Raw genomic sequence first — 57,671 nt, forward strand, 5'->3', positions numbered from 1 at the left:
CTGCCCGCCGCCGCGGCGCTGGCGGTGGTCACGGCCGCGACCAAGGTGGCCGCCGGCTGGTATGCCGCCCGACGCGAGGGCGCGGGCCGCCGCGGCCGGCTGCGGGCCGGAACCGCGCTCATCGCCCGCGGCGAGTTCTCCGTCGTCATCATCGGGCTGGCCGCCCCTGCACAGGGCCGCCTGGCGGCCCTGGTCACCACCTACGTGATGCTCCTCGCCGTCTGCGGCCCCGTCCTCACACGCTTCGCGCCCACCCGGCAAGCGGCCCCCCGCCCGCCCGCACCGCGGGACAGGGCAGGGGGCCGCCCACCGCACGAGGTCAGTGCCGCGGGTCCACTCCCCGCACCACCGCGACCGGGCAGTGGGCGTGATGCAGCAGGGCCTGACTGACCGAGCCGAGCAGCAGCCCGGTGAAGCCGCCCCGGCCGCGGGCGCCGGTCACCACCAGCTGGGCGGACCTGCTCGCCTCGATCAGCTCCTCCCGCGTGTGGCCGTGCACTACCCGGTGCTCCACCACCACACCCGGGTACCGCTCCTGGCGTCCGGCGAGCGCCTCGGACAGCAGGCGCTGCTCCTCCCCGGCGAGGGCGCCCGGCGGGTTCGCGTAGGGCATCGACGGGTCCTGCGGCGCGGGCATCGGCGCGTTCCAGGTGGTCCAGGCGTGCAGCGCCACCAGCGGCGCCTTTCGCAACTCGGCCTCGGCGAAGGCGAAGTCCACCGCTGACTGACCCGCCGCCGAGCCGTCGACGCCCAGCACGATCGGGCCTTCCTCACTCGGCCGCTCCCGCACGACCAGCACCGGACACCGGCCATGTGCCGCCAGATGGACCGCCGTCGACCCGACCAGCAGCCCGACGAACCCGCCCATGCCGCGGGACCCGACCACCACCAGCTCAGCCGCACGCGACTGCGCCTCCAGGACCGTCAGTGGCTCTCCGGTCACGACGGCACGGCTGACCTCGACCTCCGGTGCCGCGGCGCGCGCCCGCTCGACCGCCTCGGCCACCAGACGGTCGGCCAGGTTCCGGAGCCCGCCCTCGGGGGGGGCCCGAAGGTGACGGGCCCAGGGGCACATGCAGCGCGGGCCAGATGAACGCGTGCACCACCCGCAGCCCCGCCCCGCGCAACCGCGCCTCCCGTGCCGCGGCCTCGACCGCGGCGAGACTCGACGCAGACCCGTCCACACCGACTACCACCACACCGCTCATCGTGCCTCCCACATCCAGTGCCTACGCCATTGCTCTCACCCGTCACACTCCCCCGCCCGCGCCCCCGTGTGCATGGGCCTGATGGCGCCACGGTCAGGGCCGACCGGCGCTCCTTCGCGGCGGCGACGTACCCGCCCTCGCTCCGGCGGGCGATCGTTGCGGCCCACGCCGTGGCGGTGTCGTCACCGACCGGGTCCAGGCGGCAGGGGGAAGGTTCGCCTCGCGGCTCAGGGCCGGTCGGCCCTGCCCCGTCGAGCCGGTGCGCGGGAGGCTGTAGAGGCATCGAGGACCGGCCACCCGGGACGGTCCAACGGGACGGCAGCGGCCGGACCGGCCACCCTCACCCGAGAGTTCCGGGCCCGATGCCGGCCACCGGCACCTCGCCCTGTGGGGGACACGGGACGACCCGCAGCGGCCGTACGCGGGGAAGGCGATCGCCCTCCACGGGCACCGGCAGAGACCGGTGACCCTCCACGGACACCAGCGGAGAAGGGAACTGCCGTGAAGACATCCAAGGTCGGCGAGGTGATGACCCCCGACGTCGTCCAGGCGTGCCAGGAGACTCCGTTGAAGGACGTGGCACGGCTGCTGGCCCGGCACAGGATCAGCGGCCTGCCGGTGGTGGACGCCGATGACAAGGTCCTCGGGATGATCTCCGAGACCGACCTGGTCCGCCGGCAGGCGGCGCAGGCCCGGCGAGCCCAGGGCATCCGCTCCCGGCTGCCGGCGCTGCGCCGCAGGACCCGAGTCGCCGCCGCCGAGGCCCGTGCCATGACCGCCGGGCAGCTGATGTCGACACCCGCGATCACCGTGCACCCGGAGCAACGCGTCGCGGACGCCGCGCGGGTGATGGAGCGTCATCAGGTCGGACGGCTGCCCGTGGTGGACGAGGAGGACCGCCTGATCGGCATCGCCACCCGCCGTGACCTGCTGCGGGTCTTCCTGCGCACGGACGAGGAGATCCAGCAGGAGATCATCGACGAGGTCCTGACCCATGCCATGTGCCTGCCGCGCCGCACCGTCATCGTCTCGGTCCACGACGGGACGGCCACGCTTGCGGGGCGCCTGGAACGCCGTAGCGACATCCCGGTGGCCGTCCGGCTTTCCTGGCGGGTGGACGGCGTTGTGGGCGTGATGAACAGTCTCACCTTCCGCGTCGACGACAGCCGCCCGCCCGAGAAGCACCCCTTGCGCTGGACCCCTCCGGGCTCCCCCCTGGCTCCCTGAGCGCGTTGCCCGTCTCCGGCCCCCGCTCCATGGTGCCGCCGCCGCTCGGCCTTCGACCGGCTTACCGGTATCCCGCCCGGCCGTGGCATGCCCGGATGAGCCGGTCGGTGCCGTAGAGCGCGACGCGCCGGTAGTCGCCGATGATCCGGCCGCGGCCGTACAGTCGGGCAGACCGGTGATGATCCTCTTTGATGCTCGTCGCTCGTGACACCCCCGGGGAGGGCCTCTCGGCGCACCTGGGGCACTCCACCCGTCCCTCTCGTGCCGGGCCGTAGGTCCCTGCCGGACCAGGGCCCCGCTTCTCGTCGCCTCGCCTGGTACAAGACCCGCCGTGCACCGCCTCGCGGGAGCACAGGCAACCGGGGCACCCCCGCCGGCAAGCGGAGGCACCCCGGTCCGGCAAGTGTCCGGCCCTCACAGGAGCCAGCGGTTGCGGCTGACGAAGGGCAGCCGTGCCCATGCCTTGCCCAGGCCCCAGGTGGCGCCGGCGCCCGCGGCCGCGAGGGCGATGAGGACGACGGCGTAGATGAGGTGGTAGTCGGCGAACGGGTTGGCCGACATGCTGGCCGACCCGTCGGACAGGTGCCGGGCGGGCGGCCACTCCGCGATCCACATCAGCGCCATCATCAGCGTGCCGGCGACCGCCGCGAGCCGCAGGCCGATGCCGGCGACCAGGGCGAGACCGATGCCGAGCAGGCCGAGCATGAACAGCCAGTCGGCCCAGGCGGCCCCGGCCCAGACGTGGAAGGTGGACTCCATCGGCCCTACGGCCACACGGCTGAGGAAGCCCTCGGTGGGTGAGCCGCCGTCGGTCCAGCCGCTGCCGGACCGGGTGGCGTAGCCGAAGCCGAAGGTCTTGTCCAGGAACGCCCACAGGAAGACGAACCCGGTCAGCAGACGCAGACCGGCGAAGGCGTACGCCTGGGTGGCCGTCGCCGCCGCGGTCGCCACCTCACCGGACGCGGGCGCCGTCCCGCTCCGGCGCAGGGACGGGAAGCGGAGTCCCAGGTGCCGGTGGGGGTGGTTGTGCACTGCCATGATGCTCATCCCTTTCGAGGGCTGTGACGCACAGGATGGGGTCGACTTCTCGTGGTGCCTTCAATGTCCCGCGTCGCTCACGCCCGTCGGAGGGGCTGCGAGGCCCCGGGCAGCGGGCCGAACGTCCCGCTGCCCGGGGCCTGTCGGCATCGGGTTCAGCCGTCCCAGGACCAGTCGGCGACCTCCGGCAGGTCGACGCCGTGGACGCGGATCCACTCGGCGTGGCGCAGCCGGGCGTCCTCCATCCGCTGGCGTACGGCCGCGGCGCGCACCGCCAGGCCGGGCACGCGGTCGATGACGTCCATGACCAGCCGGTAGCGGTCGAGGTCGTTGCCGACGACCATGTCGAACGGCGTGGTCGTCGTCCCGATCTCCTTGTAGCCGCGCACATGGAGGTTCTTGTGGCCGGTGCGGCGGTAGGCGAGGCGGTGGATGAGCCACGGGTAGCCGTGGTAGGCGAAGATCACCGGCTTGTCGGTGGTGAACAGGCCGTCGTACTCGAAGTCGCTCATGCCGTGCGGGTGTTCCTCGCTGGGCAGCAGCCGGGCGATGTCGACGACGTTCACGACGCGGACGGCGAGGTCGGGCAAGTACCGGCGCAGCAGCTGGGCGGCGGCCAGTACCTCCTGGGTGGGCACGTCGCCCGCGCAGGCCAGCACGACGTCCGGCTCACGGCCGTTCTCCGTCCCCGCCCACTCCCAGATCCCCGCACCACGGGCGCAGTGCGCCTTCGCCTGTTCCATCGACAGCCAGTCGAAGCAGGGCTGCTTGCCCGCCACGATCACGTTCACGTAGTCCTTGCTGCGCAGCGCGTGATCGGCGACCGACAGCAGCGTGTTGGCGTCCGGCGGCAGGTAGACCCGTACCGCTTCCGGGCTCTTGTTGAGGATGTGGTCGACGAAGCCGGGGTCCTGGTGGGAGAAGCCGTTGTGGTCCTGCCTCCACACGTGCGAGGTGAGCAGGTAGTTGAGGGAGGCGATGGGAGCGCGCCAGGGCAGGCGGCGGGTGACGCGCAACCACTTGATGTGCTGGTTGACCATGGAGTCGACGATGTGGACGAACGCCTCGTAGCAGGAGAACAGCCCGTGCCTGCCGGTCAGCAGATATCCCTCCAGCCAGCCCTGGCAGGTGTGTTCGGACAGGATCTCCATCACCCGGCCGTGCCGGTCCAGATGCTCGTCCACGGGAAGGGTCTGTGCCTGCCAGGCCTTGCCGCTGGCGTCGAAGACGGCCTGGAGCCGGTTGGAGGCCGTCTCGTCCGGTCCCACGAGGCGGAAGTCACGCCGCTCGCGGGTGGCGTGCATGACGTGCTCCAGCAGATCGCCGAGGACACGGGTGGGTTCGTGCAGGGTCGCGCCGGGCTTGTCGACGGGCACGGCGTAGCGTTCCAGCGGGGGCAGCGGCAGTTCGCGCAGCAGCAGGCCGCCGTTGGCGTGCGGGGTGGCGCCCAGGCGCCGGGAGCCGTCCGGGACGCAGGACAGCACCTGCTCGCGGGGGCTGCCGTGCGCGTCGAAGAGTTCTTCCGGCTTGTACGAGCGCAGCCATGTCTCCAGCTGCCGCAGATGCTGCGGGTTGTCCCGTACGGCGGCCAGCGGCACCTGGTGGGAGCGCCAAGTGCCCTCCACCGGCAGTCCGTCGACCACCGCCGGGCCGGTCCAGCCCTTCGGTGTGCGTAGCACGATCACCGGCCAGGGCGACCGCTCGGACACGCCGTCTTCGCGCGCGCTGCGCTGCAGGAGCGCGATGCGGTCCAGCGCGTCGTCCATCGCGGCGGCCATCGCCCGGTGCACCGTCATCGGGTCGTCGCCGCTGACGTGGATCGGGGTGTGGCCGTATCCCCGCAGCAGGGCGTCGAGTTCAGCGTCGGGCAGGCGGGACAGCACCGTCGGGTTGGCGATCTTGTAGCCGTTGAGGTGGAGGATCGGCAGGACGGCGCCGTCGTGGACGGGGTCGAGGAACTTGTTGGAGTGCCAGGAGGCGGCGAGCGGGCCGGTCTCCGCCTCGCCGTCGCCGATCACACAGGCGACGAGCAGGTCCGGGTTGTCGAGGGCGGCGCCGTAGGCGTGGGAGAGCGCGTAGCCCAGCTCGCCTCCCTCGTGGATCGAACCGGGTGTCTCGGGGGCCACGTGGCTGGGCACGCCGCCGGGGAAGGAGAACTGCCTGAACAGCCTCTCCATGCCGGCCGCGTCCCGGGTGATGTCGGGGTAGGTCTCGCTGTAGGTGCCCTCCAGCCAGGAGTTGGCGAGAACCGCCGGGCCGCCGTGACCGGGCCCCCAGATGCACAGGGCGTCCTGGCCGCGTGCCTTGATGACGCGGTTGAGATGCGTGTGGACCAGGTTCAGCCCGGGCGAGGTGCCCCAGTGGCCGAGCAGCCGCGGTTTGACGTGCTCGGGACGCAGCGGCTCGGTCAGCAGGGGGTTCGACATGAGGTAGATCTGACCGACGGACAGGTAGTTCGCGGCGCGCCAATGGGCATCCAGCGTCCTCAACTCGTCCTCGGTGAGCGCAGCGAGACGGGGGTCTCCCCGGCCGGAGGCTGGGAGAGGGGCGGACGCCTGCCGTGTGTCGTCGGACATCGAAGGTTCCCTTCCGGGTCGGGGCGGTCGGAGGTGCAAGAGGGTCCGTGCCTCCCCACCCTCCCCCACCCCGCCGGGCACCCGACAGGGCCGACCGGGCCATCCGCGTGGCCCGGCGGCGGGCGTCAAGTGGTCGGCACCAGCACCACGGGGCAGTGGGAGTGAGGCGAGCTTCTGAGACACCGGTCAGGCGTCGTGCCCCCGGTGCGGCACGATCGCGACCGCGCAGGCGGAGTGGTGGAGCACCGCGTGGGCGGTACGGCCGAGCTGGAACCCGAGTTGCCCCTCGCGCCGACTGGCGCCGACGACCAGGAGGTCAGCACTGTGCGAGGCGTCCACCAACGCCCGGCGGGCATGGCCCTCGACGGTGCGCCGGCGCACCTCGACGTCCGCCGGGAGGTCCTGCAGCGCCCCTTCGAGTTCCTCGATGGCCCGTTCCTCGTACTGGCGGGTGGGTTCGCCGAGCATCAGGGGATAGCCGCCGGGCTCGTACGCGGGGCAGCGCCATGCCCGTATGGCCTCCAGAGGCACCCCGCGCCGCCGCGCCTCCTCGGCGGCGAAGCGAACCGCCGCCGATTCCTTCGCGTCCTCGCCGACGCCCACGACGACCCGTCCGTGCACCGGTGGCGTCGCCTGGTTGTCGTGGCTGCCGCGCAACACGATCACCGGGCAGTCGGCGTGGGCGGCGACGGCCAGACTGACGGAGCCGAGCAGCATCTCGGCAAGGCCGCTGCGGCCGCGGGTGCCCACGACCAGCGCGGAGGCGTTCCGGGCCGCGCGGACCAGGGCGTACTCCGGCTCCTCGAACACCACGTCGGCGGTGACCCGCAGCCCTGGGTGCCGGGCGCGTGCCCGCTCGGCGGCGGCGCCCACCACGTCCTGGGGCAGGGGCGGTTCGGTCGGTTCGCCGATGTCCCGGGCGAGCGCGGCACCCTCGTACCGGTCCCAGAGGCAGGCGTACACCACCCGCAGTGGCACCCCGCGCAGGGCGGCCTCGTCGGACGCCCAGTCGGCGGCGCGCAGGCTCGGCTCGGAACCGTCGACGCCCACGACCAGGGGCCCTCCGAGGGCTCGCTCGGCCACTGCGTTCTCGTCCGCTGTGTTCATGTTCTCCACTTCCTTCCGAAGGCGCTGTCAGTCGTGCGCGACGACGGCGACGGGGGCGGCGGCGTGGTGCAGTACCGCGTGCGTGACGGGGCCGATGTGCACGCCGAAGGGGCTGCGCCGGACCCGGCGTCCGACGACGACCAGGGACGCCTCGCGGGAAGCGTCGATGACGTGGTTGGCAGGGCTTCCGGACGGGGACTCCTCGACGACCTCGACGTCCGGGTACTTCTGCCGCCAGGGCCGCAGCACCGCGGCGAGGGCGGCGGCTTCATGCCGGCCGAGTGCGGCGTTGAGCTCGGCGTCGGCGGGCACGCCGTAGGCGGCGTAGGGCGGGAGGTTCCAGCCGTGCACGACCCGCAGTGCGGTATCGCGGAGGGCGGCCGCCTCGAAGGCGAAGGCGATCACCGTGTCGTCGGGGTGGGTAGTGTCGAGGCCGAGCACGACGGGCTGGTACGGGGTGGCGGTGGACGGAATGCCGGCGGGGTCCATCTCGTGCTCGTCGGCGGCTTGTTCCCCGGCCCGCACCAGGACGACGGGGGTGCCGGTGTGCGCGATCACGGCCGCGCCCACGGACCCGACGAGGAACCCGCCGATCCCGCTCAGCCCACGCGAGCCGAGGACCAGCAGTTCGGTGTCCTTCGCCGTCTCCGGCAACGCGTCCATCGGCTTGCCGGGAACCTGCTCGGTCTCCACCCGCAGGCCGGGGTGGCGCCGACGCAGACCCTCGGCCGTCTCGCGCGGAATCCGTTCGCTCCAGTGCCGCAGCTTCTCGGCGCCGAGGGGGGCCTGCGCCTGGGCAATGGGCTCCGGAACGGGCTCCCAGACGTGCACCAGCCGCAGCGGCAGACCGCGCAGCTTCGCCTCCCGGGCCGCCCACTCGGCAGCCGTGCGGCTCTCTGCCGAGCCGTCGAGGCCCACGGTGACGTTGCGGGACATGCTGTCCACCTCCTGTGTCGGGGTTGCGATGCCAGCGTGGTGGCGGGAGAGGCCGCGGGTGCAGGTACCGCAGGTCCCCCGTCCGGGGCCGACCGGCCCCATCGGCCCAGGCGGCATCCCCGCACCACGCTGCGGCGCCGTTCGGCCCTGGCTTCCCGGCACCCCGTTGGGCCGATGCGTCCGAGTCGGTGGGACCGATGGACCCCTCATTGGCCCAGCACCGCGAAACGACGGCGGAACGCGGCCGCTCACCACGCGGAGCGTCCCTGATCGGCCACAGCCGCCCTGCACGCCGGACGGCGTGACGTTGTCGTGCACGCTGAGGAAGCCACCGGCCACGAACTCGTCGACCAGCTCCAGGACCGGCTGCGCCGCCGGACCGACAAGGCGGCCCGCTCCGGACACAACGGCCACCGTGCGGGGTCCCCGCCGTGGCGCGTCGGCCCCGGTACCCCGCATCCCGCGGAAAGCGGCGGCAGGACGGCGGACTACCACCCGGCGTGAGACCCCGGTACGTACCGGCCCGGTCGGAGAGGGTCCACCGACCAGGCTTGCGTTGTGGCCCGCGCCGTCCACGGAAGCCCACCTCGCGGGCCCTTCGGCCCACACAGGTGACCAACGGCCCGCAGACGGCGCTCACCGGCCCGGGAAACGCTGATACCGGTGGTTCCCGATCAGCGGGCGAGAGCGAGGAGTTGTGTGGTGGCGAAGGCTTATCTGGTGGGCAGCGGAATCGCGGCGCTCGCCGCGGCCACGTTCCTGATCCGCGACGGGGGGTTCGACGGAACGGACATCCACCTCTTCGAGGAGCAGCGGAGCATCGGCGGCAGCCTGGACGCGGGCGGCACGGCTCACACCGGCTACTCCATGCGCGGCGGGCGGATGTTCGAGGCCGAGTACCGCTGCACCTACGACCTGCTGTCCGGCATCCCGACTCTCGACGACCCCTCCATATCGGTGACCGACGAGATCCTGGCCGGACACGAGGACTTCGCCTGGGACGACACCGCACGCCTCGTCGACGGCGACGGGAAGATCGTCGACACGCGCTCGATGGGCTTCTCCGAACGTGACCGCCTGGAGCTGGTCCGCTGCCTGGCCACCCCCGAGGGGCACCTGGACGGCAAGCGGATCACGGACTGCTTCGGCAAGCACTTCTTCACCACGAACTTCTGGTACCTGTGGTGCACCACGTTCGCCTTCCAGCCCTGGCACAGCGCCATCGAGTTCCGCCGCTACCTCAGGCGCTTCATCCATCTGCTGCCCGAGTTCGCGACCATGTCGGGCATCCACCGCACCCGCTACAACCAGTACGACTCCATCGTGCGCCCCCTGACCGCCTGGCTGCGCGAACGCGGTGTCACCCTCCACACCGGCTGCCACGTCATCGACCTCGGGTTCGCACCGGGCCGCCGGAGTACGCGGGTCGAGACGATCCACCTGTCCCGCGGCGGCCGCGACGAGCAGATCGAGGTGGCCCTCGAGGACCTGGTCCTGGTCACCAACGGCTCCATGACCGACGCCTCCAGCCTCGGGTCGCACACCTCCGCACCGTCCCCGCGCCCCCACCGCTCGAACGCCTGGCTGCTCTGGCACCGACTGCACCGAGGGCGCGACGACTTCGGCGACCCGGCGGTCTTCGACAAACGCGTCGACGAGTCCCGCTGGGAGTCGTTCACGGTCACCGCGAGCGATCCCGCCTTCCTCGACGCACTGGAGGAGTTCAGCGGCCGCGAGACCGGCCGAGGCGGCCTGATGACCTTCACCGACTCCAACTGGCTGCTCACCCTCGTCGCCCCGCGCCAGCCCGTCTACCGCGACCAGCCCGAAGGCGTCTTCGTATGGTGGGGCTACGCACTTCGCCCCGGCCGCGCCGGCAACCACACACCCAAACCCATGTCGATGTGCTCCGGCCGGGAGGTCCTCGAAGAGACCCTGCACCACCTGCCGTTCGACGAGGCCGTGGCGGCCCGGGTGCGGAAGACCTCCACCGTCGTGCCCTGCCTGATGCCGTACATCACCAGCCAGTTCCTCGCCCGCCGCCGCGACGACCGCCCCAAGGTCGTGCCCGACGGATCGGTCAACCTCGCCTTCATCGGCCAGTTCACCGAGGTACCGGACGACGTGGTGTTCACCGTCGAGTATTCGGTACGCACCGCCTGGACGGCCGTGGCCCAACTGCTGAAGCTCGACAAGCACCCGCCCGCTGTCTACAAGGGCCACCACGACCCCCACGTCCTGGCCGCCGCACTGGAGACCATGCACCGCCGTTGATCAGCTGCGGATGCCGCTGTGCCACAAGGATCGGCAGGTCGGCTGCGCCGCCGTGCGGCAGACGGTGCAGACGCGGGGGCGGCCCCTCGCGTTCTGGCAGGACGGGCAGACCGCTCCCCGTGTGGAAGTGGGCGGCGAAGGACGCGATCCGGCGCGTGTTGCGACATCACACACTGCCGCCCGTGGAAGCCAAGGACAAGCGTTACGACGGCGAGGGCGTGAGCGCGGTCGCCGTCCACCAGCTCCTCACCCACGGCAGTGACCAAGGGCTGTCCCGTGATCACCGGTGGATCAGCGCGCGGCGTCGGATGCGGTGCATCGCAAGGCGGAGGGTCGTCCTCATACTGGGCGTATTCGGGCGATCCGTCAACGCAGCGAGGTGCCGCAGCCGTCGTCGTGCGCCCGCTGGGGCTTACGGGACAGCCCTCACGCGCACGACGACGCCCCGACAGCCGCCGTCACCCATCCCAGCCGGGCCGTCACGCCGAGCTGACCCTCCAGGTACGCGCCTCCAACGGCCCGTTGGGCGACATCCGCGTCCTCGATGTCGACTTCGCCACCACGCCCGAGCAGGCGACGGCCTGGATCGGCTCCCGTACTCCTTGACCGTCCCGTTTCCGCCTCCGACACGAGCAGGCCGTTGGTCGGAGTCGGGTGATCGGTCCGGGTCGCCTCTGCGCGCCTCGCCGGTCAGGGCCTTCCCGCGCGGTGGAACCCTCTCCGTTCATGTCGGCGCCCGCACCGGCGACGTCCGCGTCCCCGCCATCGTCACACCGCCGTGACCTGCACACTCACGAGATCACCGCGACTTTGCAATCGCCCCGCGCCAGTCCCCGACCCCACTCTCACCGGACCCCGAAGTCAGCCCATGGGGGCTTCTTCCGCGGTAACCGGCTGAAGGTCCACCGGATCCAAGGAGGGCTTGTAGCCGCAGTAGGGGATGTGTTTCCTTGTTTGGACGTAGCGGGCGGTGACGTACCTCACCCGGTCCACATTCAGCCGGTACCAAAGGTCGTTCCCATCGACTTCCTGACCGCGAACTTTGCAGGTGAACCCTGCCAAGGCTCCGGCGTCCAGAGTGCTCCACGCGGTCGAGTTAGTCGTGGGTTCCCCCCGAACGTTTACGCCTTCATTACTGGTGATCACTCCGGCCTTCCATGACAGGGCAGGGAAGCCCTCTCGGTCACTTGCCGAGGCCACACCAGTTGACGCGGTCATGATCAAACCAGCAACAATGCTTACACACATCACGTTCTTCACGCGACACTCCGATCGCCAACCCGAAGGACAACTCTGCGAGAAATTACCCAGAGCTATACATTCGGTCAATAACGCGAATGTCCTCCATATCGGTTATACATAAAGACCGTTGGACCGACTCCGCCGCCGAGACCTGCGGGTCGGCTAATACTCCAGCTGTAGATCGTGATCTTGCTGGGGGCGTGATCGAGAGCCTCAGCTGGCCGATGTGCGTGTTGCGCTGAGGGGTCTGGGGCGTTGGGCCAGTCTTGAGCCCGTCGGGACCGTAGCAGTGGGCCCGCGCCCCAGGTGTCGATGGCTGCACGTACGGTCTGCGCATGACTGATCAGTGGTGGGTGGGCGTGCGTCAGCGGCTCGAGGCGGCGGGTGCAGGGCCTTCCGGCAGCAGGGTGTTTGGGGCATTGGGGCACAGGTGGATCGTGGAGGACCCGCTTACCCAGGGTGAGCTTGCCGAACTCGAGGCTCAGACGGACGTGCGGCTGCCGGAGGAGTACCGGACATTCCTGCTCCACGTCGGTGCGGGTGGCGCCGGCCCCGCGTACGGCCTGTTCCCAGTTCGGCGCGTGCAAGGCCGCTGGCGTTGGGAAGGCGACGGCGCGGACCTGGCCGACCTGACGAGACTTGCCGCGCCGTTTCCCGACCAGGGCCCGGACCCGAAACTGCTCGACGACCTTCTTGCCCAACGCCCCGAGGAAGAGGACTTCGACGACATCGAGGACTTCGACGACGCCATCGAGGCTTGGGACGAGCGGTGGGAGGCCATCATGTTCGCCCCGGAGCGCACCGCCGGCGCCATCGTGATCTCCCACCTGGGCTGCGCCCAGAGAGAATGGCTGATCATCAACGGCAGCCACCGTGGCACGATCTGGTCCGATTGCCGGGTGGACGACGTCGACCTCGCCCCGCTGCTCGACGACGACGGTACGCCGGTGACGTTCGCCCGCTGGTACACCGACTGGCTGGAGAAAGCCGAGCGCACAGCCCTGTCGGCACCGTAGGCCCATCGGCCTGTGCTGTTGAGCGTTACGGTGAAACGGGCTAAGCAGGGCCCTCAGCCAAGGTGGGCCGGTGTGGAGACGGGTGCGGCCACCGTTGATCATCGTGACTTGTGTGGAGTAACGATGAGACGGTGGCCGCAGGTCACAGCATAGATCCCGTCCGTTGGCGGGATGCGTTCGAGGTGGCCATGGGCCGGATCGCGGGCCGGTTCGTCCGGGTCGAACCACGGCAACGGGCCGGGCGGTTGGTGCTGGGCCTGCTGGCGGACCTGCCGCGCAAGAACTGCTGGACGATCGCGGAGTGGGCCGGGGAGGCCAGCCCGCACGGCATGCAGCATCTGCTGTGCCGAGCCGTTTGGGATGCCGACGGCATCCGTGACGACGTGCGCGAATACGTCGTCGAGCACCTCTATGACGAGGCTGCGGTCCTGGTTGTCGACGAGACCGGCGACGTGAAGAAGGGCACCCACACGGTCGGGGTCCAGCGCCAGTACACCGGCACCGCCGGCCGGATCGAGAACTCCCAGGTCGCGGTCTACCTCGTCTACGCCGGGACGCGCGGGCACGCGGCGGTCGACCGCGAGCTGTACATCCCGCGCTCCTGGACGTCCGACCCGGACCGCTGCCGGGCAGCCGGACTCGGCCAGGACACCGTCTTCGCGACCAAGCCGGAACTGGCCCGCACGATGATCGAACGGTTCCTGGACGCCGGACACCACGTCGGCTGGGTCACCGGGGACGAGGTCTACGGCGGCAACCCAAGACTCCGTACGGCTCTGGAGGAACGCGGCATCGGCTATGTCCTCGCGGTGGCCTGCTCGGCCGAAGTGTCCACCGGCGCAGGCAAGTTCCGCGCCGATGCCCTGGCGGCGAAGGTGCCGAAGCGGGCCTGGCAGAAGCTTTCGGCCGGACACGGCGCGAAGGGGCAGCGATTCTACGACTGGGCCGTCATCGACCTCGCCGACGAAGCCCCGGGCCACCACCAGCTGCTGATCCGCCGCAACCGCAGCACCGGTGAACTCGCCTACTACCGCTGTCACTCCACCACGCCGGCATCCCTGGCCACCCTGGTCAAGGTCGCAGGTTCCAGATGGCGGGTGGAGGAGACCTTCCAAACAGAGAAGGGACTGGCCGGGCTGGATGAGCACCAGGTCCGCCGCTACCCCTCGTGGGCCCGCTGGGTCACCCTCGCGATGCTGGCCCACGCCTTCCTCGCCGTCGTCCGCGCCGACGAACACGCACACCGACCCACGCCGGACGACCTGATCCCGCTGTCCTGCAACGAGATCTGCCGCCTGTTCATCGCGCTCGTCGTCCGGCCCGTCCTCGACGCGGCCCACCGGCTTGCCTGGTCCGACTGGCGCCGCCGCCACCAGGCACGATCACGCACCAGTCACTACCGGCGGCAAGCCGCATCCCAGACATGAAGATCACGATCTACAGCTGGAGTACTAACCGAGTTGCCGGTGCGGCTCTCCTCACCGAGGTGAAAAGCCGCCGGTGCCGACGGTCCCCGCAACTTCGACGACACTCCTCGAACCGGACAGCTCCGCCAGCCCCTCACCTGCCGCAGCGGCTACGCGTCCACCGAGGCTCCCGCCCGTCCGAGAGGCCGGTTGACGTCCCGGAAGTTCCGCACATACGATCGACCCAGTTTCCGCAATACGACTCACAGATTCCGAGATACGGAAATCGTAGGAGATGTGGTGCAGGACCTCGGGGCACTGGGACCGATCACCGCGTCCACGGACCGGTTCGTCGCCACGGTCACCTCTCTCACCGACACCCAGGTCGCCGGAGGCACACTGGTACCGCCATGGTCCCGCGGCCATGTGATCACCCACGTCGCGCGGGCCACGGACAGCCTCTGCCGGCTGCTCACCTGGGCCCGTACCGGCACGGAGACACCGCAGTACGCGAGCATGGACGCCCGCGCAGCCGAGATCGAGGCCGGGGCCCGGCGACCGGTCGCCGCGCTGGTCGCCGACGTCCGCGACACCGCCGCCCGCTTCGAGGAGGCGATACGCACCCTCCCCCCGGCGGCCTGGCGCGCCGAGGTGCGGATGCGCACCGGCGAGCTGCGCACACCGACGACCCTGGTCCCCACGCGGTTGCGCGAACTGGAGATCCACCACGCCGACCTGGACGCCGGCTACCGCTTCTGCGACATACCGGCCGACGCCGCCCGCTGGATCATCGACGACATCGTCGAGGCGCTCACCCGCCGCCGGGGCACCCCGCCGTTGCGCCTGGAGGCGCACGACACCGGCCTCGTGCACACGCTGGGCACCGGCGGCCCCACGGTCGGCGGACTCCAGGCCGACCTCCTCGCCTGGCTCAGCGGACGCTCCCCCGGCACGGGACTCACCGCATCCACCGGCGAGGTTCCCGCAGCGCCGTTCTGGATCTGAAGACGCCCGGCACCGAGCGCTTCGAGATCGGCGGAACGGCCAGGAGACACCTCACCCCCGGCCACGGAACAGACCACCGCCCAGCCGGGAGCACCACCGCCCCGGACGCAGACAACCGTCGCTCGTCGTGGCCGCGTCCGGACGGAAGTCGCGCACGGAACCCGCTTCCCGGCGGACCGACTTCCCCGGACGACCCCCTTCAGGTTCCATGCGCCGCGTCGGTCACACGTCACCACAAGGGTCAGTTGCGGTGCAGCGGGATCGACCGGTCCTTGCCCTGGGAGTAGATCGTGTCCGCGCTCGCCTCGAGCAGGCGGCCGGAGCGAGGCGGTCACTCACGATCCAACTCAGGCAAATTATTAACCCAGTTCATCTATGCTGTGACGGAGCATCCACCGTCCGCCCCTGCCCCGGACGGTGTACGACCATCGCCACCGAAGGGTTTCGATCGATGACGTCACACGTCCAGGACACCTCCGGCAGCCGGGACTCCGCCCCGCTCGGCGGCGAACTCGCCGTGGAACGCGCGTATGTCGCGATGTGCCGCGAGGCGATGGGCCGTCAGGTGGAGGACGCAGACCGTCAGGTCGTCGCCGGCCAGGACGTGTCGGGCGACGGCGCGAGCGCGGAGGCGCTCGGACGGTATCTGCGCACACGCGCGCGGCGGACGGCCGAGGAGCCCGACGGCCCGCTGTTCTTCGGCCGTCTCGACTTCGAGGACGCGGAGGCCGCGGGCGACCACCGGCGGCAGCGGTACCACATCGGCCGCAGGCGCGTCTCGGAACACCCGGCGGCACCGCCTCTGGTGATCGACTGGCGCGCCCCGGTCGCGCGGACCTACTACCAGGCGAGCGCCCTGGAGCCGCGCGGCGTCTCGGTGCGGCGCCGGTTCGGCTGGGCGCCGTCGAGCCACGGCGCCCCGGAGGATCTCACCGGGCTGGAGGACGAGCACCTGGGCCGACAGGCGGGCGGCGACGCGGCCAGCGCCATCGTCGCCGCCGAGATCGAGCGGCCCCGCCTGGGCCCGATGCGCGACATCGTCGCCACCATCCAGCCGGAGCAGGACGACCTGGTGCGCGCCGAGTTGGCCGAGTCCGTCTGCGTCCAGGGGGCACCGGGGAGCGGCAAGACCGCCGTCGGACTGCATCGCGCCGCGTATCTGCTCTACACCTTCCCCGAACGGCTGCGGCGCAGCGGTCTGCTGGTCATCGGTCCGAACCGGACCTTCCTCCGCTACATCTCGGAGGTGCTGCCCTCGCTCGGCGAGATCGACGTCGCCCAGCTCACGGTGGAGGACGTGGTCACCCGGCACCCGGTCCGGCGGGGCGACGGAGAGGAGGCCCGCGTCCTGAAGCACAGCGCCAGGATGGCCACCGTTCTCGAGCGGGCGCTGCACGCCCGGATCAGGCACCCCGAGGAGTCCGTCACCGTCACGGACGGGTCGTACCGCTGGCGGGTCGGCACGGGCGAACTGGCCCGGGTCGTTGAGGAGGTGCGGGCCCTAGTACTGCAACCGCATGTGGCGTGACGGAGTGTCGTGTTGGTCGTTGGGCTGACTGTGTGATGAATCGCTGACGGTCGCGCAGATCGAGGACTGGTCCGACGGGATAGCTGGTCTCCATGCCCGGTTCGCAGGACGTTTTGGCAGGTCGGAGCCGCGTGAGCGGGCGCTGGACTACCTGTCCACCTTGCTCTCGCCGCTGGAGAAGAAGAACGGGTGGACGCTGGCGGAGCAGGCCGGCCAGCGTCGGCCGGACGGTTTCCAGAGACTGCTGAACTTCGCCGACTGGGACGAGCACGCGGTCCGTGACGACATCCGTGACTTCGTCGTCGAGACGATCGGAGCGAAGGATGCGGTCCTGATCGGGGACGACACCGGGTTTTTGAAGAAGGGCGTCAAGTCAGCCGGAGTCCAGCGGCAGTACTCCGGCACGGCCGGACGCACGGAGAACTGCCAGATCGGCACGTTCCTGGCCTATGCCTCCGCCGCGGGCCGGGCCTTGATCGACCGCGAGCTGTACATCCCGGTCTCCTGGACGGACGACCGCGAGCGGTGCCGGGCGGCCGGGATCGGTGACGAGGTCCCGTTCGCCACGAAGATCGAGCACTTCAAGTGGATGCTGCAACGCGCGATCGACGCACGCGTCCCCTTCGCCTGGGTCACCGCAGATGAGGCATACGGCCAGGTCAAGCACCTGCGGGCCTGGCTGGAGGAACGGCACGTCGCCTACGTGCTGGCCACCAAAGTCAATGACACAGTGACCACCGCCGACGGCACCGACGCCGAGGTCCGTGCGCTGATCACCCGCCTGCCCCGGCAGGCATGGAAGCGGATCTCCGCCGGTGCGGGCGCGCACGGCCAGCGATTCCACGACTGGGCCCGGATCGCGATCCGGGCCCAGTGGGTGGACGGTTTCGGGCACTGGGTCCTGGCCCGCCGCAACATCAGCGACCCCACCGAGATCGCCTACTACGTCTGCTACGGGCCCGTCACCTCGCGGCTGAAAGACCTGGTCAGGACCGCCGGAGCGCGATGGCAGGTAGAGGAATGCTTCCAGACCGCCAAGGGAGAATGCGGCCTGGACCACTACCAGGTCCGTCTCTACCGGGCCTGGTACCGGCACATCACCCTCGCGATGGCCGCCCTCGCCTACCTGACCGCCATCCGCGCCACAGAAGCCGCAAAAGGGGCAGCCCAGACGACGAGCGAGGCCTCATACCCCTCAGCGTCCCGGAGATCCGCCGGATGATCGGGCACGTCGTCATCACACCCCAACGCCACACCAACGAGCATCGTCTGCGCTGGTCACACTTCCGACGCCGTAGCCAAGCCCGAGCCCGCCGCTGCCACTACCAACGCCGAGGCCACGACCCACACATGCGGTTGCAGTACTAGGGGTGCCGTACGCCATGGGCCGCGAACATGTGCGCACCCGCGTGGTGATGCTGATCCAGCAACAGGCCGAGCGGCGGGCCGGCCCGAGGAGCGTCACGTGGAGCAGGCGGATCGGCCGGTCGAAACCGGTGGCGGCGCTCCTGGAGGCCGTCTGGCCGTCGGTGCGGCCGGAGGAGGTGGTGGCCACGCTGCTGAGCGACCGGGCGGTGCTGGCCGCAGCGGCGCAGGGCCTGTTCGACTCGGGTGAACAGGCCGCTCTGCTGTGGTCCGAGCCCCCTCGGTCGGCGAAGACCGCCGCGTGGTCGGCCGAGGACATGCTGCTCCTGGACGAAGTGGCCGGGCTCATCGAGCGCCCCGAGGGGTACGGCCACGTGGTCGTGGACGAGGCTCAGGACCTGTCGCCGATGCAGTGCCGGGCGATCGGGCGGCGCAGCGTCTTCGGATCGATCACCGTGCTGGGCGATCTGGCGCAGGCCACCGCGCCCTGGTCGGCACGGAACTGGCAGGAGCAACTGCGGCACCTGGGCAGGACACGGGCCACGGTCGTCCCGTTGACCACCGGCTTCCGCGTCCCCGCCGCCGTGATGGAGCTGGCCAACCGGCTGTTGGACGTCCTCGGCGTGGACGTGCCGCCGGCCCGCTCGCTGCGGCGGGACGGCGAGTTGACGATCCGCGAGGTCGGCGATGTGACGGCCGGCGCCGTGTCCGCGGTGCGCGCGGCGCTCGACCGCGAGGGCTCGGTAGCCGTCATCGCCGCGGATCGCGATGTGGCTGCCACGTCGGCGGCCCTGCGCGAGGCCGGCATCGAGACGGCGACCGGGGAGGAGACCGCCGCGAACGCCCGGGTGACCGTCATGCCCGCCACGTGGGTCAAGGGGCTCGAGTACGATCACGTCGTCGTCGTGGAGCCCGCCTCGATCGTCGAGTCCGAACCGCGAGGGCTGCACCGGCTGTACGTCGTGGTGACGCGGGCGGTCTCCCGGCTCGACGTGCTGCACGCCCGGCCGCTGCCGGGGCCGCTCGCCGCCTGACGCCGCCGGGTGGCCGAGACATGCGGCCCTCGGCTCGGTGCGACCGGCTTCTCCCAGGGGTGCCGAAGGTCCCGGGCCAGCGGGCGGGCAAGCCGGAGCTGGGTGTATACGGAGATGATCAGCCAGGTCCATCGGTCGGCGGCCTCCGGCTCCCGCAGCCGAGGCTTCGTCCAGCCCAGGGTCTGCTTGAACAGCCGGAATGTGTGCTCCAGATCGAAGCGTCGCAGGAACGCCGGCCAGGCCCGGTCGACGTCCGCGTCGCTGGAGCCTGTCCTCACGGTCCTTTGACAGGTGCTCGACCTCCAGACGGATCAACGTTCCCTCTACCAGAGGTAGTTCACCTGCGTGATCCAGCCAGGCGGCCCGGCGGGTCAGCCTCGGGTGGACCCGGGGACCACGCCTGTGTGACGGCCTTGCCGTAGTTCGCCGTGGCGGTTCGAGTGGTGACAGCCGGTTCGGGCCAGGTCTCCGGTCTAGCAAAACGGAACTCCGGACCGTGCTTCGGCGGCCGGCCGTTCGTCCCGGGCAGCCGCGGCCGCTTCGGTAACCACATCACGCGGTCGCCGCGGATCCGCCCGATCAGCTCGACGGGCAGATCCCGCAGGACCCAGGCCAAGCGGGTCACGTCGTATCCGGCGTCCGTGACGATTACGATGTCCGGCTCGCCGGGCCGCCACTGCCCCGTCGCCCGGCCGACGACATCGCGCCGTGCCCGCGCCGGTGCTCGGGCAGCAGCGTCAGCTCCACCGCCGAGTGCACCGCACCCGGCGCACACAACACCGCATCCGACAGCTCGAACAGCTCGTCGCTCCGCACGGTCAGACACGCGCACGACTCGTCCCGAAAGCGTGACGCTTCCGCGGACGCCTCACCCACAGCGGCTCCAGGCAGCAGACTCACCCCCCACGGCCTTCGTCATGGTCGGAGCACCTTGGTCGGAGCACATGATCAGACGGAGGTCGCCTCGGCGTCCGGCACATGACCATGTGGGCGAAGCAGTTCGAGACGCCGTTCGAGGCGTGAGGCCGTTCAGTCGGGCATCGCGACGGTGAGGTCCACCTCGACCAGCTGCCCTGCGAAGCCCAGTTGCGCAACCCCCAAGAGCGTGCTGGCGGACGTGAAGGCCGGCCCGAGGACGGAAGCGGTGAGCCGGTTCCAGGCGAGGCCCAGGTCCTCCCTGTCATCGCTCCGCACGTAGATCACCGAACGCACCACGTGCTGCGGCTGAGCATTCACCGCCGCAAGGGCAGCAAGTGCGTTCACGACAACCTGATCGACTTGCACCTCGAGGGAGCCCGGGCCGACGAGAGAGCCGCCCGGGTCGAGGGGGCACTGCCCCGCCAGATAGGCCGTTCGGCCGGTCTCCACCACGGTGATGTGGTGGTAGCCCGGTGTCTGATGCAGCTGATCGGGGTTGATACGGCTGATCTTCGCTGTCATGCCGTGAGTCTGACCAGTCTGCCCCCGACACGCACGGGAATTTATCCCACCGCGCGACCGACCGACGCGGCGCGAGGTCAAGGAACAAGCTCAGCCGCATCCGCGCGAGTGGCGCGCGGGGCCGGCGGCCGCGGACCGGTCGGCCGTGGCGTCGGCGGCGACGGCGACGGCGTTGGCGTTGGCGTTGGCGTTGGGCAGGGGCGTGCCGAGGAGCCGCCCGGTTGCCGGAAGGTGTTCACGAAGGCCGACAACGCGGGTGTCGCGCCGACCGTTCGGTTGTGGCCGCCGCTGTCGCCCGTGGGGGCCGTCGATGAATTAGTGGGTTGCTTTGCCCTCGCGGTCTGCGGCTGTCGCGTGCATGACGTAGTTCGCGAGGTCGCTGGGGTCGATCAAGCGGGCGTGGATCGGTTCCGGGTGGTGGCCCAGGTCTTCCAGGATGGGGCGGACCTGCTTGATCAGGGCTCTGATCTGGTTCTCTCCGACGCGGAAGAGGTATGAGATCAGCGAGCGGGACAGGCCGCGCTGGTCGAGGATGGCGGCCCAGATGATGTTCTCCGTGGTCATCTTGCGGTGCCGGGGCCGCTCCTTGGGCGGCAGGGCGTCCAACCGGTCGCGGACACCAGCGGTGATTTCGTCCAGGTCATGCCGCTCGAGGCCGGTCAGCAGGGGGTGTGTAGCCAGGGTCGCGCCGAAGGTGTGCGCGTGTCGGGGGTGGATCTGGAGCCGCGCGGGTGTAGCGGGACGTCGGGGATGCCGGGCTGGGGCGGGATCGTGTAGTTCCACTCCCCATGGAAGTCCTCCGGGCGGATTGTGAGGGCTGCCGCGTGCTGTTCGCTGATCTCGATGCCGGTGGGATAGCTGCCAGTATCCAGGCGGGCGGTCACGGTCAGCCCGGTGCGGGTGGTGGTCGCCGAGATGAGGTTGATGGCGGTCTCGTAGCTGGTCAGCGGGTGGGCACGCCAGTTGAGGGAGATGAAGGAGAACAGCCGGTGCTCGACCCGATTCCACTTCGAAGTCCCCGGAGGCAGGTGGCACGGCGACTGCACCGGCGCACCACGTGGGAGTCGACCGACCTGGCCCGGATGATCAATCCGGTGGTCCGGGGATGGGCGAACTACTACGGGCGTTTCTATCGCTCGGCGCTGTACCCGCTGTTCGACCGCATCAACACCTGCCTGCTGCGGTGGATCCAGAAGAAGTACCGGGTGGGGATGAAACAAGCCCTGCGGCGGCTGGCCGAGGGCCATGCACGCCGTCCGAGGTACTTCGCTCACTGGACCTGGGTGGCCCCGACGGGTTGACGGCCAGGACGACAAGAGCGGAATGACGGGAGACTGTCACGTTCCGTTCCGTGGGAGCCGGGGGGTGAGACTCCCCCGGGCGACCCGACTACAGGGGGGTAATGGCCGGTGGGATGTAGGTGTCGTCGGCCACATTGCCTTCGGGTCCGTAGACGCGGAGCATGATGTTGAACTTTCCCTGGGGGGCAGGGAGCCAGTTCGATGTGGGTGCGCCCGGCGGCAGGGAGGGTGCCATGTAGATGGAGATGGATCCGTCGGCGTTGGTCACCAGGCCGGGGGTGTAACTGGCGACGACGTACTTGTCGAGGACGTTGGGAACCAGGGTGATCGACCTGGGAAGGTAGGCGGTGATGGACCAGAACCGGCTCGCTTCGGGGATCTGCCCGGCCGGGAACGTCATGACGTAGCCGTGGGTCGAGGCATCGAGCTGGGCGCCGGAGCCGTCCTTGAACGCGTGGTAGTAGGCGGCGGTGTCGATGTCGTTGCCCCACTGGAGGAACTCGGTGGTCGAGGAGCGGTTGAGGTAGTTGGTGCCCCAGCGGCCGATGTCGGTGAAGTGGATCCAGTTGGTGGGCCCGGTGTGGTCGAGGTAGTTGGCGATGATGGCGGCGTGCTCGTCCCTGGTCGCCTGCTCGAACTCGTCGCGCAGGGCCGGGGAGGCGATCGCTCCTTTGCCGAAGAGTTTGTCGAAATGCTGAGACAGGGCCACGTCCGAGGCATTCAGCGGCACGGTGGTGGGGGAGTGCATCGCCGTCTGGAGCTGTGCGAGGAAGGAGATGGGATTGTGCTGGGTTTCATTGTCAGCCAGGACTTTGAACCTGACGCCGTACTCAGACACACGGATCAGTTCGGTGGCGCCGGTGGTGGGGTCGTTGAGGTAGTCGCTGAGGGCGGCGAGGTGCAGTTCCTTGCGGAACTGTTCAGCCGCCGCCGTCCGGTCGATGCCGTTCACGAACTTGTCGACTCGCAAGGCCCACAGGGTGTCGGTGTAGGGGACGTCGATCCGGGTGAGCCCTGGAGGGAGGGTGCCCGTGAAGCCCGGTGGGACGAGCGCGTAGGTGCCTGCCGTGTCATTGGGGACCTCGGAGGTGAAGGTGTTGCCGAAGACGTCCGAGGTGAACAGGGACCAGGTGGTCGCGGTGCTGGGGACCGTCAGCACGACGGGTCCGGCCGACAGATCGACGAAAGTGCCCGCGTACAGGGTGTCGTCGTTCGGGGCGACCACCACCGCGAAGGTCGGGGTCATCGTCAGCGGACCGGTGAGGTGGTTCGAGTCTTGGGCCTGCTGGTAGCTCAGCCACCTGGGGTAGAACCGCTCGACGTACTGCCGCGTGACGGTGTAGGCGTCCGAGCGATCGTGGCCGTCGCCGGTCGCCTCTGCGGGTGTGGTTGCAAGAACGGCACCAAGTGTACAGAGCAGGGCCAGCACGCAGGTACGGATACGGGAAGCTGTTTTCACCGCTGATCCACCGGGCTCAGGCTGTGCTCGCGATCGTGGTCCTCGCGATGATTGTTGCCGGCGTTCAAGGGAAACTGCGGCGTGGTCACCAGCCTGTTCGCCGTGCGTACCCGGACGTCGTCGGTGACGGTCTCGGTGCTGTACTGGCTGACCAGTTCCGCCCTGTTGTCGTGTCCATGTACTGCTGCCCAGTGTGAGCCTTGGCCGGGCTTGTCGGCGGGCTTCAGCGGCCGGTACGTGAGGCGGACGATGGGGAGGGACTCGAAGGGCGGCAGGTCGCTCTCGATGCGTGTGAGGCACGTTGCCAGTGCGTCGGTGGTGGTGCAGAGCACCCCGGCGGTGGCAGGACGGGCTACCTCGGACCACACCGTCGAGTCGAGCAGAGCGGCAGTGACCCCCAAGGCGCCCCCCAAGGGGGACACCGAGGAGATGGGCGTAGGCGCCGTGTTCACGAGTGTGAGCAGATCAGTCACCGAGCCGTCCCGGTTGTAGGTGCGGACGAGCCCCACAGCCGTGCTCGTGTCCCCGACGGCATGCGCTGGAGCCACCACGGCCAGGGGAAGCAAACCACCGACGACAAGAGCCAGAACGGCGGAAGAGCGGGATGCGCGCGAATATCTACACAACATGCGCTTTTCCTACCAAGGTGCCAGGGCGGTTGCAAGTTGCGAGGTCGTGGGAGCTTGTCGGTTTGGGGTGGATAGAGGGGCAGGCGCGAGCCTTCGCGATCATTTGGGTGTCTATGCCCGTTGATCATGAGGTGACCGTGCCTGCTGCCATGTCTTTTCCTGTCCCTGCCGTGCTGGTGGCGTCCTGCCATATGAGGACTCCCACCTGGTACCGCCAGCCGTCTTTCGTCTGGCGCCGGGCAGGTGCTGTCACGTTGTCGGGTGCGTGAGCGTCTGATGGTGTGTGGGGGTGTGGTGGGGCTGGTTTTCGGGTCCTGGGTCAGGCTGCGGTGGGCAGGCCGGCTGTGCCGGTGATGTGGTCCAAGAGGGTGAAGCGGAGGGTCATCTCGAAGCGGTACCGAGCGGCGGCCAGGAGGTGGCGTCGGGGCCGGAAGTGGGGTGAGATGCCGCTGAACGCGGACAGGAACCCGTTGCGCCGCGCCGGGTGAGCGGAAGTACTTCATGGCGCGTTCACGCTGGCGGGTGGGCTGGTGGCTGTTCTCGGCCCGGTTGTTCAGCCCCTTGTGCGAGCGGTGCTCGACCGAGGCCATGAGTGCGCGGTGGGCGGCGCCGTAGCTCCTCAGCTTGTCGGTGACGAGGACCCGCGGGACGCGGCACTGCTTCTGGTCATGTGTCGGGTAGGTGCGGCGCATTGCTGCGCCGGGGGCCGTCGATGAATTAGTGGGTTGCTTTGCCCTCGCGGTCTGCGGCTGTCGCGTGCATGACGTAGTTCGCGAGGTCGCTGGGGTCGATCAAGCGGGCGTGGATCGGTTCCGGGTGGTGGCCCAGGTCTTCCAGGATGGGGCGGACCTGCTTGATCAGGGCTCTGATCTGGTTCTCTCCGACGCGGAAGAGGTATGAGATCAGCGAGCGGGACAGGCCGCGCTGGTCGAGGATGGCGGCCCAGATGATGTTCTCCGTGGTCATCTTGCGGTGCCGGGGCCGCTCCTTGGGCGGCAGGGCGTCCAACCGGTCGCGGACACCAGCGGTGATTTCGTCCAGGTCATGCCGCTCGAGGCCGGTCAGCAGGGGGTGTGTAGCCAGGGTCGCGCCGAAGGTGTGCGCGTGTCGGGGGTGGATCTGGAGCCGCGCGGGTGTAGCGGGACGTCGGGGATGCCGGGCTGGGGCGGGATCGTGTAGTTCCACTCCCCATGGAAGTCCTCCGGGCGGATTGTGAGGGCTGCCGCGTGCTGTTCGCTGATCTCGATGCCGGTGGGATAGCTGCCAGTATCCAGGCGGGCGGTCACGGTCAGCCCGGTGCGGGTGGTGGTCGCCGAGATGAGGTTGATGGCGGTCTCGTAGCTGGTCAGCGGGTGGGCACGCCAGTTGAGGGAGATGAAGGAGAACAGCCGGTGCTCGACCCGATTCCACTTCGAAGTCCCCGGAGGCAGGTGGCACACGCTGATCTCCAGGCCGGTCTCGGTGGCGAGAACGGCGAGATTGGCCTTCCACGCTTTGGCGCGCGAGCTGTTGGAGCCGCCGCCGTCCGCGGTGATCAGCAGGCGTTTTGCGCACGGGTAGACCGCCCGTCCTTCCTCGGTCCACCAGCGGCGCAGGCTGGCCACGGCGAACGCGGCGGTGTCGTGATCGGTGCCGATCACGACGAAGCCGGTGTTGCGGCCCAGGTCGTAGATGCCGTACGGGATCGCAGTGCCCGTGGCGTGGGAGGGGAAGTCGTGGTCGAGGACCTTGACCGGGGCGCCCGAAGGGGCCCACTCGCGACCGGGGCGGGCGAAGAGTCCGATCTGCTCTTTCTTCTTGGTGTCCACGCTGATCACCGGGTCACCCGCCTTCAGGAAGTCGGCCACCGTGGCGTTGAGGTGCCCGAACTGGGCGTCCCGGTCCGGGTGATGACTGCCAGCCAGCACCCGCGCGTTGCCGCGCAGGCTGAACCCGGCCGCCTTCAGCAGGGCGGCGACGGTGTCGTGGCCCGCCTTCCTGCCCTGGGCGGCGAGTTCGTCCGCAAGGCGGCGCAGCGACTTCGTCGTCCACGTCAGCGGCTTCATCGGATCGCCCTGTGTACTGTCCTCGACCAGCTCCAGCAGGGCAGCCACCAGTCCCGGGTCCTTCTTCGCCAGGGCCGGTCGGCCGGCCCCCGGACGCCGTACCCGCCCGTCCGGTTCCTCATCCGCCTCGACTTCGGCCAGGCCGCGGCTGACACAGCCCTTCGAGACACCCGCTGCCCGCGCCACCGCGGCGATCCCGCCATGCCCCAGCTGCCGGGCCTCCGCGCCGTACAGGATCCGGCGCTGCCGCTCGTTCAAATGCGGCGTCACCGCCTCGAACTTCGCCCGTAACGACTCCATCGAGCCATCAAAACGCCCCATACAACATCAACGAGCCCAACTACCGCAAGCAACCCACTAATTCATCGACGGCCCCACCCACCGAGGGAGGCGGCCGGCGTCTTCCGCGGCGGACACGAGAGCGGATTCCCCGTCCGGGGCAGTTCTCGCACCTGATCAGCTGATTGCCTCGGTGGGAGATGCGTTACGATGCCCCGGTGAACGCCCCGACGGGCTTGCGGGAGCGCAAGAAGCAGCGAACGCGGGAGACGATCTCCGACACCGCGATCACGCTCTTCCTTGAGCACGGGTTCGACCGGGTCTCGGTCGTCGACGTCGCGGCCGTGGCCGAAGTCTCCAAACCCACGCTGTTCAAGTACTTCCCCACCAAGGAAGACCTGGTCGTCCACCGGTTCGCCGACCACCAGACGGTGAGCAGCAGGGTCGTGGCCGAACGGCCCCCCGGGGTATGCGCGGTCGACGCCCTGCACCGGCACTTCCGAGACGGGCTCGCGGCCCGGGACCCCGTCACTGGGCTCAACGACGACGAGGACGTCCTCGCCTTCCACCACCTCGTGTACTCCACGCCGAGCCTGGTGGCGCGCGTCGGCCAGTACCTGGCCCAGGCCGAGAAGGCGCTCGCCCAGGCCCTGGTCGACGCGCTCGGCTCCCACCGCGAGATCACGGCCGCCCTGCTGGCCGGCCAGGTCATCGCCACCGAGCGCATCCTGGCGTCGGCGAACTGGCAGCGCATCGTCGCCGGCCGGTCCGCGGACCAGGTCCACCCCGAAGCGGTGGCCGACGCCGACCACGCCTACGGCCTGCTGCGGCACGGCCTGGGCGGCGTCGGCCGGCAGAAGTGAGCCACCGACGACGGCGCCTCCCAGCAGGTTGAGGCAGCCGGTGAAGCCGTGAGCCTTGGCCTTCGGCACCGACGTCGTGGCCGGGCCGGCGGCTTCTCCCCCCTCGACCGCCCCCGGCGGGGGTCCGGTGCGGCGGATCAGTCGATGCCCTGGGCGAAGCGGAAGAACCGGTGCGGGTCGTAGGTCTTCTTGACGGCCCGCAGCCGGGCGTAGTTGTGGCCGTAGTACGCCTCGCGCCAGTTGGTGAGCGCCGGGTCCATGTAGTTCTGGTACGAGCGGTGGTTGGAGTACGGGGCGAGGGCACCGAAGCCGCCGTCCACCCAGGACCTGGCACGGTCCTTGGCGTCCTGTGCGGGATCCGGGCGGTTCAGGCCGACCGCGAGGCCGACGTTGAACAGCGCGTCCCGGTGCACGAACGCCGTTGCTGTGGAGGCGACTTCGTTGATCCTCCCGCCGTACGGGAAGAAGCCCATGAACCGGAACTGGCCGGGCGTCGGCTCTGCCGTGAAGGCGCTGAGAGCCGCCTCGGCGGCGGTGCAGGTCCAGGGTTCGGCGAAGAACCGGTTGCGCTGCGTGGTGTGGTTGTCGCGGGACAGCTGCGCCTCGGGCGAGTAGCCCAAGCGGTGGCACTGGGGGACGGTCTTGTCCCCGCAGCCGAAGACGCCCGTCATCGCCTGCTGGTAGGGGAGCTCGACGGTCTCGCGACTGATGGTGGGTGCCGCGGCGGCCACCAGCCGGTCGAGGACCCGGTCGCAGTCCGCCTCGGAGCCGTGGAAGGCCCCGGTGAGGACGACGTTGGGCTCGGTACCCGCGGGAGCGTCGGTGGAGAGCAGGAACATCAGCTCTGATGCCAGCTCCCTGGGAGCGATGGACATCCACTCCTGCCAGGCCAGGATCACCCGGGTCGCGTCCGCCCAGCGGAAGTTGAGGTTGTACGTAGTGAGGGTGGGGATGCGGACGGGCCGCACCTCGAAGTCGGTGACGATGCCGAAATTGCCGCCGCCTCCTCCGCGCAGCGCCCAGAACAGATCGCGGTGCTCGTGCCGCGAGGCCGTCACGGTACGGCCGTCGGCGAGCACGACCCTCGCCGACTCCAGCAGGTCGCAGCCCATGCCGAACTTGCGGGAGGCGAAGCCGAGTCCGCCGCCCTGAATCCAGCCGCCGATCGCGACGGTCGGGCAGGTGCCGCCCGCGACCTGGAGGCCGTGGGGAGCGAGCGCGTCGACGATGTCCACGCCCTGGCTGCCGGCGCCGAGGTGCACGGTGTCGCCGGTGACGCGGACGGCGTTGACCCGGGACAGATCGATGACGAGGCCGGGCCCGGTGGAGTAACCGGCATGGCTGTGGCCGCCGCTGCGGACGGCGGCGGGTATCCCGTTCTCCCTCGCGAACATGATGCACGCGGCGACGTCGCTCTCCGATGCGCAGTACGCGACGGCCCGCGGGCGGACCGCGTCGAACTGGGCGAGTTGCAGCTGCTTGGCGGTGTCGTACGCGGCGTCGGACGGAAGCACCAAGGTGCCGCTCAGCCTCCCCCGCAGCTCGCGCCAGGGCACCGCCGCGGCGGCCTGCGCCAACATCACCCCGCCGGTTCCAGCGGTGAGCGCGGCGGCGGCCGTGGCGCCGGCACCGGCGCGGATGAGCGAGCGTCTGCTGATCACGTGGATACACACTCCGTTCTGTCCGGGCGCGGGCCCGGTGCGATACGTGCTGGCGGGGCGGCGGCGCCCCGCAGAGGAGGGACGCCGGTGACGTAGTGAAGGATCGGCGAGCGACCAGGGCGCGGTGGGAAAGGATCGCGAATCCGTCAGATCCGGTCGCCGGGGCGCCGCGGACCGCGCCGCGCGTACCCGGCCGTCGCGGCGACTCCGAAAGGCGCCGGGGGTTCGAGCGGCTGATACCGGCTGTCGAACCGGCTCATGCGGTACACGCTCCGCTGGAACAGTTCCTCCGCGGTGAGCGCGGGGAAGCGGTGTGGGCGCTCGACCCGGCCGGGGACCGGCAGCGGCGCGAGCGTCGCCCAGGGTGCGGGATGACAGAACTGAGCGATGGAAAGGCGCCCTTCGCGCTGTCCGGGGACTGCGACGACCCGCTGCACCGCGGCCCGCGCGAGCCCGTTGGTCAGCCGGTCGAGGACCGTCCCCACGTTGACGGCGGCGTACCCCTCGGGCACGTCGACGGCAGTCCACTCGTGGTCGATGAGGACTTGGAGTCCTCCGGCGGTGGCCCTGGGCTGCGCGGTGATCAGGTCGGGGTCCCGGTACTCCGCCGCCCGCGCCCTTCCCGCGGGCGGCACCGGGTCCGACGGGGGGTGCCAGATGGCCCGGTTGACCACCGGACCGTCCTCGAGTATCTCGCTGAAGTAGTCCGGATGGGCGCCGAGGGCGCCCCCCACGGTACGGGCCACGTCGTGCTGGAAGCGCAGCATGCGCCCGTGCAGCTCGCGCAGCGCCGAGCCGATGCCGGGTACCAGGTGGTCGGGAAAGTAGGGGGCCGGGTAGCGGGCGGGGAAGCGGACGCGCAGCGGGTGGCCGGCCGGCAGCGTGGAGCCCCAGCGGAAGAGTTCCCCGCAGTCGGCAGTGGTGCTCTTCCCGGCGGTCGCCACCTGCGGTGGGGCGTAGCCGGACTGGCCGTTGCCGCCCGGCACCCGGCAGTCGGCCTTGGCCTCCGAGGGCAGGGCGAAGAAGGCGAGGAGGAACCCGTGGGCCTCGTCGAGGAGGGATTCTGGCACGGTGCTTCGGACGAGGAAGCTGCCGTCGCGCAGCGCGCCGCGGATGTGCTCCCGGTCGCCGTGCGGCCCCAGGGGGATCTCTGTCAGCATGACATGTCCTTGATCAATCCTTATGGGCAGGTCGGGGACCGGTCCCGGTCCGGTCGGCGGCGGTGGCGCGGACGTCGTCGTGGAACGAGGCGCCGGGCACTCGAGCCGGTGGCCGGTGGTCAACCCCTCGACCGGGCGGCGGAGGGTGACCATCCGGACGGACACCTACGGCTCGGCGAGACTCCGGACGCCCACCGTGCCGTCGCGCGAGCAGCCGGCCGGCGCCGTTCACCACGGAATGCCGCGCGGACGATCGGAGCGGACTGACCGGCCGAGTGTTCCCACAGGTCGATTCCTCGCACGCCACCGACCTCTCGTCATGGCTTCCCGGCCGTACCGACACTAAGGACCACCCCGGCAAGGTCGCGAGCCCTGCCCGCCGGATATGGCAACTTGACGTGTCGTTGGAGCCGGTTGACGCATGGGCGGACTCTCCGAGCGCCGTGACACCACCCCGCGGGCGGGGGCTGCGCGCATCGCCCCTCCGGCCCGGCCGTTGCGGTGCGGCGGGCCTTCGACGAGGCGCCGGTGAGACTCCACGGCGGATACCGGGCGCGCGAGGTCCCCGCCGGAGCGGCGGGGACCTCGCGTGTGCCGCCCGGCCCGGACCGTGTCGGCCGGTTGCTCGCGCAGGCGGCGGGAACTCGAGTGGGCGGGGCGGGAGCGGGGCAGGGCACCCCACGCCACGAGGTGCAGCCGGTCGCGACACGGGCAACGCGACACCCCGCAGTCCAAAGCCGGCGACCTCTCGGCCTCGCGGCTCGGGTCGACCAGGTCCCGTCGCGGGTGAGCGTCATCGACGGCTGCGCACGGCGACCGGGCCGTCGGCCCTCACGGAGCGTTCAGACCACGGATCCGCCGGGAATGCATCCGCTCCCGTAAAGGCCTTGCGGCGGACACGTGACCACCGGTCATGGAATGTGGAGCGGCAGCACCAGGGGGCGTGCCGGGTACAGGCGGTGGGCCCGGCACCTCTCGGTGGCGCCATGAGGCCTGCGGCGCGTACCCGCCGCAGGTGGCGGCGTGGGGCACCTTCAGCGTCTGCGGAACCGGAACGCTCTCGGCCGTCCCGTCCGCATTTCGGCCCCGCGCGCGGGCGGGACTCCCGCACCGCGCGAACCCGAGCCCGGCACCTTGCGCCCGCACAAGACCACCGCCGCAAGCCGCCGCCGTCCAGAGATCGATGCCATCGATCGCGAGGACGGGGGGCACCTCACTGTCAGTCGAAGACGGGGCCCTGGGTGCGGCTTCGCTTGAGCTCGGAGAAGCCAGGGGTCCCGGCCACCAGGAGGAGGCCGTCCCACAACCGGGCAGCCGCCTCGCCCCTGGGTGCGGGAGTGACCACCGGGCCGAAGAAGGCCAGCCGGCGGCCGTCCGGCCCGGGCAGGGCCACCACCGGAGTGCCCACATCCTGGCCGACCAGGTCGATGGCCTGCTGATGGGAGGCGCGCACCGCGAGGTCGTAGGTGTCCCGGTCCGCGTGGAGGACGAGGTCCGCGGGCAGGTCGGCCGCCGCCAGCGCGGCGGCCAGGGTCGCGCGGCTCGGGCCGAGTCCCTGGCGGTGGATGCGGGTGCCCAGTTCGGTGTAGAAGCGGCCGACCGTCTCACCTCCGAACTTCTCCCGGACGGCGGTGACGACCCGCACCGGCGGCCAGCCCTCGGTGAGCAGCCTCCGGTAGCGCTCCGGTAGGCCCTCCTCCTTGCCTTCGTTGAGAACGGCCAGGCTCAGCACGTGCCAGCGGATGTCGAGGTCGCGCAGGCGTGCGGCCTCCAGGAGCCAGCGGGAGGCCATCCAGGCCCACGGGCAGACGGGGTCGAACCAGAAGTCGACGGGGGTTCTGGACGCGGGTGACATCTATTCCCCTCCGCGGTGGTCCGCGATACGCGTCAGCAGGGCGTGGGCAGCGGTCAGGGTCTCCTGCGGCGCGGGAGCGGTGCCGCTCACCTGCGGCAGCAGGTCTCCGAGGAGTGCGGCGAGCCGGCCTCCGTTGTCCTGGAGGAACGAGCACGATCCCTCCCAGAAGGCGGCGCGTATCCGGGTCTCCGTGAGCTGCCCGTCCCCTGCGGCTGCAAGGGTCAGGAGCTCGGCCATCCGGCGCTCCAGCGGGCTGGGTGCCCACCTGCCCTCGGCCATGTCCTTTGCCAGCAGCGCCACTTGTCGGTGCGGGACGTCCGGGGTTGCTCCGGCCGGGGCGGTGACCGCGGCCGGGCTTCCCGAGGTCTTCGTGGTCTCCGTCGTCATGTGGTGGTGTCGCTTCCTGTCGTCGTACGGCCGAACGGCCGCGGTCCTCACCGTCGGCGCGGGCGGTCAAGGAAGGACCAAGGCGTGGCGAAGGGCGTCGGCCGATCAGGACCGGACGTCCAGGGTGAAGTGGAGGGCGGCGATGCGCATGCGGTGGACGTGGTAGAAGCGGTGGGCGTCGTGGTTGGCGACCCCGGAGTCGAGTTCGACGCGGACGCAGCCTGCTCGGACGGCACGTGACGCCAGCTCGTCGACCAGGAAGGCACCGGTGCCGGCACCTCGCTGGGACGGGTCGGTGACCAGGTCGTCGATGAACAGCACCCGCCCCCTGCTGGTGGCCAGCACACGGTGGCTGCCCACGCCGAGACAGCGGCCGGAGGCGTCGTACGCCGCCGTGAAGACCAGACCCTGACGGTGTGCCTCGTGAGCGAAGGCATCGGCGGCGGCGTCCGTCAGGGCAGGGCGCAGGACGCGCAGCAGGGGGCGCACGTCCGAGGAGAAGCGCGGGTCTTCGGGTGCGACGTCGGATGTGTACCGCATCGGCGAGGGTGTCATGGCGGGCAGCCTACGGTCCTGAACCAGGGGTTCCGCAGGCCGAGTTGACACACCGGGCGACGGACCTGACGGACCGTCCCCGGTTGTGCGGCCGGAACCGTCCGTACAGGTGCTCCGGTGCCACACTCCGGGGCATGCGTGCCGCTTTCATCACCCAGCTCGGCTCACCGGACGTCATCCGCCACGGTGAGCTTCCCCCGCCCGTACCCGGTCCGAACGACGTCCTCGTCGACGTCGAGGCCACCGCGGTCAACCACGTGGACGGCTTCGTCCGTTCCGGAGCCTGGCGCACTCCGCTCGAGTTCCCCTTCGTGATCGGCCGCGACCTGGTCGGCACCGTCGCCGCCGTGGGCCCCGGCGCCCCCGGCTTCCGCCCCGGCGACCGCGTCTGGTGCAACAGCCTGGGTCACGACGGCCGCCAGGGAGCCGCCGCCGAACAGGCCGTGGTGGCCGCGGACCGGCTCTACCACCTGCCCGAAGGGGCCGATCCGGTCGCGGCCGTGGCCTTGGCGCACCCGGCCGCCACCGCCCATCTGGCCCTGTTCGCCCACGGAAGGCTGCGGGCCGGTGAGACCGTCGCCGTGCTCGGCGCGGGCGGCAACGTCGGCAGCGCGATCGTGACGATGGCGGCCAGGGCCGGAGCCCGGGTGATCGCCGTCGCCTCCGGCCGGGACGAGGACTACGTCCGCTCGCTCGGTGCCGACGAGGTCGTCGACTACCGGCACAGCGATGTCGCGGGCAGGATCCGCGCGGCCGCTCCGGCAGGGGTCGACCTCCATGTCGACACCTCGGGGCGCAACGACCTCGACACCGCCGTGGACCTGCTGGCGAGCCGGGGCAGGCTGGTCCTGCTGGCAGGACTGCGAACCCGGCCGGTGCTGCCGGTGGGGCCGCTGTACCTGATGGACCGCTCGGTCCACGGCTTCGCCATCTCGCACGCCGACACGGCCCAGCTCGCCGCTGCCGCCCGGGGCATCAACGGGCTTCTCACGTCGGGTCACCTGCGTCCCCGCGCCACGGAGGTGCTGCCGCTGAGCGAGGCGGCCGATGCGCACCGCCGGCTCGACGAGGGCAAGGTCCGGGGCAAGCTGGTGCTCGGAATGCACCGCTGAACAAGCGAAGTGCACCGCTGGACAAGCGAAGTGCACCGCTGGACAAGCGAAGTGCGCCCGGAAGAACGGCCGAGGCACCGCGAGATCACCGCTTCTCATGCCGAGCCGAACAGCCACAGAGCGTCCTGAATTCGACTTGACGGACCCGGAAAACCTTGATTGACGGTTCTTCGCAGCCGTCGGCAGGATTGCCGTCATGACCACCAAAGAAAGCGTCATCAACAATTCGCCGCTCTTCGAACTCGACGCCCGCATTAGGGTTTCCGCGTCCCCCGCGGAAATCTACGCCGTTGTCAGCGACCTCACCAGAAGCAAGGAGTGGAGCCCCGAGTGCATGGGCGGTGAGTGGATAAGCGGCCCACCGTCGGCCGTCGGCTCGGTCTTCCGCGGCGAGAACCTGCGCAGCGAGGACGTGGTCGGCTGGGCGCCGCTGGTCCGCGGCACCTGGCACACGGAGGCCCGCGTGGTCGCCGCGGAGCCCGGCAGAACCTTCCGCTGGATGATGCTCACCCACGCCCGAGAGGACCAGGAGTCCGTCTGGGGCTTCGACATCGAGGCTGCCGGCGACGGCACCTCGTGGCTGATCCACCACTTCCGGATGGGCAGAGCGACCGCCGGTATCCACAAGATCGTCGAGACTCTCGACGAGGGCGCCCGCAAGCGGTTCGTGTACGACTGGACCGCAAAGCTGGAGCAAGACCTCGACGACACCCTGAGCCGCATCAAGAACGTCATCGAGAAGAACTGACGCGTCTCGAGATCTCGACGCGCAGCGGCGGTTCGGGGAAGCCCCGCGACCCCTCCCCGCCCCTCCCCCATCAATTGACGAAATCCACAGTCATGGACGAGAGATCGGGTACATGTTTCTCCAGCGAATAGGAAGCAAAGGAATCCGCCTCGGCACGCTCTTCGAAAGAGCCGCGGCTCGGCACCCGGCGAACTTCGTGGTCCTCGACCACGACCTGGACATCGCCCCGCAGCTCGCACGCCGCTCCACGCTGACCGAACTGGCCGACCTGGTGGACGATTTCGCGTCCCGGCTGTGGGCCGCCCAGGTCCGTCCCGGCGACCACGTCGTGGTGCACAAGAGCGACAACTTCGACATCTCCCTGCTGGCCTGTGCCGTCGCGCGGACCGGCGCCATCCCGGTGCTGCTGTCCCCGAAGCTCGACGGCGCCACCGTGGCCGAGCTGCTGCGCCGGGTCGGGCAGCCGTTCCTCGTGACCGACCAGGACAAGCTCGACAACGATCTGCCGGCCGAGGTCTTCGGGCTCTCCCGCACGGTGCTGCTGGCCGGCGGAGAGCACGAGGGCGCCACCACCCTCGCCTCGCTCGCCGGGGTGGAGCGGGTGCCCGCGGTCGCGATGCCGGTCGACCACCCGACGCTGATCACGCACACCTCCGGCACCACCGGTACGCCGAAGCTGGCCGTACACACCGGTCTCAGCTTCCAGGCCCGCTACCGCCCGCAGGCCGCCGTGGTGGCCACGGCGGTGGCGAAGCGCGAACCGATCGCCGTGCACGTGTCGTTCGTGCACTCGCGGATGTTCACCGCGATGCCGATCTCGATCCTTCAGGGACACCCGCTGATCATCCTGCGGGACGACGACCCGGCGACCGTGGGCGAGCTGTTCAGCCAGGTTCCGCCCGGCTTCATCGAGGCCCACCCCAACACGTTCCTGCGCTGGGAGGTGCTCGCCGACGACCCCCGCGGTCCGCTCGCAAACGTCAAGTACTTCTCCAGCACCTTCGACGCGATCCACCCGCGCACCGTCAACCGCCTGCTGCAGGCCTCCCGCCGGAAGGGCCGCCGGTTCGCCCAGGCTTACGGCCAGAGCGAAGTCGGCCCGATCGCGGCCAGGACCTACTCCCTCAAGGACGGCGCCGACTTCAACGGCCGCTGTGTCGGGGTGCCCTTCCCCGGCATGACCGGGGTACGCGTGGTCAGCCGCGACGGCAACCCGCCCAGCAAGGAGAACCCCGGGTTCATCGAGGTCAGGAGCGACGGCAGGATCGTCACCTACCTCGGCGAACACGAGCGCTGGCAGAAGCAGGTGCACGACGGCTGGTGGCGCATGGGCGACGTCGGATACCGCACCAAACTGGGCTGTCTGCACCTGCTCGACCGTGAGGTCGACGAGATCCCCGGAGTGCAGTCCACCCTCGAGATCGAGGACAAGCTGTTCACCCGGCTGCCCGAGCTCATCGAGGTCATCATCGTGCCCGGTGCGGACAACCGCCCGGTGCCGGTGGTGTGCACCCGCGAGAACCAGCCACTCGACCCGATCGCCTGGAAGACCGCGGTCGTCGACCTCCCGGCGCTCGCCGAGCCCGTGCAGTGGCGTCTGGAAGACCTGCCCCAGACGGCCACCACCAAGATCAAGCGTCTTGAGCTGGCCAGGCTGCTGACGTCCGGCGCGGCATAGAACAGCCGCTTCCCCCCTCTGTCTCCTCCTGCTCGCAGCCGCGGCCGGTGTCCCGCACACCGGCCGCCGCCTGGCGGTGTCCCACAGCAGTGACCCGAAGCAGTGACTCGTAGCAGTGTGCCCCGAAACGGAGCCTTTTCATGAACGGAACCCGCCTCGAAGTCTGCATCGTCGGAGCCGGGCCGCGTGGTCTGTCGGTCCTGGAGCGGCTGCTGGCCAACGAGCGCCACCGGCCGACGCACCGGACCGTCACCGTCCACGTCGTCGACCCCTCGGCCCCGGGGGCCGGCAACGTCTGGCGCCCCGAGCAGTCGCAGCATCTGCTGATGAACACCGTCGCGTCCCAGATCACCGTCTTCACCGACGACAGCGCCACCATCGACGGGCCCGTCGAGCCGGGCCCGAGCCTGTACGAGTGGGCCAAGAGCCTGGCCCTGCTCGGCGACCCGGCAGACCACGACGCCGAGGTGCTCGCCGAGGCGGAGCGCCTCGGCCCCGACGCCTACCCCACCCGCGCCTTCTACGGCCGCTATCTGCACGACTGCTTCCAGCGGGTGGTGGCGAACGCCCCCGCCCACACGGAGGTCAGGGTCCACCGCTCGCGCGCGGTCGCCATGGCCGACACCCACGGCGTGCCGGGAGGTCCGCAGGGCATACGCCTGGAGGACGGCACCCGGCTCAACGAGCTGGACGCCATCGTGATGGCACAGGGCCATGTGCCTGCCAGGCTCTCGGCCCGCGAGGCACGCACCGCGAGCCTGGCCCGGATCCACCACCTCACCTACATCACCCCCGCCAATCCGGCGGATCTGCCGCTCGACGGCGTCGAACCCGGCGAGAACGTGCTGCTGCGCGGCCTCGGCCTCAACTTCTTCGACCACATGGCCCTGTTCACCCTGGGCCGGGGCGGCAGCTTCGAGCGCGTGGACGGCCGACTGGTGTACCGGGCGTCGGGCAAGGAGCCGCGCCTGTTCGCCTTCTCGCGCCGCGGTGTGCCCTACCACGCCCGGGGCGAGAACCAGAAGGGCGCCACCGGCCGCTACTTCCCGCGGTTGCTCACACCCGAGTACATCGCCGAACTGCGCGAGCGCGCGGCGGACGGCGTCCCGGTCAACTTCACCGTCGACCTGTGGCCGCTGATCTCCCGCGAGGTGCAGAGCGTCTACTACGGAGCGCTCCTCACCGGCCGCGGGGAGGCTCGGCTGCGCGAGAGTTTCACCGAGCGGTTCCTGTCGCTGGCCCCGGACGCGGACGCCGGGGCCCTGCTCGCCGAGTACGGCCTGGGCGCGGACGACCGATGGGACTGGAAGAAGCTCTCGCGGCCCTACGGGGAGAGGCGGTTCGCGGACCGCGACGACTTCACGGACTGGCTGCTCCGGTACCTGCGGCTCGATGTCGAGCGCTCCCGGGAGGGCAACGTCTCAGGACCCGTGAAGGCCGCCCTCGACGTACTGCGCGATCTGCGCAACGAGATCCGGCTCGCCGTCGACCACGGTGGGCTGGAGGGCAACTCGCACCGGGACGACCTGGAGGGCTGGTACACACCGCTCAACGCCTTCCTGTCGATCGGCCCGCCGGCCTCCCGGATCGAGGAGATGATCGCACTGATCGAGGCGGGCCTGCTCACCGTGACGGGCCCCGGCACCCAGGTCCGCATCGACACCGCCGCCCAGGTGTACGTGGCCCACTCCACCGTGGTGCCGGGCGAGGCGATCCGCGCCACCACGCTGATCGAGGCGCGGCTGCCGGAGCCCGACCTGCGCCGCACCGACGACCCGCTGCTCCGGCACCTGCTCGACACCGACCAGGCGACACCGTTCCGCATCAAGGGCGAGGCGGGCACCGAGTACGAGACCGGAGGTCTCGCCGTCACCGAACGGCCCTACCGGCTGCTCGACGGCAAGGGCCACGCCCACCCGCGGCGGTTCGCCTACGGTGTGCCCACCGAGTCGGTGCACTGGGTGACGGCGGCCGGTATCCGGCCGGGGGTGGACTCCGTGACCATCGGCGACTCGGACGCGATCGCGCGGACCGTCCTGAGCCTCCCCCCGGCCGCCAGCGTCCCCAGCGCGGTCCGGCCGATGGAGACGGACAACGACCTGTTCGGGGTGATCGTGTGAGCCGGCTCCCGGCACCGGGGACCGCGCACGGGACGAACGGCGCACCCGCGTCCGGGGCGCACTCCGCCCGCACCGGACTGCCACCGGCCGGAGTGCGCCCGGCGGCCGGCCGGACGGCGGCACCGGAGGCGCTCGCCGACGCCGGGCTGCTCTCCCCGGTCCGGGCCGGCACCCCGGTGGAGGCGGCCGTCAGCGACACGGCGTGGCTGCAGGCCATGCTGGACGCCGAGGCCGCTCTCGCCCGGGCGCAGGCCGGGCTCGGCACGCTGCCGCAGCGGGCCGCCGACGCCATCACGGCGGCGGCCCGCGCCGACCGGCTCGATCTGCGGGCCCTGGCGCTCGCCGCGCGGGAAACAGCGAATCCGGTGGTCGGTCTGGTGCAGGCCCTGACCGCGGTGGTGGCGGCCGACGACCCGGCAGCCGCCGAGTACGTGCACCGCGGCTCGACCAGCCAGGACATCCTCGACACCGGCGCGATGCTGATCGCCGACCGGGCGCTGGGGATCATCCGTGCCGACCTGCGGTCGGCGGCCGCCGCGTTGGGCACGCTCGCCGCCGAGCACCGGGACACCCCGGCGGTGAGCCGTACGCTCGGGCTGCACGCCGTGCCCACCACCTTCGGCCTGCGGGCGGTGAGCTGGCGCCAGCTGCTGCTGGACGCGGAGCGGCGACTGGGCCGGGTGCAGTCGGACGGACTGCCCGTCGCCCTCGGCGGGGCGGCCGGCACGCTCGCCGGCTATCTGGAGTACGCGGCGATCGGCGCAGGAGGGCTCCGACCCGAGCCCGGCGCGTATCTGGACCGTCTGGTGAACGCGTTCGCCAAGGAGACGGGTCTGACCCCTCCGGTGCTGCCCTGGCACGCGCTGCGTACGCCGATGGCCGATCTGGCGGCCGCGCTCGGCTTCACGGCCGGTGCGCTGGGCAAGATCGCCGTCGATGTGCAGTCGCTTGCCAGGACCGAGGTGGGGGAGGTCGCCGAGCCCGGTGCGGCGGGGCGGGGCAGCTCGTCGGCGATGCCGCACAAGCGCAACCCGGTCCTGGCCACCCTGGTGCGCAGCGCCGCGCTCCAAGTCCCGGTCATCGCATCCGGCTTGACGCAGTGCCTGGTCTCCGAGGACGAGCGCTCCGCGGGTGCCTGGCACGCCGAGTGGCAACTGCTGCGGGAGTGTCTGCGGCTGACCGGCGGCGCCGCCCACACGGCCGTGGAGCTCACCGCGGGCCTGGAGGTGCGGCCCGGGCGAATGCGCGAGAACCTCGGCCTGACCGGCAGCCAGGTGGTGTCGGAGCGGATCGCGGCCGTACTCGCCCCGCTGATCGGCAAGGCGCCGGCCAAGCGGCTGCTGACCGATGCCACCGAGACGGCCACCCGCACCGGCCGGCCGCTGGCCGAGGTGCTCCGGGCGCTGCCCCACCTGCCGGAGGGTGTCACCGGCGACGGACTCGCCGCGCTGTGCGATCCCGCCGGGTACACCGGCGCAGCCTCCGCCCTGGTGGACCGCGCCCTGCTCGCATGACGCCCTTCCGTCCCGCCCCGGTGCGTCGGCACGCGCGGGGGCGGGCTCCCGAATCGTGGAAATACGCGTGGAAGCCGCGTGGAAAGCCGAGGAGAAGATGACCACCGGACGTGTCTCCGGACGATGGCTCGAGGACTGGGATCCGGAGAACGAGGAAGCGTGGGAGCGCACCGGCAAGCGGATCGCCCGCCGCAATCTGGTGCTCTCCGTTCTCTCCGAGCACATCGGCTTCTCGGTATGGAGCATGTGGTCGGTCCTGGTGCTGTTCCTGTCGGACGAGATCGGCCTCGGTTTCGCCGCCGACGAGAAGTTCCTGCTCGTGGTCGTTCCGGTGCTGGTCGGCGCGCTGCTCCGGCTGCCGTACAGCTATGCGGTGACCCGCTTCGGCGGGCGCAACTGGACGGTGTTCTCCACGGCCGTACTCCTGGTGCCCGCTTCGCTCACGACGTACTTCGTGCAGCGCCCGGGCACCCCGTTGTGGATCTTCCTGCTGATCGGCGCGAGCGCCGGTCTCGGCGGCGGCAACTTCGCCTCGTCGATGCGGAACATCACCGCCTTCTACCCGCAGCGGCACCAGGGCTGGGCCCTCGGCCTGAACGCGGGCGCCGGCAACCTCGGGGTCGCGGTGGTGCAGTTGCTCGGCCTGCTGGTGATCTCCACGGTCGGCGACACCCACCCGGCGTACGTCGCCGGTTTCTATCTGCCCCTGATCGTCCTGGCATCGCTGCTCGCGACCCTGCGGATGGACAACGTCGCCATGGTGCGCACCGAGCGCGGCGCTCAGCGGGAGGCGGCCCACGACCTCCACACCTGGTGGATCTCCCTGCTCTACGTGGGCACCTTCGGCTCGTTCATCGGGTTCGGCTTCGCCTTCGGGCTGGTCCTGCAGTCCCAGTTCGGGTCCACACCGCTGGAGGCCGCCTCGTTCACCTTCCTCGGTCCGCTCCTGGGCTCGGTGACGCGTCCGTTCGGCGGCCGCCTCGCCGACCGGTGCGGTGGCGCGAGGGTCACCCTGTGGAGCTTCGCCGGCATGGCCGCGAGCACCGTGGTACTCCTCTGGGCGACCCACGCGGCCTCGTTCCCGCTGTTCGTGGCGGGGTTCAGCGTCCTGTTCGTGATGAGCGGCATCGGCAACGGCTCGACGTACAAGATGATCCCCTCGGTGTTCGCCCGACAGGCGCAGGACGCGGTCACCTCGGGCCGGGACGCCGCCGAGGCCTTCGCGAGGGCCCGCCGGCTCTCCGGTGCGGTGATCGGCATCGCCGGAGCGGTGGGCGCGCTCGGCGGAGTCGCCATCAACCTGGCGTTCCGGTCCGCTTACGGCTCCCTCGGCACCGGTGAGCCCGCGTTCTACGCCTTCCTCGCCTTCTACGCGGTGTGCGCGGTACTGCTCCGGACGGTGTACCTCCGGGACGGCCGGACCCGGCCGCCGGCCGTCGCGCCGCGCAAGGAGGCCCTCCGTGTCCACTGAGGAGTCCACTCCGACGGCGATGACCCACTGCCCGTACTGCGCGCTGCAGTGCGCCACACTGCTCTCCGGCGCCGACGCACCCTCGGCGACCGTACGCCCGGACCCCGTGTTCCCCGTCAACCGGGGCGGGTTGTGCCAGAAGGGCTGGACGGCGCCCGAGGTACTGCGGGCCCCCGACCGGCTGCGCGCCCCGATGGTGCGCGGCCCGGACGGCGAGCTGACGCCGACGGACTGGGACGACGCCCTCGACCTGGTGGCCGATCGCCTGCGCGAGCTGCGCGCCCGGCACGGTGCCGACGCGGTCGGTGTGTTCGGCAGCGGCGGTCTGACCAACGAAAAGGCTTACGCACTGGGCAAGTTCGCCAGGGTGGCGCTCGCCACCAGCCAGATCGACTACAACGGCCGCTTCTGCATGTCCTCGGCGGCCGCGGCCGCGAACGCGGCCTTCGGCCTCGACCGCGGACTGCCGTTTCCCGTAAGCGACCTGGGCGAGGCGGACGTCGTCCTGCTCGCCGGGTCCAATCCGGCCGAGACCATGCCACCGCTGATGCGCCATCTGGAACGGCCGCAGCTGATCGTGATCGATCCGCGGGCCACCCGGACCGCCGAACGCGCCGCGCTGCACCTGCGGCCCGCGCCCGGCACCGACCTCGCCCTGGCCCTGGGTCTGCTGCACCTCGCGGTCACCGAGGGACGACTCGACGAGGACTACGTCAAGGAGCGGACCGCCGGCTTCGAAGAGGCCTGGCAGCAGGCGGTGGGGTGGTGGCCGGAACAGGTCGAGCGGATCACCGGGGTGCCCGCCTCGGACCAGCGCGAGGCGGTGCGGCTGCTGGCCGAGGCGCCGCGGGCGTACGTACTGACCGGGCGCGGCGCCGAGCAGCACAGCAAGGGCTCCGACACAGCCGCGGCCTTCGTCAACCTGGCGCTCGCACTCGGCCTTCCGGGCCGGATCGGCAGCGGCTACGGCACCCTCACCGGCCAGGGCAACGGGCAGGGCGGCCGCGAGCACGGGCAGAAGGCCGACCAGCTGCCCGGCTACCGCATGATCACCGATCCTGACGCGCGGGCCCATGTGGCAGGGGTCTGGGGGGTGGACGCCGAGGCACTGCCGGGCCCGGGGCGCAGCGCCTACGAACTCCTCGACGCGCTCGGCACCGCGCAAGGGCCCCGGGCGCTCCTGGTGTTCGGGTCCAATCCCGTGGTCTCCGCCCCTCGCGCCGCGCACGTCGCCGACCGGCTCTCCGCCCTCGATCTGCTGGTCGTCGCCGACTTCGTGCCCTCCGAGACCGCGGCGCTCGCCGATGTGGTGCTGCCCGTCGCGCAGTGGGCCGAGGAGGAAGGAACGATGACCAACCTGGAGGGCCGGGTGCTGCGCCGCCGCCCCCTGCTCAGCCCCCCGCCGGGGGTACGGACCGACCTGGAGGTCCTGCGGGGGCTCGCCGTGCGTCTGGGCCAGCCCGCGCATCGGTTCCCCACCGCGCCCCGGGAGGTCTTCGCCGAGCTGCGCCGCGCCTCGGCCGGCGGCCGGGCCGACTACTCCGGCATCAGCTACGACCGGCTGGACGCGGGCGAGGCCCTGCACTGGCCGTGCCCGGAGGGCGACGGGGCACACCCGGGCACGCCGCGGCTCTTCCTCGACCGCTTCGCGCATCCGGACGGGCGGGCGCGGTTCGCGCCGGTGGACCACCGGCCCTCCGCCGCCGTCCCGGACGCCACGTTCCCACTGCTCGCGACGACCGGCCGGCTGCTCGCCCACTACCAGTCGGGCGCGCAGACCCGGCGCGTCCCCGCCCTGCTGGCCGCCGCGCCCGCCCCCTTCGTCGAGGTGCACCCCGACACCGCTCTGCGGTACGGGCTCGCCGACGGCGAACCGGCCGTGGTGCGTTCGGCCCACGGCAGCGTCGAGGCGCGGGTGCGGCTGTCCCGGGCGCTGCGCGCCGACACGGTGTTCCTGCCCTTCCACTTTCCGGGGCCGGGCGCCGCCAATCTGCTCACCGGTTCCGCGCTCGATCCCCGCAGCAGGATGCCGGAGTTCAAGGTGACCGCGGTCGCCGTCACGCCCTCGGTCGCCGCAGACCCCACCGGAGATGAGGCACCGTGAGGACCATCGTCGTCGCCGGCAACGGCCCGGCCGCCCACCGTCTCGCCCGGCAGCTGCGCCGGCGCGGCCACCGCGGTGCCCTGACCCTGGTAGGCGCGGAGCCGGTACCGGCCTACAACCGTGCGCTGCTCGGCTCGGTCCTCGACGGGGCCCTGCGGCCGCGGCAGCTGGCGCTGCCGGCGCTGCCGGACGACGTGCGGGTGGTGACGGGCACCCGGATCACCTCGGTCGACCGCGCCCACCGGGTGGCGCACACCGACGACGGCTGCCGCCTCCCCTACGACACCCTGGTGCTGGCCACCGGTGCCCGCCCCCGCATCCCGGAGGTGCCCGGAGTGCGCACCGCGTCCGGTGCCCTGTCCGAAGGGGTGCGCACGGTCCGCACCGCGGCCGACTGCGGTCCCGCCGTGGAAGGTCCCGTGGTGGTGCTGGGGGCGGGGTGCTCGGCGTCGAGACGGCCCTGGCGCTGCGCCGTGCCGGCCATGAGACGGCTCTGGTGCATCCGTCCGCACATCCCCTGGACGACCGTCTCGACGCCACGGCCGGCGCCATGCTCACCGAGCGGCTGGCCTCTCGTGGTGTCCTCGTCCACCTGGGCCGCAGCGCTGTCCAGTACCTCCCCGGCAAGCTGCTGCTCGACGACGGGCAGATCGTCGGGGCGTCGACCCTGCTGCTGTGCACCGGCACCACCCCCGACACGGAACTGGCCGCGTCCTGCGGGCTGACGGTCCGCGGGGGCGTCCTGGTGGACGGGCTGCTGCGGACCGACGACCCGTTCGTCCACGCGATCGGCGACTGCGTGTCCTTCCCCGGAGCGCCGCACGGCTCCCTCACACACGCCTGGGAGCAGGCGGACGCCCTGGCCCGGATCCTCACCGAGGGCCCGTCCGCCCCCTACCGCCCCGGCGGACGGTCGCTGCGTCTGCGCGGCCCCGGCACGGACGTCCTGGTTCTCGGCGGCCCCGAGGGCGACGCGGACGGGACAGTGCCCTTCGACGAGACGGTGTCCTTCGTCGACCGGGCGGGCGGCCGCTACGCCCGGCTGGTCCTGCGCGGCGGCCGGGTCGGCCATGCGGTGCTGCTGGGCCTCTCCCCCGCCGTCGCCGCCGTGAGCCAGCTCTACGACCGGGACGCTCCGCTGCCGCCCGACCGGTTGGCGCTGCTGCTCGGCAGGGACGACGAGTACGCCGGCGGCGCCGAGCCGCCGGACCACCTGGTGGTCTGCCACTGCAACAACGTCACCAGGAAGGACCTCACCGACGCGTTTCACCAGGGGGCGCACGACGTCACGGCGCTCGCCGGCGCCACCCGCGCGACCACGGGCTGCGGAAGCTGCGCCCCGGTGGTCCGATCGCTGTGCGCGACCCTCGGCAGGCGCGCCGACGACCGGAGCCGCGCCGCCGACGACAGCCGCACGGACGCCAAGAGACAAGGGAGCACACCCCCATGACCCGCACGCTCGTCGTCGTCGGTCACGGAATGGCCGGGCATCGACTCGCCGAGGAGATGCTGAAGGACCCCGCGCAGGAACGCTGGCGGATCGTGGTGCTCGGCGAGGAGCCGCGGCCTGCGTACGACCGGGTCGCGCTCTCCTCGCTGCTGGGCGGGCGCACCGCTGACCAGCTCGGTCTGGCGGCACCTGGGTTTCTCGGTGACCCGCGGCTCGAGCTGCGACTGGGCACGCCCGTGACCGGTGCCGACCGGCGGGCGCGCACCGTCAGCTGTGCGGACGGGTCCCGGGTCGGATACGACGCGCTGGTCCTGGCCACCGGTTCTCGGCCGTTCGTGCCGCCGGTGCCGGGACACGACCTGCCCGGGTGCTTCGTCTACCGGACGGTGGAGGATGTCGAGGCCATCCGCGCCGCGGCCGTCCCCGGCCGTCCCGCCGTGGTGGTCGGCGGCGGTCTGCTCGGTCTGGAGGCCGTGGGCGGCCTTCGGCGGCTCGGGATGCGGACCCATGTCGTGGAACTGGCGCCCTGGCTGATGTCCCAGCAGATCGACGCCGGCGGCGGCCGGGTCCTCGCCCGGCTGATCGGGCGACTCGGGGTACGGGTGCACTGCGGCCGGACCCTGCGCACGGTCGAACCGGGGCCGGACGGGCGGGTGCGCGGGGTGGCCCTCGACGACGGCACCGCACTGGACACCCCGCTCGTGGTCTTCTCGGCCGGTGTCCGGCCCCGGGACGACCTCGCCGCCCCCCTCGGTCTCGCACGGGGCGAGCGTGGCGGCTTCCTGGTGGACGAGCACTGCCGCACCGCGGACGAGCGCGTCTGGGCGATCGGAGAGTGCGCCGCGGTGGCCGGGCGCTGCGTCGGCCTGGCCGCCCCCGGCTACCGGATGGCCGAGAGCGTCGCACGCCGGCTGCTCCACGGCGCTGGCCCCGCCCTCACCGGCGCCGACACCTCGGCCAGGCTGAAACTCCTGGGCGTGGACGTCGCCGGGTTCGGTGACGCCCATGCCCGTTCCGAGGGGGCGCTGGAGTTCATCCGGGACGACCACGGCGCGGGCAGCTACGCCAAGGTGGTCCTCGCAGCGGACGGCCGGACCCTGCTCGGCGGTGTCCTCGCGGGAGACGCCCGCGCCTACCCGGCGCTACGGGCCCTGCTCGGCCGGGAACTTCCGATGGCACCGGAGCGGTTGCTCACCGAGGCGCAGCGCTGACCCGGGACACGCCGAACGGCACGACCGGTACGGGGAGCCTGCCGGGCGCCCGGGAGGGAAGGGGCGCCCGGCAGGCTGGTCGGGTCCACGCGTCCGGGGGGGACGGACAGGGAGGGCGGACCCGCGTTCTCGAGGCGTGTCAGCCGTCGTAGGGACGGCGCGCCTTGGCCTCCTTGGTGGCCGTCGCCCACCAGCTGAGCTTGTCCCACAGCACCTTCGCCGCCGCCTCGGCGTCGGTCGGGTCGATCAGCGCGCCGTTCTCGTCGAACTGCCCCCACGGGCCGTGGAAGCTGACGGCGTCGCGCACCGGGACCGCGTGCAGCTCGGTGAAGATGTGCTTGAGCTGCTGGACCGCGCGCAGACCGCCGGCCAGGCCGCCGTAGCCGACGAAACCGACCGGCTTCGCGTGCCACTCCATCTGCGTCCAGTCCGCGGCCACCTTCAGCGATGCCGGGAAGCTGTGGTTGTACTCCGGGGTCACGATGACGAAGCCGTCGGCCTCGGCGAGCCGCGCTGAGAACGCGCGGTGCATCTCGGCGACCTCGGGGGTCGGTTCGTCGGTGAGGGCGGTCGGCAGCGGGAAGTCCGCCAGGTCGATCAGGTCGGTCTCGACGTCATCGCGCTGGGCGGCGGTACTGATGAACCAGTTGGCGATCGTCGGGCCGAAGCGCCCTTTTCGGACGCTCGCCAGGATCACGGCCACACGGATACGCTCGCTCGACATTCCAGTCCCCATTCACGGCTCCACAGCGGTTCATTTGCTTGACCAACAGTCAAACAAACCCGCATGCGGGTTTTCAATCGCCATCGAAGACTTCGATGAGCCGGCAGGTGGGGACCTGCGGACCACGCGGCGCAGGCCCGGCGGAGGCCGGATACGCGTCGCACCGCGAGAGCGTATCCGGCCTCCGCCGGGCGACCTGTGCCTTCACCGGTGGCCTCCGCCGCCAGTGCTGCGTCAGGCAGGGTTTGCCCGTCAAGGAGCGGCGTCCGGTGCGGTAAATCGCAAGGCGCCGGATCGACCTCGTAGTGGGCCGACTCGGTTGATCCGGCAACGCCGCGAGTCGCCGCGCCGGGCGCCGCGACGGGGCGAACGCTGCCTGATGCGGCACTAGCGGGAGGCCTGCGGCTCCTGCACGGCGTCCCGCTCCGCCCTGATGGACTCGGCCAGCAGACGGGCCAGTTCGAGCCGCTTGATCTTCGCGGTCGCGGTGCGCGGCAGCTCGGCGAGGGTGCGCTGGAGCGGCTCGGCCAACGGCGGCTGGTCGGCGACGGCCGCGGCCCAGCGGGCCGGGTCGAGAGGCCTGTCGCCACGGGTGCAGACGACCGGGATGGCCTCCTGGTCCGGACCGGGCACGATGACCAGCTCGGTCAGCTCCTCCAACCTGTGCAGCACCGCGTCCTCGACCTCGAGCGTGGAGTCGATGCCGGGGATGACGTCGACCTCGCGGTCCAGCAGGTGCAGACAGCCCCACCTGGTGCGGTACCCGACGTCGCCGCCGCGCCACCACTCGCCGATGACCTGCTTGTCGAAGCGCTCCTGCTCGCCGAAGTACGTCAGCGCACGGCCTGCCGTGGAGACGTCGATGTAGCCGGGCGACTCCTTGGTCGGCGGCTTCCCGTCCCGGCTCACCAGCCGGTACTTGGTCATGCCGGGCGTCGGATAGCCCTGGCAGCGGCCGTCGGCCTTCAGGGCGTTCCGGCGGCGGTACGTACGGGCCGCCAGCGGACCGCACTCGCTCTGCCCGTACACCTGCAGGAAGACGGGGTGGTCCCGGTCGGTCGCGTGCAGGAACTTGTGCATGGTGCTGGGGTGGATCGCGTCGAAGGTGCTGTTGAAGTACTTGACGTTGGAGATGGGCCGGCGGGGGTCGTCCAGCATCGCCTCCCACTCCAGGAACGAGTTGGGGTGGGTCTCCAAAACGCCTGGCCGGTGCTTGACGAGGACATCGGCCACATGCGCCGGAGAGGCGTCGTTCATGAACACCATGGGCATGCCGCGCAATTGCAGGACAGCCAGCCCGAGATACATGCGCGAGTGCACGTAGGACACGTGCATGGCGACGGTCTCGCGCTTGCGGATCATCCGGACGACCTTGTTCTGCCAGTTGCCGCGGGCGCCGAGCGAACGCGCCGAATGGACCACCAGCTTCGGGATGCCGGTGGTGCCGGAGGTGTGCGTCATCAGTGCCGGCTGGTCCGGGGCGAGCAACACCGGCTGACGCTCCGGCGCCCCGGCGAAGTCGGCGAGCGGGACGGCGCCGGGGTACGACCCCACCGCCGTGAGGACCCGCGTCGTCAGCTCCGCGAGTGGCGAGCCGGCCAGCTCACCGGACAGCTTGGCCTCGTCGGTGAGGAGCGTGGAGCCCTGGAGCCGCTGCAGGAGCTTGTCGATGGTGGGGCCGTCCAGATGAGGCGAGAGCATCACCGGCACCGCGCCGATCCGGGCGACGGCGCAGGCGAGGACGGTGATGTCGAAGTTGGAGGTCTTGTAGATGGCGACATGCTCGCTGGGCCGCACCCCGGCGGCCCAGAGCCGGTTGGCGGTCTCCGCGACATGGCCGGCGAACTCCCTGACGGTCAGCTTGCGGCCGGCCTCGGGGAAGGCCTCCATGTCGTGGTCAAGAGTGATCGGGGTGTTGCCGTGCTTCACGGCGGCACGGTCGGACATCACCCCGAGGTACAGGAACTTCTTGCTCTGCGGAACCTTGAACATCAGGATTTCTTCCCCATCTTGAAGTCGACTCGCGAACTCAGGCATCGCTCCCTATTAAATTGCCACGGCGCGCAGGCACGAAGAAGTCGTGACCCGGTAATGCGTCAGCTCGGTCCGAACGGCCCAAAGGGCACGCAGCGGGAAGGCCGGACCGCCGTGCCGCGGTCCGGCCTTCCCGGAATTGCGTGAGGGGGTGCCTTCACGCCTTGCGCAGACCCGTTCGCAGGGCCTCGGCCACCTCGAGGGTCCGCACGGTCTGGTAGCCGACGGCAGCGAGGTTGTCGTCCGTGACGTTCTGCGCCAGGTGACCGGGAATGGCCTGCAGCCCGGAGGTGGCGCTCACGCCGTACGGATTGCCGTTGCTCGGCGTCAGCAGGATGTCGTCGGTCACGCCGGGCGGCACGATGATCGCGCCCCAGTGGTAGAAGACGTTGCTGAGGGACAGGACGGTGGACTCCTGGCCGCCGTGCGGGGTACCCGTCGACGTGAACACGGACATCGCCTTGTTCATCAGGCCGCGCCGGGCGTGCAGCTCGAAAGTCTGGTCGATGAAGTGCTTGAGGGGTCCCGCGAGCAGGCCGTACCGTCCCGGGGTGCCCCAGACGACCGCGTCGGCCCAGTCCAGGTCGTCGATCGTGGCCACCTCGACGTCCCGGCTCGCGCTGACGTGCTCGGTGTTCGCCTGGGACCATTCCTTGTAGTTGGGCGCGAGCGGCTCATCGGTGATCTCGGCGACCCGGCGAAGGCGCACCTCGGCCCCGGCCTTGTCGGCCGCCTCCGCCGCGGCGACGGCCATCTTGTGAATATTGCCGGTGGCCGAGTAGTAAACGATGGCGACCTTGGTCATGAGCGTACTGCTCCTTTGCTGGGGTGCTCGCGCCGAAGCCGGCTGCGAACTCAATACTTTCTGGCTACTATATCGACGACATATCCTGTCGTGGATAGCGGCACCCGCCAGGAGAATGCGAATAATCCGTCAAGTCAGCCGCGCTCGACACCGGGCGGGTTGTCGATGACATAGCGCCAGAGCCCGTCGGAGCCGCGCCGCGCCACATCGGTGGCCGTACCCTCGATGTGCACCTGCTCACCGTCCGGCTTGGTGCCGTCGATGACGAAGTCGCCTATCACCAGGGCGATGTCGTCGTAGACGTACGTGTGCCGGACCGAGATGTCTATGGGGACGCCGAGGCTCAGAAAGCTGCTGGTGGCCTGGCGGCGTCCGTCGCCGGTCACGACGACGCCGGGGGTGAGCACGCGTACCGCCTCGGGCTCGAAGAGCCGGTCGATCGCGTCAAGATCTTTGGCGTTGAAGGCTTCCACGAAGACTTCAGGCAGTTGTGCCGGATCGCTGACAGCCATTCTCGCTCCTGTGTGAAGAGTTCGGTCGGAGGACGGCAGAGCGCCCGTCCGTCCCCGTCGCTGCGCAGGGCGGGGCCGGAGTAAGGCTTCGCGGTACGTGCGGTTGCTCCGTCGTGCGGTGGGTGGGGTGGTGCGACTGCTCCGTCATGCCGTGGATCGGTGGAGCCGCACGACGGTAGAGCGGGGTGTCAGTCGAGTTGGACGCCGGTGCTGCCCTCCGGCAGTACCGGCGGCGTGGGCAACCGGTCGAGACGGAAGCCGAAGTACCTCTCGTACGCGGCCAGGACGGCGGCGTCGTCCGCCAGCACCTGCCGCGTGCGCTCGCCCCGCTCGGTGCGGGTCAGCACGTTGCCCTTCAGCGTGACGCGGCCCTCGATCGTGGGCAGCGAGCAGAAAAGGTCCTGGCGGAAGGGGGAACCCGGGCAGGTCCGGAACCACCACAGGGTGGGGCCGAAGTCCTCGATCCGGCACGGCCTGGGGTCCACCAGGTACAGCGGCGTTCCGTCCAGGTCGAGTTGCAGCCCTTCGGCCGTCTCGTGCAGCTCATAGCTGCCGTGCGGATCCTGCTGCGGCCCGGCGAGGCCGATCCGCAGCGGCCGCCGGCTGTTGCGGCGGAACCCGGCGTCGACGAGCCAGGAGGAGCCGTCGGGCAGGTCGACGCGGAGCACCAGATGGCCCTGGCGCGAGCCGAGGCCGTCGGGCCGGTGGACCTGCGCGGGCAGGATGCTCACGGTGTACCCCAGGGCTTCGAGGAGGAGCCCGAGTGCCGGATTGATCTCGTAGCAGCCACCGCCACGGCGCAGGTGCACGATCTTGTCCAGGACCCGTTCGTCCATGACGATGTCGGTGTCCTGGTCGAAGTGGTAGTCCAGGTTCTCGAACGGCACCGAGAGAACGTGGCGTTCCTGCAGCCGCCGCAGTGCCGCCGAATCGGCCCGCTCGGGGCGCTCGGCCCCGATGCGTTCCAGATAGGCGTCCACCAGGCTCTCGCCGATCACGACGCACTCACTTCCCTTCCCACTTCCCGTCCCACTTGCCTTCCCACTTGCCTTCCCATTTCCCGTCCCACTTCGCGTCGGTCCTGCCGCGACCGGCCTCAGCCGGCGGAGGGGACGGGGGCCGGGACGGACACGGTGGCGGATGTGTTGAGCGCCGCGGCGACCTCGATCGTGCGGCGGGTCTGGTAGGCCATGGCGCCGACGTTCTCCTCATGGATGAACCCGGGGCGGTTGCCCGCGACGGTGCCGGCGCCGTACGGGTTGCCGTTGTTCTTCTCGTAGAGGACGGCATCGGTGGAGCCGGTCGCCACGATGACCGATCCCCAGTGGCAGATCGCGTTGTGCAGGGCGAGGATCGTGGTCACCTGGCCGCCGTGCTCGGCGGAGCCGGAGGCGAAGGCGGAGACGGCCTTGTTGAGCAGCTTCCCGGGGATGGAGAGCGCCGAGGTGGTGTTGATGAACTGCATCAACTGCGGTGCGGCCAGGCCGAAGTGCACCGGCGAGCCGAGCAGGATGGCATCCGCCCACTCCAGGTCGTCCAGGCTTGCCTCGGGTATGTCCGCGGTGGCTGCGGCGTGCTCCTTCGAACCGGCCCGGCCGGTGGCGGCGAACTCCGCGACCCGGCGCAGGCGGACCTCGGCGCCTTCCTTGGCGGCCGCCTCGGCGGCGGCCTCGGCGAGCCGGTGGGTCGAGCCGGTCGAGGAGTAGTAGATGACGGCGACATTGGTCATAGTCAAGGGCTCCCTGAGCATACGGAGGGTGCGGCGGATGAGGACGCAACGAATGGTGTTGCGGCGGGCCGGGCCGTCGCAATGACGTGCCCGGCAGTACGTCAAGTCCTGCGGGCGGCCCGCACGGCGAGGCCGACGCCGAAGGCGGCGACGGCGAGAGCCACCGCCAGGACCAGCGCGAGCTGGCCGAACCCGTCCAGGATTCCCGGGAGTTGGGCGCCCGCCCCGGCCCCCACGTTCAGCGTGAAGCCGTACAGGGCGATGGCGGTGGTCTGCGCGGCCCCGGCCTGGCTGCCGACGGCCTGGATGAGGGCGGGTCCGAGCGTGGAGAAGCCCAGCATGAAGACGAACAGGGCGCCACCCAGCATTACCGCGTCGCCCCCGCCGTAGCCGACGGCGAGCATCGTGGCGCCGATCACGGCGAGCGCGCCGAACGCACGGTGCTGGGCCTTGAAGCGGCCGAGCGCGGGCGCGAGCAGGACTGCGATGACCAGCGCCGGCAGGGCGCTGGCGCGCAGCGCGAGCATGGCGGCCCCGCTGTCCGCCACCCCCGGGGGCCCGTAGAGCTCCACGCCGGTGTAGAGCGCGGTGAGGGCGCCCGCACCGACGAGGATGACCAGGTACAGCGGCACGACGCGGCCCGACAGCGCGCCGCGGGTGGCGTCGCGGCCGGCGGTGGGCCGCACGACGGCGGGCACGAACGGCGGGTCGGGAAGCAGCACCCGCCAGGTGACGGCGGCACCGGCCACCAGCAGTGGCACAGTCACCCAGAACACCGAGGTCCAGCCGAGCAGCGACTCCAGGAGCTGCGCCTCGACCTGGCCGAGTACCACGGTGGCGCCCATGCAGGCGGAGACCACGGTCAGGGCGAGCGGAACACTCTCCTTCGCGACGCGGGCGTGGACGTACGCGTACGCCATCGGGATGAAGGAGCCGGCGAACAGCCCCTGGAAGGCGCGCAGGGCGACACCGGTACTCAGGTCGGAGACGAGCGGCACCAGGGCCGTGACGACGGCCATCGCGAGGACGTTGGCGACCATCACGGTGCGCCGCCCCCAGCGGTTGGAGAGCGGCCCGCTGACGAGCGAGCCCACGGCGTGGGCGAGGGCGAAGGCGGTGGTGGACAGGGCGGCCGACGCGGTCGGGACCTGCCACGCGTCCGCGACCTGCGGCATCAGCGGGATGGTCACATACATCTGCCCGACCACGAGCACGCCCATCAGGGACACCGTCGCCACGGTCGCGGCGAGCGGTGCCGTCTTCGAAGTCGCCTCGACGACCTTTGAGTTCGGCATACAACGATCCTCTTGGCGGGCGGGGCGGGGCGACAACCCGGGACACCGTCATCCGTCAGGTCGCCGCCCCCGCCCGGCGTGTGTCCCGGAACCGCCGAACCCCCGCACCACGGGGGACATGGGTGCGGGGGCTGCATCCGGGCGCGGGCCGAAGACCGGCGACGACCGCTCCGGACGGCGGGTCAGACCTGGACGGTCTGCGGCTCGTCGGCGGCCGGGGTGGCCTTCGGAGCCGAGTCGGCAGTCTTCCTCTCCGGCTTGGAGAGGCCGAGGGAGACCAGGGCGGTCAGGCCGATGCCCGCCGCGGCGAGGAAGACCGCGGTGCGCAGGCCGTCGGTGGTGGCGGTGGTGAGCGCCCCGCCGCTCAGACCCTCAAGGCCCGAGTTGGCGACGGCCACCAGGACGGCGAGGCCGACGGCGCCACCGATCTGCTGGGTGGTGGAGGCGGTACCGGAGGCGATGCCCTGCTCCATCGGGTCGACGCCGACGGTGGCGGCACCGAACATCAGGGTGTAGCCGGCGCCCTGGCCGACACCCATCACGATCATGCCCGGGACCAGTGCCAGGTAGGAGGTGTCGGTGGCGAGGGTCAGACCCACGATCACCGTGCCGACCAGACCGACGACCAGGCTGGCGATCATGATCGCGCGGATGCCGTACCTGGTGGCCAGGCGGCCCGCTGTCTGGGCGCCGACGGCGATGGCGACCATCGGGACCAGGAAGGCGAGGCCGGTCTCCAGGGCGCTGTAGCCCTGCACACCCTGGAAGTAGACGGTGAGGAAGTAGAGCAGGGTCCCGAACGTGGCCATGTAGAGGAAGGTCACGGCGCTGCCGGTGCTCAGGTTGCGGTTGCGGAGCAGGCGCATCGGCATCAGCGGGTCACTGCTGCGCTGCTCGATGACGAAGAACGAGACCAGCAGAACCGCACCGACGGCCAGGGCTCCCAGGACGGTCGAGGAACCCCAGCCCGACTCGGGGCCCTGGACCAGGGCGAAGACGACGGCGGTGGTGCCGATCGTGGCGGTGAGCGCGCCGGCCAGGTCGAAGCGGCGACGGACCTCGCCGAGGACGTCCGGGGCGATCAGCGGAACGGCGAACAGGATCGCGACGAGGGCCAGCGGGACGTTCACGAAGAACACCGACTCCCAGCCGAAGGCCTCGGTGAGCACGCCGCCGAGCAGCGAGCCCACGATCATGCCGGAGCCACCGGCGGTCCCCCAGACGGCGAAGGCGCGGTTGCGCTCCTTCCCCTCGGCGAACTTGGTGGAGACCAGCGTCAGCGTGGCCGGGAAGAGGAAGGCGCCGCCGATGCCCTGCACCGCGCGGGCGGCGATGAGCATTTCGGGCGAGGTCGCGAGGCCTCCGACGAGCGAGGAGACGCCGTACAGGGACAGGCCGAGGATGAACATCCGGCGCGGGCCCCACAGGTCGCACGCACGTCCGCCGAGGAGCAGGAATCCACCGAAGGCGACCGCGTATGCACTGATCACCCACTGCAGGTTCTGGGCGGAGAACCCGAGATCGGAGCCGATCTCCGGCAGGGCGACGTACACGATGTTGTAGTCGATGGAGATGATGAGCTGGGCGAACGCCAGCAGCGCCAGGAGGAGACCCGGCCGGCGACGCGGCGCCTCGGTGACGGCGCCTGTGGCCGAAGACGGCATGACTGTGCCTTTCCATACGGGGTGGGAAACGGGGGGGCGGCCCCTTGAGCGGGCCCGCGGTCGTTCCGGACGTGGTCAGTTCCGGTCGAACCAGTGGCGTACGTAGTCGGAGGCGGCGGGGTTGGCCCGCCGCACCTCGGCCGCGAGGTCGGCCACGGTCCTGGCGGCGAGCTGCCGCCGCCAGGCCAGGTCCGCCAGGGAGAAGGCCCGGGCTACCGTGCACCGGGTGCGGTGCTCTTCCGGCACGGCGAGTTCACCGGCCGGACCCCGGTGGCGGATGCCGGTGCAGAGGAACGCCTGCGCGGAGCCGTCGATGGCCGCTGCCACGTCCATCAGGGAGATCTGGTCCGGCCCGCGGCCGAGACGGAAACCGCCTCGCGGGCCGGATTGGGACGAGACGATGCCGGCTCGTCCCAGAGCGTTCAGCTGCTTGTTCAGATAGGCGGTGGGCAGCTCGTAGAACGCGGCGAGCCGGGCTGCCGTGACCGCCTTCTCAGGTGCGACCCAGGAGAGGTTGATACAGCAGTGCGCTGCCCACTCGACGCCCTCTCTCAGCTTCATGTCGTCGACGTTATGCGTCCGGGATGTCCACCAGAAGAGCCGCCCGAATTAAGTGTCAGGTTCGTTTCTCCGGCGGTTCCGAGGCGCTGCAGCGGGTCGCCCGTGGCGGGCCGCGGACCCGTCAGAACGGTCCTCAGCTCCGTCTCCAGAAGCCCCAGATCGGCCGCGTGACCATGCGCGGCGATATGCCCGTCGGGTCGCACCAGGTAGTACCCGGGTCCACCGCAGCCGGTCGCTGCGCGCAGTTCGCGGCGCCTCAGGACGACGGTGCGTATCCGCGCGCCGTACCGGTGGACGACGTGTCCGGCCTCGGTCAGCCAGGCCGCGTCGGACGGCACCAGCACCAGGGTCCAGGCGTGCGGGTCGGCCGACGGTCCGGAGATGCCGTGGGCGACCGCGTACCGTCTCGGGAAGACGGCCCCCGGCTTGAGGCCGCCGGGGACTCGGTCACGCAGCTTGCAGCGGGTGAGCCCGGAGGGCCGCTGGCTCTCGCGCACCGGCGGATAGGCGAGTCTGCGTCCGGCCATCACCGGCGTGTAGAACCGGGTGACCGCGCCGGTGCGCTCGAAGAGGCCGAACGCCGCGTCTCTGGCCCAGACCTTGGCGCGGCTGTCGGCCACCCACGCCCGGGTCTGCAGGTCGGTGTCGCGGACGATCTGCCGAGTGGCCTCGGAGCGCTCGGCTCCGTAGGTCTCCAGCAGCGTGGCGGGTGACTCGCCGCGGATGACCGCGGCCAGTTTCCAGCCCAGGTTCTGGGCGTCCTGCAGGCCGTTGTTCATGCCCTGGCCACCGGCCGGGCTGTGCACATGGGCGGCGTCGCCGACCAGGAAGACCCGGCCGGCCTGGAAACGGGACGCGTGCCGGGCGTGCACCCGGAACACCGCCTGCCAGACCGCCTCGCTCAGACGCACCCCGCGGGGTCCGCGCTCGTCGACGAGTTCCTGCATCATGCCGAGGGTGACCTCGCCCCTGCCCTGAGGCATGACGGACAGGAAGCGGTGGATCCCGTCCGGCATCGGCACGATGACCAGGGCGCCGCTGGGTGCCTGGTAGAACAGGCACTCGTCCCGCGGGAGTTCACCCTCGATTCGGGCGTCGATGAGGGCGAACGCCATTTCGTAGGTGCTGCCCTCGAAGCCGATGCCGAGCTGCCCGCGGACCGCGCTGCCGGCGCCGTCCGCGCCGACGACGAACGGCGCGGGGATACGCTGCACGACGCCGTCCGCGTCCTCCACGACCGCGGTGACGCCGTCACTGGCCCCGAGGTCACCGGAGAAGTCCACACGCTCCAGGGCGAGCAGCCGCACGGACCGCTCGACCTTCCCGCCCAGCTCGTGCAGCCGCCGGGTGAGCAGCCGTTCGGTGTCGTGCTGGGGCAGCACCCGGCAGGCGGTGTCCTCCGTCAGTGCGAACGAGGCGAGCGGCTTGCGCTCTGAGAAGTAGCTCAGCCGGTTGATCTGTACGGACTCCTGGTGCACGCCGTCCCCCAGGCCCGCGTCCCGGAGGATGTCCAGGGCGCGCGGCCAGACGGACAGTGCCTTCGGGGTGGTCGCCGGCTCCGGGTTGCGATCGATGACGCGCACCCGGATACCGCGGCGCAGTAGTTCGACGGCGGTCAGCAGGCCGGAAGGGCCCGCGCCGACGACCAGGACGTCGAAGTCGTCCGGCGCGCCGGATTCGTTGTCGCTCATCTCGCTCATTCCGTCCGCACGCCGGCGGTGACGCCGAGGCCGGGCTCCTTGGGCAGCCGGTCCAGGCCGATGCCGAAGTACTTCTTGTACGCCGCGAACACCTCGGCGTCGTCGGTGAGGGTCTGCTTGCTGCGCTCCTCCCCCGCGACCCGGCTCATCTGGGTGTTGCCCTTGAGGGTGACCAGGCCGTCGGGGGTGCGAATGGAGCAGAACAGCCCCTGGAGGAACGGCGACTCGGGAGAGGTGCGGTACCACCACAGAGTGGGAGCGAAGTCCGCGACGCGCACCGGGCGCTCGTCGACCTGGTAGAGGGGCTTGCCGCCGAGGTGGATGTCCACGGTGCCGTTGTCGGCGTCGGACAGCTGGTATGTGCCGTGGGGGTCCTGCTGCGGCTCGCGGGAGCCGAGGCGCAGCGGCTGCCTGCTGTTGCGGCCGAAGCCGACGTCGACGAGCCAGGCCTCGCCGTCCAGCCACACGCGCAGCGCCAGGTGGCCGAGGAGCGGGCCGAGGCCGTCGGGGCGGTGCACCCGGCCCGGCAGTATCTCGACCCGGTATCCGAGTGCCGTCAGCAAGTGCGAGAAGGCGGGGTTCAGTTCGTAGCAGCCACCGCCGCGGTTCTTCCGGACGATCTTCTCCAGGACCCGCTCGTCCA

General features: G+C 70.9%; 46 protein-coding genes and 9 pseudogenes (2 of these 55 only partly in view). 23 read left to right on the plus strand and 32 right to left on the minus strand.

Features of this window, described 5'->3' with window-relative positions; all coding sequences use genetic code 11:
* Nucleotides 1-390: the 3' end of a cation:proton antiporter gene (locus FEF34_RS03660; protein WP_138051834.1), read on the plus strand. 870 nt of this gene lie to the left of the window's left edge; 390 of the gene's 1,260 nt are visible here — the last part of the coding sequence; its start codon lies beyond the left edge, outside the window; its stop codon occupies nucleotides 388-390.
* Here FEF34_RS03660 and FEF34_RS03665 read toward each other — a convergent pair.
* A pseudogene (locus FEF34_RS03665) lies at nucleotides 320-1,208 on the minus strand (universal stress protein). The gene FEF34_RS03660 and the pseudogene FEF34_RS03665 overlap by 71 nt on opposite strands.
* Nucleotides 1,209-1,709: 501 nt before the next feature.
* Here FEF34_RS03665 and FEF34_RS03670 point away from each other — a divergent pair.
* Nucleotides 1,710-2,435: a CBS domain-containing protein gene (locus FEF34_RS03670; RefSeq protein ID WP_171052801.1), complete on the plus strand. Its 726-nt coding sequence runs from the start codon at nucleotides 1,710-1,712 to the stop codon at nucleotides 2,433-2,435.
* Nucleotides 2,436-2,523: 88 nt separating this feature from the next.
* On the opposite strand, the pseudogene FEF34_RS44125 reads toward FEF34_RS03670, so the two are convergent.
* From FEF34_RS44125 to FEF34_RS03690, 5 genes and pseudogenes are all read right to left on the minus strand, one after another.
* A pseudogene (locus tag FEF34_RS44125) lies at nucleotides 2,524-2,621 on the minus strand (pyruvate formate lyase family protein); the annotation flags it as partial.
* Nucleotides 2,622-2,849: 228 nt separating this feature from the next.
* Nucleotides 2,850-3,473, minus strand: coding sequence for a DoxX family membrane protein (locus FEF34_RS03675; protein ID WP_138051835.1), 624 nt, complete (start codon nucleotides 3,471-3,473; stop codon nucleotides 2,850-2,852).
* Nucleotides 3,474-3,628: 155 nt separating this feature from the next.
* Nucleotides 3,629-6,049 (minus strand): phosphoketolase family protein, encoded by a 2,421-nt coding sequence (locus FEF34_RS03680; RefSeq protein ID WP_138051836.1) that lies wholly within the window; start codon nucleotides 6,047-6,049, stop codon nucleotides 3,629-3,631.
* Between the two features lie 186 nt (nucleotides 6,050-6,235).
* Nucleotides 6,236-7,156, minus strand: coding sequence for a universal stress protein (locus tag FEF34_RS03685; RefSeq protein ID WP_138051837.1), 921 nt, complete (start codon nucleotides 7,154-7,156; stop codon nucleotides 6,236-6,238).
* 27 nt (nucleotides 7,157-7,183) lie between these two features.
* Nucleotides 7,184-8,092, minus strand: coding sequence for a universal stress protein (locus FEF34_RS03690; RefSeq protein ID WP_138051838.1), 909 nt, complete (start codon nucleotides 8,090-8,092; stop codon nucleotides 7,184-7,186).
* 312 nt (nucleotides 8,093-8,404) lie between these two features.
* Here FEF34_RS03690 and FEF34_RS03695 point away from each other — a divergent pair, with 312 nt between their 5' ends.
* From FEF34_RS03695 to FEF34_RS03710, 3 genes are all read left to right on the plus strand, one after another.
* Nucleotides 8,405-8,596 (plus strand): hypothetical protein, encoded by a 192-nt coding sequence (locus FEF34_RS03695; RefSeq protein WP_199800636.1) that lies wholly within the window; start codon nucleotides 8,405-8,407, stop codon nucleotides 8,594-8,596.
* Between the two features lie 198 nt (nucleotides 8,597-8,794).
* Nucleotides 8,795-10,366 (plus strand): oleate hydratase, encoded by a 1,572-nt coding sequence (locus tag FEF34_RS03700; protein ID WP_138051839.1) that lies wholly within the window; start codon nucleotides 8,795-8,797, stop codon nucleotides 10,364-10,366.
* A 396-nt stretch (nucleotides 10,367-10,762) separates the two neighbouring features.
* A complete protein-coding gene (locus FEF34_RS03710; RefSeq protein WP_138051840.1) occupies nucleotides 10,763-10,972 on the plus strand; it encodes a hypothetical protein in 210 nt (69 codons plus the stop codon).
* Between the two features lie 255 nt (nucleotides 10,973-11,227).
* On the opposite strand, the gene FEF34_RS03715 is transcribed toward FEF34_RS03710, so the two are convergent.
* The gene (locus FEF34_RS03715) at nucleotides 11,228-11,626 is read right to left on the minus strand and encodes a hypothetical protein (protein ID WP_138051841.1); all 399 of its coding nucleotides are present in this window, start codon (nucleotides 11,624-11,626) and stop codon (nucleotides 11,228-11,230) included.
* Between the two features lie 317 nt (nucleotides 11,627-11,943).
* Between FEF34_RS03715 and FEF34_RS03720 the strand changes: the two genes are divergently transcribed.
* The 6 genes and pseudogenes from FEF34_RS03720 to FEF34_RS03745 all read left to right on the plus strand — a co-directional run.
* A complete protein-coding gene (locus FEF34_RS03720) occupies nucleotides 11,944-12,624 on the plus strand; it encodes an SMI1/KNR4 family protein (RefSeq protein WP_138051842.1) in 681 nt (226 codons plus the stop codon).
* A 188-nt stretch (nucleotides 12,625-12,812) separates the two neighbouring features.
* Nucleotides 12,813-14,051, plus strand: a complete 1,239-nt coding sequence (locus FEF34_RS03725) for an IS701 family transposase (protein ID WP_138051843.1) — start codon at nucleotides 12,813-12,815, stop codon at nucleotides 14,049-14,051.
* A 279-nt stretch (nucleotides 14,052-14,330) separates the two neighbouring features.
* Nucleotides 14,331-15,035, plus strand: a complete 705-nt coding sequence (locus FEF34_RS03730; protein WP_171052802.1) for a maleylpyruvate isomerase family mycothiol-dependent enzyme — start codon at nucleotides 14,331-14,333, stop codon at nucleotides 15,033-15,035.
* Nucleotides 15,036-15,573: 538 nt separating this feature from the next.
* Nucleotides 15,574-16,536, plus strand: a pseudogene (locus FEF34_RS03735) (AAA family ATPase); the annotation flags it as partial.
* An 85-nt stretch (nucleotides 16,537-16,621) separates the two neighbouring features.
* Nucleotides 16,622-17,785 (plus strand): IS701 family transposase, encoded by a 1,164-nt coding sequence (locus FEF34_RS03740; protein ID WP_138051846.1) that lies wholly within the window; start codon nucleotides 16,622-16,624, stop codon nucleotides 17,783-17,785.
* Between the two features lie 151 nt (nucleotides 17,786-17,936).
* Nucleotides 17,937-18,962: pseudogene (locus tag FEF34_RS03745) on the plus strand (AAA family ATPase); the annotation flags it as partial.
* On the opposite strand, the pseudogene FEF34_RS03750 reads toward FEF34_RS03745, so the two are convergent.
* The 4 genes and pseudogenes from FEF34_RS03750 to FEF34_RS42530 form a co-directional block, all read right to left on the minus strand.
* Nucleotides 18,911-19,853, minus strand: a pseudogene (locus FEF34_RS03750) (transposase); the annotation flags it as partial. The pseudogenes FEF34_RS03745 and FEF34_RS03750 sit on opposite strands and share 52 nt — an antisense overlap.
* Nucleotides 19,854-19,991: 138 nt before the next feature.
* Nucleotides 19,992-20,402, minus strand: coding sequence for a RidA family protein (locus FEF34_RS03755; protein ID WP_138051848.1), 411 nt, complete (start codon nucleotides 20,400-20,402; stop codon nucleotides 19,992-19,994).
* A gap of 315 nt (nucleotides 20,403-20,717) precedes the next feature.
* Nucleotides 20,718-21,008: a hypothetical protein gene (locus FEF34_RS42525; RefSeq protein WP_138051852.1), complete on the minus strand. Its 291-nt coding sequence runs from the start codon at nucleotides 21,006-21,008 to the stop codon at nucleotides 20,718-20,720.
* A 155-nt stretch (nucleotides 21,009-21,163) separates the two neighbouring features.
* Nucleotides 21,164-21,436 (minus strand): annotated as a pseudogene (locus tag FEF34_RS42530) (ISAzo13-like element transposase-related protein); the annotation flags it as partial.
* A 48-nt stretch (nucleotides 21,437-21,484) separates the two neighbouring features.
* On the opposite strand from FEF34_RS42530, the gene FEF34_RS42535 reads away from it, so the two are divergent.
* Nucleotides 21,485-21,703, plus strand: a complete 219-nt coding sequence (locus FEF34_RS42535) for a group II intron maturase-specific domain-containing protein (protein ID WP_407698340.1) — start codon at nucleotides 21,485-21,487, stop codon at nucleotides 21,701-21,703.
* 88 nt (nucleotides 21,704-21,791) lie between these two features.
* On the opposite strand, the gene FEF34_RS03775 is transcribed toward FEF34_RS42535, so the two are convergent.
* The 5 genes and pseudogenes from FEF34_RS03775 to FEF34_RS03795 all read right to left on the minus strand — a co-directional run.
* Complete coding sequence (locus FEF34_RS03775; protein ID WP_234042261.1) at nucleotides 21,792-23,162, minus strand: DUF1214 domain-containing protein; 1,371 nt, start codon at nucleotides 23,160-23,162, stop codon at nucleotides 21,792-21,794.
* On the minus strand, nucleotides 23,159-23,710 hold the full coding sequence (locus tag FEF34_RS03780; protein WP_138051851.1) for a hypothetical protein: 552 nt from the start codon (nucleotides 23,708-23,710) through the stop codon (nucleotides 23,159-23,161). Before FEF34_RS03780 ends, FEF34_RS03775 begins: the two co-directional genes overlap by 4 nt.
* Before the next feature lie 400 nt (nucleotides 23,711-24,110).
* A pseudogene (locus tag FEF34_RS44465) lies at nucleotides 24,111-24,438 on the minus strand (DDE-type integrase/transposase/recombinase); the annotation flags it as partial.
* Nucleotides 24,439-24,508: 70 nt separating this feature from the next.
* The gene (locus FEF34_RS03790) at nucleotides 24,509-24,799 is read right to left on the minus strand and encodes a hypothetical protein (RefSeq protein WP_138051852.1); all 291 of its coding nucleotides are present in this window, start codon (nucleotides 24,797-24,799) and stop codon (nucleotides 24,509-24,511) included.
* Nucleotides 24,800-24,951: 152 nt separating this feature from the next.
* A pseudogene (locus FEF34_RS03795) lies at nucleotides 24,952-26,136 on the minus strand (ISAzo13 family transposase); the annotation flags it as partial.
* 197 nt (nucleotides 26,137-26,333) lie between these two features.
* Between FEF34_RS03795 and FEF34_RS03800 the strand changes: the two are divergent.
* Entirely contained in the window at nucleotides 26,334-26,978 is a 645-nt protein-coding gene (locus FEF34_RS03800; RefSeq protein ID WP_138051853.1) for a TetR family transcriptional regulator, read from the plus strand.
* A 137-nt stretch (nucleotides 26,979-27,115) separates the two neighbouring features.
* Here FEF34_RS03800 and FEF34_RS03805 read toward each other — a convergent pair whose 3' ends face one another.
* The 5 genes from FEF34_RS03805 to FEF34_RS03825 all read right to left on the minus strand — a co-directional run bounded on the left by FEF34_RS03805 (nucleotide 27,116) and on the right by FEF34_RS03825 (nucleotide 32,596).
* Nucleotides 27,116-28,639, minus strand: a complete 1,524-nt coding sequence (locus tag FEF34_RS03805; RefSeq protein ID WP_138051854.1) for an FAD-binding oxidoreductase — start codon at nucleotides 28,637-28,639, stop codon at nucleotides 27,116-27,118.
* A 146-nt stretch (nucleotides 28,640-28,785) separates the two neighbouring features.
* Nucleotides 28,786-29,799 carry an isopenicillin N synthase family oxygenase gene (locus tag FEF34_RS03810; RefSeq protein WP_171052803.1) on the minus strand — a complete coding sequence of 338 codons (1,014 nt, stop codon included), beginning with the start codon at nucleotides 29,797-29,799 and terminating at the stop codon, nucleotides 28,786-28,788.
* Between the two features lie 1,219 nt (nucleotides 29,800-31,018).
* Complete coding sequence (locus FEF34_RS03815; protein ID WP_138051856.1) at nucleotides 31,019-31,654, minus strand: mycothiol-dependent nitroreductase Rv2466c family protein; 636 nt, start codon at nucleotides 31,652-31,654, stop codon at nucleotides 31,019-31,021.
* Nucleotides 31,655-32,041, minus strand: a complete 387-nt coding sequence (locus FEF34_RS03820) for a hypothetical protein (protein WP_138051857.1) — start codon at nucleotides 32,039-32,041, stop codon at nucleotides 31,655-31,657.
* A 105-nt stretch (nucleotides 32,042-32,146) separates the two neighbouring features.
* Nucleotides 32,147-32,596 (minus strand): GNAT family N-acetyltransferase, encoded by a 450-nt coding sequence (locus FEF34_RS03825; RefSeq protein ID WP_234042262.1) that lies wholly within the window; start codon nucleotides 32,594-32,596, stop codon nucleotides 32,147-32,149.
* Between the two features lie 134 nt (nucleotides 32,597-32,730).
* Here FEF34_RS03825 and FEF34_RS03830 point away from each other — a divergent pair, with 134 nt between their 5' ends.
* From FEF34_RS03830 to FEF34_RS03870, 10 genes and pseudogenes are all read left to right on the plus strand, one after another.
* Nucleotides 32,731-33,708 carry an NADPH:quinone reductase gene (locus FEF34_RS03830; protein ID WP_138051858.1) on the plus strand — a complete coding sequence of 326 codons (978 nt, stop codon included), beginning with the start codon at nucleotides 32,731-32,733 and terminating at the stop codon, nucleotides 33,706-33,708.
* Between the two features lie 196 nt (nucleotides 33,709-33,904).
* On the plus strand, nucleotides 33,905-34,456 hold the full coding sequence (locus FEF34_RS03835) for an SRPBCC family protein (RefSeq protein ID WP_138051859.1): 552 nt from the start codon (nucleotides 33,905-33,907) through the stop codon (nucleotides 34,454-34,456).
* A gap of 112 nt (nucleotides 34,457-34,568) precedes the next feature.
* The gene (locus FEF34_RS03840; protein WP_138051860.1) at nucleotides 34,569-36,134 is read left to right on the plus strand and encodes a class I adenylate-forming enzyme family protein; all 1,566 of its coding nucleotides are present in this window, start codon (nucleotides 34,569-34,571) and stop codon (nucleotides 36,132-36,134) included.
* 140 nt (nucleotides 36,135-36,274) lie between these two features.
* Entirely contained in the window at nucleotides 36,275-38,254 is a 1,980-nt protein-coding gene (locus FEF34_RS03845) for an FAD/NAD(P)-binding protein (RefSeq protein ID WP_138051861.1), read from the plus strand.
* 92 nt (nucleotides 38,255-38,346) lie between these two features.
* Nucleotides 38,347-39,768, plus strand: coding sequence for a lyase family protein (locus FEF34_RS03850; protein ID WP_234043050.1), 1,422 nt, complete (start codon nucleotides 38,347-38,349; stop codon nucleotides 39,766-39,768).
* Nucleotides 39,769-39,865: 97 nt separating this feature from the next.
* The gene (locus FEF34_RS03855) at nucleotides 39,866-41,239 is read left to right on the plus strand and encodes a nitrate/nitrite transporter (RefSeq protein ID WP_138051862.1); all 1,374 of its coding nucleotides are present in this window, start codon (nucleotides 39,866-39,868) and stop codon (nucleotides 41,237-41,239) included.
* A 19-nt stretch (nucleotides 41,240-41,258) separates the two neighbouring features.
* Entirely contained in the window at nucleotides 41,259-43,343 is a 2,085-nt protein-coding gene (locus FEF34_RS03860; RefSeq protein WP_138057268.1) for a molybdopterin oxidoreductase family protein, read from the plus strand.
* Nucleotides 43,340-44,100: pseudogene (locus FEF34_RS42540) on the plus strand (NAD(P)/FAD-dependent oxidoreductase); the annotation flags it as partial. The gene FEF34_RS03860 and the pseudogene FEF34_RS42540, both read left to right, overlap by 4 nt.
* Nucleotides 44,101-44,559: 459 nt before the next feature.
* Entirely contained in the window at nucleotides 44,560-44,793 is a 234-nt protein-coding gene (locus FEF34_RS42545; protein ID WP_234043051.1) for a (2Fe-2S)-binding protein, read from the plus strand.
* Nucleotides 44,790-46,004 carry an NAD(P)/FAD-dependent oxidoreductase gene (locus FEF34_RS03870; protein ID WP_138051863.1) on the plus strand — a complete coding sequence of 405 codons (1,215 nt, stop codon included), beginning with the start codon at nucleotides 44,790-44,792 and terminating at the stop codon, nucleotides 46,002-46,004. The genes FEF34_RS42545 and FEF34_RS03870 overlap by 4 nt, the downstream gene beginning before the upstream one ends.
* Before the next feature lie 139 nt (nucleotides 46,005-46,143).
* On the opposite strand, the gene FEF34_RS03875 is transcribed toward FEF34_RS03870, so the two are convergent.
* The 11 genes from FEF34_RS03875 to FEF34_RS03925 all read right to left on the minus strand — a co-directional run.
* The gene (locus tag FEF34_RS03875) at nucleotides 46,144-46,728 is read right to left on the minus strand and encodes an NADPH-dependent FMN reductase (RefSeq protein WP_138051864.1); all 585 of its coding nucleotides are present in this window, start codon (nucleotides 46,726-46,728) and stop codon (nucleotides 46,144-46,146) included.
* Between the two features lie 387 nt (nucleotides 46,729-47,115).
* Nucleotides 47,116-48,720, minus strand: coding sequence for a class I adenylate-forming enzyme family protein (locus FEF34_RS03880; RefSeq protein WP_138051865.1), 1,605 nt, complete (start codon nucleotides 48,718-48,720; stop codon nucleotides 47,116-47,118).
* 199 nt (nucleotides 48,721-48,919) lie between these two features.
* Nucleotides 48,920-49,567 carry an NAD(P)H-dependent oxidoreductase gene (locus FEF34_RS03885; protein WP_138051866.1) on the minus strand — a complete coding sequence of 216 codons (648 nt, stop codon included), beginning with the start codon at nucleotides 49,565-49,567 and terminating at the stop codon, nucleotides 48,920-48,922.
* Between the two features lie 134 nt (nucleotides 49,568-49,701).
* On the minus strand, nucleotides 49,702-50,079 hold the full coding sequence (locus FEF34_RS03890) for a YybH family protein (RefSeq protein WP_138051867.1): 378 nt from the start codon (nucleotides 50,077-50,079) through the stop codon (nucleotides 49,702-49,704).
* 188 nt (nucleotides 50,080-50,267) lie between these two features.
* The gene (locus FEF34_RS03895) at nucleotides 50,268-51,077 is read right to left on the minus strand and encodes an arylamine N-acetyltransferase family protein (RefSeq protein ID WP_138051868.1); all 810 of its coding nucleotides are present in this window, start codon (nucleotides 51,075-51,077) and stop codon (nucleotides 50,268-50,270) included.
* Between the two features lie 98 nt (nucleotides 51,078-51,175).
* The gene (locus FEF34_RS03900) at nucleotides 51,176-51,808 is read right to left on the minus strand and encodes an NAD(P)H-dependent oxidoreductase (protein WP_138051869.1); all 633 of its coding nucleotides are present in this window, start codon (nucleotides 51,806-51,808) and stop codon (nucleotides 51,176-51,178) included.
* Nucleotides 51,809-51,909: 101 nt separating this feature from the next.
* Nucleotides 51,910-53,103 carry an MFS transporter gene (locus tag FEF34_RS03905; RefSeq protein ID WP_138051870.1) on the minus strand — a complete coding sequence of 398 codons (1,194 nt, stop codon included), beginning with the start codon at nucleotides 53,101-53,103 and terminating at the stop codon, nucleotides 51,910-51,912.
* A 182-nt stretch (nucleotides 53,104-53,285) separates the two neighbouring features.
* Nucleotides 53,286-54,767 (minus strand): MFS transporter, encoded by a 1,482-nt coding sequence (locus FEF34_RS03910; RefSeq protein ID WP_138051871.1) that lies wholly within the window; start codon nucleotides 54,765-54,767, stop codon nucleotides 53,286-53,288.
* Nucleotides 54,768-54,842: 75 nt separating this feature from the next.
* Nucleotides 54,843-55,328: an RrF2 family transcriptional regulator gene (locus tag FEF34_RS03915; RefSeq protein WP_234042263.1), complete on the minus strand. Its 486-nt coding sequence runs from the start codon at nucleotides 55,326-55,328 to the stop codon at nucleotides 54,843-54,845.
* Complete coding sequence (locus FEF34_RS03920; RefSeq protein WP_171052804.1) at nucleotides 55,325-57,019, minus strand: FAD-dependent oxidoreductase; 1,695 nt, start codon at nucleotides 57,017-57,019, stop codon at nucleotides 55,325-55,327. Before FEF34_RS03920 ends, FEF34_RS03915 begins: the two co-directional genes overlap by 4 nt.
* A gap of 5 nt (nucleotides 57,020-57,024) precedes the next feature.
* Nucleotides 57,025-57,671: the 3' portion of an arylamine N-acetyltransferase family protein gene (locus FEF34_RS03925; protein WP_138051873.1), read on the minus strand. It continues 154 nt past the right edge of the window; the window shows 647 of its 801 coding nt (coding positions 155-801); the start codon falls outside the window, past its right edge; the stop codon is at nucleotides 57,025-57,027.

The organism is Streptomyces marianii (assembly GCF_005795905.1).
Lineage (GTDB): Bacteria > Actinomycetota > Actinomycetes > Streptomycetales > Streptomycetaceae > Streptomyces > Streptomyces marianii.

Coding starts and splice junctions, on each gene's coding strand:
- FEF34_RS03840 (WP_138051860.1), top strand. CDS start 34,569: ATGTTTCTCCAGCGAATAGGAAGCAAAGGAATCCGCCTCGGCACGCTC.
- FEF34_RS03675 (WP_138051835.1), bottom strand. CDS start 3,473: ATGGCAGTGCACAACCACCCCCACCGGCACCTGGGACTCCGCTTCCCG.
- FEF34_RS03725 (WP_138051843.1), top strand. CDS start 12,813: ATGGGCCGGATCGCGGGCCGGTTCGTCCGGGTCGAACCACGGCAACGG.
- FEF34_RS03885 (WP_138051866.1), bottom strand. CDS start 49,567: ATGACCAAGGTCGCCATCGTTTACTACTCGGCCACCGGCAATATTCAC.
- FEF34_RS03900 (WP_138051869.1), bottom strand. CDS start 51,808: ATGACCAATGTCGCCGTCATCTACTACTCCTCGACCGGCTCGACCCAC.
- FEF34_RS03820 (WP_138051857.1), bottom strand. CDS start 32,041: ATGACGACGGAGACCACGAAGACCTCGGGAAGCCCGGCCGCGGTCACC.
- FEF34_RS03860 (WP_138057268.1), top strand. CDS start 41,259: ATGACCCACTGCCCGTACTGCGCGCTGCAGTGCGCCACACTGCTCTCC.
- FEF34_RS03815 (WP_138051856.1), bottom strand. CDS start 31,654: ATGTCACCCGCGTCCAGAACCCCCGTCGACTTCTGGTTCGACCCCGTC.
- FEF34_RS03690 (WP_138051838.1), bottom strand. CDS start 8,092: ATGTCCCGCAACGTCACCGTGGGCCTCGACGGCTCGGCAGAGAGCCGC.
- FEF34_RS03870 (WP_138051863.1), top strand. CDS start 44,790: ATGACCCGCACGCTCGTCGTCGTCGGTCACGGAATGGCCGGGCATCGA.
- FEF34_RS03890 (WP_138051867.1), bottom strand. CDS start 50,079: ATGGCTGTCAGCGATCCGGCACAACTGCCTGAAGTCTTCGTGGAAGCC.
- FEF34_RS03915 (WP_234042263.1), bottom strand. CDS start 55,328: ATGAAGCTGAGAGAGGGCGTCGAGTGGGCAGCGCACTGCTGTATCAAC.
- FEF34_RS03910 (WP_138051871.1), bottom strand. CDS start 54,767: ATGCCGTCTTCGGCCACAGGCGCCGTCACCGAGGCGCCGCGTCGCCGG.
- FEF34_RS03685 (WP_138051837.1), bottom strand. CDS start 7,156: ATGAACACAGCGGACGAGAACGCAGTGGCCGAGCGAGCCCTCGGAGGG.
- FEF34_RS03825 (WP_234042262.1), bottom strand. CDS start 32,596: ATGACACCCTCGCCGATGCGGTACACATCCGACGTCGCACCCGAAGAC.
- FEF34_RS03830 (WP_138051858.1), top strand. CDS start 32,731: ATGCGTGCCGCTTTCATCACCCAGCTCGGCTCACCGGACGTCATCCGC.
- FEF34_RS03880 (WP_138051865.1), bottom strand. CDS start 48,720: ATGTTCAAGGTTCCGCAGAGCAAGAAGTTCCTGTACCTCGGGGTGATG.
- FEF34_RS03875 (WP_138051864.1), bottom strand. CDS start 46,728: ATGTCGAGCGAGCGTATCCGTGTGGCCGTGATCCTGGCGAGCGTCCGA.
- FEF34_RS03755 (WP_138051848.1), bottom strand. CDS start 20,402: ATGACAGCGAAGATCAGCCGTATCAACCCCGATCAGCTGCATCAGACA.
- FEF34_RS42535 (WP_407698340.1), top strand. CDS start 21,485: ATGATCAATCCGGTGGTCCGGGGATGGGCGAACTACTACGGGCGTTTC.
- FEF34_RS03680 (WP_138051836.1), bottom strand. CDS start 6,049: ATGTCCGACGACACACGGCAGGCGTCCGCCCCTCTCCCAGCCTCCGGC.
- FEF34_RS03810 (WP_171052803.1), bottom strand. CDS start 29,799: ATGCTGACAGAGATCCCCCTGGGGCCGCACGGCGACCGGGAGCACATC.
- FEF34_RS03855 (WP_138051862.1), top strand. CDS start 39,866: ATGACCACCGGACGTGTCTCCGGACGATGGCTCGAGGACTGGGATCCG.
- FEF34_RS03920 (WP_171052804.1), bottom strand. CDS start 57,019: ATGAGCGACAACGAATCCGGCGCGCCGGACGACTTCGACGTCCTGGTC.
- FEF34_RS03905 (WP_138051870.1), bottom strand. CDS start 53,103: ATGCCGAACTCAAAGGTCGTCGAGGCGACTTCGAAGACGGCACCGCTC.
- FEF34_RS03835 (WP_138051859.1), top strand. CDS start 33,905: ATGACCACCAAAGAAAGCGTCATCAACAATTCGCCGCTCTTCGAACTC.
- FEF34_RS03720 (WP_138051842.1), top strand. CDS start 11,944: ATGACTGATCAGTGGTGGGTGGGCGTGCGTCAGCGGCTCGAGGCGGCG.
- FEF34_RS03845 (WP_138051861.1), top strand. CDS start 36,275: ATGAACGGAACCCGCCTCGAAGTCTGCATCGTCGGAGCCGGGCCGCGT.